66 protein-coding genes and 1 pseudogene (2 of these 67 only partly in view) are annotated in these 53,470 nt (G+C 69.5%); 55 read left to right on the top strand and 12 right to left on the bottom strand.

Annotation, left to right across the window (positions count from 1 at the left end; genetic code table 11):
• From IE172_RS18620 to tuf, 6 genes are all read left to right on the top strand, one after another.
• A protein-coding gene (locus IE172_RS18620; protein ID WP_190098365.1) for a DNA-directed RNA polymerase subunit beta' crosses the window boundary here: on the top strand, positions 1-2,252 show its 3' portion. 1,672 nt of this gene lie to the left of the window's left edge; 2,252 of the gene's 3,924 nt are visible here — the last part of the coding sequence; its start codon lies off the left edge, out of view; the stop codon is at positions 2,250-2,252.
• A gap of 161 nt (positions 2,253-2,413) precedes the next feature.
• A complete protein-coding gene (locus tag IE172_RS18625; protein WP_190098366.1) occupies positions 2,414-2,944 on the top strand; it encodes a DUF1707 and DUF4190 domain-containing protein in 531 nt (176 codons plus the stop codon).
• A 315-nt stretch (positions 2,945-3,259) separates the two neighbouring features.
• Complete coding sequence (gene rpsL, locus IE172_RS18630) at positions 3,260-3,631, top strand: 30S ribosomal protein S12 (RefSeq protein WP_003948652.1); 372 nt, start codon at positions 3,260-3,262, stop codon at positions 3,629-3,631.
• 2 nt (positions 3,632-3,633) lie between these two features.
• Complete coding sequence (gene rpsG / locus IE172_RS18635) at positions 3,634-4,104, top strand: 30S ribosomal protein S7 (RefSeq protein ID WP_003992340.1); 471 nt, start codon at positions 3,634-3,636, stop codon at positions 4,102-4,104.
• Between the two features lie 39 nt (positions 4,105-4,143).
• Positions 4,144-6,270, top strand: a complete 2,127-nt coding sequence (fusA, locus tag IE172_RS18640; RefSeq protein WP_190098367.1) for an elongation factor G — start codon at positions 4,144-4,146, stop codon at positions 6,268-6,270.
• Positions 6,271-6,440: 170 nt separating this feature from the next.
• Positions 6,441-7,634, top strand: a complete 1,194-nt coding sequence (gene tuf, locus IE172_RS18645; protein WP_190098368.1) for an elongation factor Tu — start codon at positions 6,441-6,443, stop codon at positions 7,632-7,634.
• 328 nt (positions 7,635-7,962) lie between these two features.
• Here tuf and IE172_RS18650 read toward each other — a convergent pair whose 3' ends face one another.
• The 3 genes from IE172_RS18650 to IE172_RS18660 all read right to left on the bottom strand — a co-directional run bounded on the left by IE172_RS18650 (position 7,963) and on the right by IE172_RS18660 (position 11,034).
• Entirely contained in the window at positions 7,963-9,321 is a 1,359-nt protein-coding gene (locus IE172_RS18650; RefSeq protein WP_190098369.1) for an alpha-lytic protease prodomain-containing protein, read from the bottom strand.
• 91 nt (positions 9,322-9,412) lie between these two features.
• Entirely contained in the window at positions 9,413-10,360 is a 948-nt protein-coding gene (locus IE172_RS18655) for a LysR family transcriptional regulator (protein WP_190098370.1), read from the bottom strand.
• Between the two features lie 71 nt (positions 10,361-10,431).
• Complete coding sequence (locus IE172_RS18660; protein ID WP_190098371.1) at positions 10,432-11,034, bottom strand: TetR/AcrR family transcriptional regulator; 603 nt, start codon at positions 11,032-11,034, stop codon at positions 10,432-10,434.
• Between the two features lie 165 nt (positions 11,035-11,199).
• Here IE172_RS18660 and IE172_RS18665 point away from each other — a divergent pair, with 165 nt between their 5' ends.
• The 3 genes from IE172_RS18665 to IE172_RS18675 all read left to right on the top strand — a co-directional run bounded on the left by IE172_RS18665 (position 11,200) and on the right by IE172_RS18675 (position 14,483).
• A complete protein-coding gene (locus tag IE172_RS18665) occupies positions 11,200-12,222 on the top strand; it encodes an aldo/keto reductase (protein WP_190098372.1) in 1,023 nt (340 codons plus the stop codon).
• A gap of 21 nt (positions 12,223-12,243) precedes the next feature.
• Positions 12,244-13,119: an LLM class flavin-dependent oxidoreductase gene (locus IE172_RS18670; RefSeq protein ID WP_190098373.1), complete on the top strand. Its 876-nt coding sequence runs from the start codon at positions 12,244-12,246 to the stop codon at positions 13,117-13,119.
• A 176-nt stretch (positions 13,120-13,295) separates the two neighbouring features.
• A complete protein-coding gene (locus tag IE172_RS18675) occupies positions 13,296-14,483 on the top strand; it encodes an endo-1,4-beta-xylanase (RefSeq protein WP_190098374.1) in 1,188 nt (395 codons plus the stop codon).
• Positions 14,484-14,542: 59 nt separating this feature from the next.
• Here the strand turns inward: IE172_RS18675 and IE172_RS18680 are convergent, their stop codons facing one another.
• The 3 genes and pseudogenes from IE172_RS18680 to IE172_RS34595 form a co-directional block, all read right to left on the bottom strand.
• Entirely contained in the window at positions 14,543-15,295 is a 753-nt protein-coding gene (locus IE172_RS18680) for an SAM-dependent methyltransferase (RefSeq protein WP_431994121.1), read from the bottom strand.
• 262 nt (positions 15,296-15,557) lie between these two features.
• On the bottom strand, positions 15,558-16,448 hold the full coding sequence (locus tag IE172_RS18685; RefSeq protein WP_190098376.1) for a helix-turn-helix domain-containing protein: 891 nt from the start codon (positions 16,446-16,448) through the stop codon (positions 15,558-15,560).
• Positions 16,449-16,691: 243 nt separating this feature from the next.
• Positions 16,692-16,862, bottom strand: a pseudogene (locus IE172_RS34595) (ATP-binding protein); the annotation flags it as partial.
• Between the two features lie 339 nt (positions 16,863-17,201).
• On the opposite strand from IE172_RS34595, the gene IE172_RS18690 reads away from it, so the two are divergent.
• From IE172_RS18690 to gdhA, 3 genes are all read left to right on the top strand, one after another.
• Positions 17,202-18,080 carry a helix-turn-helix domain-containing protein gene (locus IE172_RS18690; RefSeq protein WP_190098377.1) on the top strand — a complete coding sequence of 293 codons (879 nt, stop codon included), beginning with the start codon at positions 17,202-17,204 and terminating at the stop codon, positions 18,078-18,080.
• On the top strand, positions 18,077-18,286 hold the full coding sequence (locus tag IE172_RS18695) for a DUF397 domain-containing protein (protein WP_190098378.1): 210 nt from the start codon (positions 18,077-18,079) through the stop codon (positions 18,284-18,286). The genes IE172_RS18690 and IE172_RS18695 overlap by 4 nt, the downstream gene beginning before the upstream one ends.
• A gap of 253 nt (positions 18,287-18,539) precedes the next feature.
• Positions 18,540-19,898, top strand: coding sequence for an NADP-specific glutamate dehydrogenase (gene gdhA, locus IE172_RS18700; RefSeq protein ID WP_190098379.1), 1,359 nt, complete (start codon positions 18,540-18,542; stop codon positions 19,896-19,898).
• Between the two features lie 119 nt (positions 19,899-20,017).
• On the opposite strand, the gene IE172_RS18705 is transcribed toward gdhA, so the two are convergent.
• The gene (locus IE172_RS18705; protein ID WP_190098380.1) at positions 20,018-20,887 is read right to left on the bottom strand and encodes a helix-turn-helix transcriptional regulator; all 870 of its coding nucleotides are present in this window, start codon (positions 20,885-20,887) and stop codon (positions 20,018-20,020) included.
• A 77-nt stretch (positions 20,888-20,964) separates the two neighbouring features.
• On the opposite strand from IE172_RS18705, the gene IE172_RS18710 reads away from it, so the two are divergent.
• Positions 20,965-21,738 carry an SDR family oxidoreductase gene (locus IE172_RS18710; protein WP_190098381.1) on the top strand — a complete coding sequence of 258 codons (774 nt, stop codon included), beginning with the start codon at positions 20,965-20,967 and terminating at the stop codon, positions 21,736-21,738.
• A gap of 56 nt (positions 21,739-21,794) precedes the next feature.
• Positions 21,795-22,004, top strand: a complete 210-nt coding sequence (locus tag IE172_RS18715; RefSeq protein ID WP_190098382.1) for a 4-oxalocrotonate tautomerase family protein — start codon at positions 21,795-21,797, stop codon at positions 22,002-22,004.
• A gap of 43 nt (positions 22,005-22,047) precedes the next feature.
• Here the strand turns inward: IE172_RS18715 and IE172_RS18720 are convergent, their stop codons facing one another.
• Positions 22,048-22,815, bottom strand: coding sequence for a YqjF family protein (locus tag IE172_RS18720; RefSeq protein ID WP_190098383.1), 768 nt, complete (start codon positions 22,813-22,815; stop codon positions 22,048-22,050).
• Between the two features lie 120 nt (positions 22,816-22,935).
• Here IE172_RS18720 and IE172_RS18725 point away from each other — a divergent pair, with 120 nt between their 5' ends.
• The 32 genes from IE172_RS18725 (at position 22,936) to truA (ending at position 41,326) form a co-directional block, all read left to right on the top strand.
• Positions 22,936-23,268, top strand: coding sequence for a cupin domain-containing protein (locus IE172_RS18725; RefSeq protein WP_190098384.1), 333 nt, complete (start codon positions 22,936-22,938; stop codon positions 23,266-23,268).
• Positions 23,269-23,677: 409 nt separating this feature from the next.
• Positions 23,678-23,986: a 30S ribosomal protein S10 gene (gene rpsJ, locus IE172_RS18730; RefSeq protein WP_003948644.1), complete on the top strand. Its 309-nt coding sequence runs from the start codon at positions 23,678-23,680 to the stop codon at positions 23,984-23,986.
• An 18-nt stretch (positions 23,987-24,004) separates the two neighbouring features.
• Positions 24,005-24,649, top strand: coding sequence for a 50S ribosomal protein L3 (gene rplC, locus IE172_RS18735; protein ID WP_030046373.1), 645 nt, complete (start codon positions 24,005-24,007; stop codon positions 24,647-24,649).
• Positions 24,650-24,657: 8 nt separating this feature from the next.
• The gene (rplD, locus tag IE172_RS18740) at positions 24,658-25,317 is read left to right on the top strand and encodes a 50S ribosomal protein L4 (RefSeq protein ID WP_190098385.1); all 660 of its coding nucleotides are present in this window, start codon (positions 24,658-24,660) and stop codon (positions 25,315-25,317) included.
• Positions 25,317-25,736: a 50S ribosomal protein L23 gene (gene rplW / locus IE172_RS18745; protein WP_190098386.1), complete on the top strand. Its 420-nt coding sequence runs from the start codon at positions 25,317-25,319 to the stop codon at positions 25,734-25,736. The genes rplD and rplW overlap by 1 nt, the downstream gene beginning before the upstream one ends.
• A gap of 38 nt (positions 25,737-25,774) precedes the next feature.
• Positions 25,775-26,611, top strand: a complete 837-nt coding sequence (gene rplB / locus IE172_RS18750; protein ID WP_142193687.1) for a 50S ribosomal protein L2 — start codon at positions 25,775-25,777, stop codon at positions 26,609-26,611.
• A 12-nt stretch (positions 26,612-26,623) separates the two neighbouring features.
• A complete protein-coding gene (gene rpsS, locus IE172_RS18755; RefSeq protein WP_003948639.1) occupies positions 26,624-26,905 on the top strand; it encodes a 30S ribosomal protein S19 in 282 nt (93 codons plus the stop codon).
• 44 nt (positions 26,906-26,949) lie between these two features.
• Entirely contained in the window at positions 26,950-27,297 is a 348-nt protein-coding gene (gene rplV, locus IE172_RS18760; RefSeq protein ID WP_006130776.1) for a 50S ribosomal protein L22, read from the top strand.
• Positions 27,297-28,124 (top strand): 30S ribosomal protein S3, encoded by an 828-nt coding sequence (rpsC, locus tag IE172_RS18765; RefSeq protein WP_190098387.1) that lies wholly within the window; start codon positions 27,297-27,299, stop codon positions 28,122-28,124. The genes rplV and rpsC overlap by 1 nt, the downstream gene beginning before the upstream one ends.
• Before the next feature lie 5 nt (positions 28,125-28,129).
• The gene (gene rplP / locus IE172_RS18770) at positions 28,130-28,549 is read left to right on the top strand and encodes a 50S ribosomal protein L16 (RefSeq protein ID WP_009190136.1); all 420 of its coding nucleotides are present in this window, start codon (positions 28,130-28,132) and stop codon (positions 28,547-28,549) included.
• Positions 28,549-28,773 (top strand): 50S ribosomal protein L29, encoded by a 225-nt coding sequence (gene rpmC, locus IE172_RS18775; RefSeq protein WP_018564811.1) that lies wholly within the window; start codon positions 28,549-28,551, stop codon positions 28,771-28,773. Before rplP ends, rpmC begins: the two co-directional genes overlap by 1 nt.
• Positions 28,770-29,057 carry a 30S ribosomal protein S17 gene (gene rpsQ, locus IE172_RS18780; protein ID WP_004927263.1) on the top strand — a complete coding sequence of 96 codons (288 nt, stop codon included), beginning with the start codon at positions 28,770-28,772 and terminating at the stop codon, positions 29,055-29,057. Before rpmC ends, rpsQ begins: the two co-directional genes overlap by 4 nt.
• Before the next feature lie 126 nt (positions 29,058-29,183).
• Positions 29,184-29,552: a 50S ribosomal protein L14 gene (gene rplN, locus IE172_RS18785; protein WP_003998823.1), complete on the top strand. Its 369-nt coding sequence runs from the start codon at positions 29,184-29,186 to the stop codon at positions 29,550-29,552.
• 2 nt (positions 29,553-29,554) lie between these two features.
• Positions 29,555-29,878, top strand: coding sequence for a 50S ribosomal protein L24 (gene rplX, locus IE172_RS18790; protein ID WP_053674523.1), 324 nt, complete (start codon positions 29,555-29,557; stop codon positions 29,876-29,878).
• A complete protein-coding gene (rplE, locus tag IE172_RS18795; protein ID WP_006130773.1) occupies positions 29,878-30,435 on the top strand; it encodes a 50S ribosomal protein L5 in 558 nt (185 codons plus the stop codon). The genes rplX and rplE overlap by 1 nt, the downstream gene beginning before the upstream one ends.
• Before the next feature lie 5 nt (positions 30,436-30,440).
• Positions 30,441-30,626, top strand: coding sequence for a type Z 30S ribosomal protein S14 (locus tag IE172_RS18800; protein WP_003948630.1), 186 nt, complete (start codon positions 30,441-30,443; stop codon positions 30,624-30,626).
• A gap of 235 nt (positions 30,627-30,861) precedes the next feature.
• Entirely contained in the window at positions 30,862-31,260 is a 399-nt protein-coding gene (gene rpsH, locus IE172_RS18805; RefSeq protein WP_004927242.1) for a 30S ribosomal protein S8, read from the top strand.
• 24 nt (positions 31,261-31,284) lie between these two features.
• On the top strand, positions 31,285-31,824 hold the full coding sequence (rplF, locus tag IE172_RS18810) for a 50S ribosomal protein L6 (protein ID WP_189558417.1): 540 nt from the start codon (positions 31,285-31,287) through the stop codon (positions 31,822-31,824).
• Between the two features lie 3 nt (positions 31,825-31,827).
• On the top strand, positions 31,828-32,211 hold the full coding sequence (rplR, locus tag IE172_RS18815) for a 50S ribosomal protein L18 (RefSeq protein WP_190098388.1): 384 nt from the start codon (positions 31,828-31,830) through the stop codon (positions 32,209-32,211).
• A 66-nt stretch (positions 32,212-32,277) separates the two neighbouring features.
• Complete coding sequence (gene rpsE / locus IE172_RS18820; protein WP_004927232.1) at positions 32,278-32,883, top strand: 30S ribosomal protein S5; 606 nt, start codon at positions 32,278-32,280, stop codon at positions 32,881-32,883.
• A 2-nt stretch (positions 32,884-32,885) separates the two neighbouring features.
• Positions 32,886-33,068 carry a 50S ribosomal protein L30 gene (gene rpmD, locus IE172_RS18825; RefSeq protein WP_004927226.1) on the top strand — a complete coding sequence of 61 codons (183 nt, stop codon included), beginning with the start codon at positions 32,886-32,888 and terminating at the stop codon, positions 33,066-33,068.
• Between the two features lie 2 nt (positions 33,069-33,070).
• A complete protein-coding gene (gene rplO, locus IE172_RS18830) occupies positions 33,071-33,526 on the top strand; it encodes a 50S ribosomal protein L15 (protein WP_004927223.1) in 456 nt (151 codons plus the stop codon).
• A 243-nt stretch (positions 33,527-33,769) separates the two neighbouring features.
• Positions 33,770-35,083 carry a preprotein translocase subunit SecY gene (secY, locus tag IE172_RS18835; RefSeq protein ID WP_190098389.1) on the top strand — a complete coding sequence of 438 codons (1,314 nt, stop codon included), beginning with the start codon at positions 33,770-33,772 and terminating at the stop codon, positions 35,081-35,083.
• Complete coding sequence (locus IE172_RS18840) at positions 35,083-35,736, top strand: adenylate kinase (protein ID WP_190098390.1); 654 nt, start codon at positions 35,083-35,085, stop codon at positions 35,734-35,736. The genes secY and IE172_RS18840 overlap by 1 nt, the downstream gene beginning before the upstream one ends.
• Before the next feature lie 145 nt (positions 35,737-35,881).
• Entirely contained in the window at positions 35,882-36,718 is an 837-nt protein-coding gene (gene map / locus IE172_RS18845) for a type I methionyl aminopeptidase (RefSeq protein WP_190098391.1), read from the top strand.
• Positions 36,719-36,884: 166 nt separating this feature from the next.
• Positions 36,885-37,106: a translation initiation factor IF-1 gene (gene infA, locus IE172_RS18850; RefSeq protein WP_003948620.1), complete on the top strand. Its 222-nt coding sequence runs from the start codon at positions 36,885-36,887 to the stop codon at positions 37,104-37,106.
• Positions 37,107-37,165: 59 nt separating this feature from the next.
• Positions 37,166-37,279 (top strand): 50S ribosomal protein L36, encoded by a 114-nt coding sequence (gene rpmJ / locus IE172_RS18855; protein WP_003948619.1) that lies wholly within the window; start codon positions 37,166-37,168, stop codon positions 37,277-37,279.
• Positions 37,280-37,473: 194 nt separating this feature from the next.
• Positions 37,474-37,854 carry a 30S ribosomal protein S13 gene (gene rpsM, locus IE172_RS18860; protein WP_006140893.1) on the top strand — a complete coding sequence of 127 codons (381 nt, stop codon included), beginning with the start codon at positions 37,474-37,476 and terminating at the stop codon, positions 37,852-37,854.
• Positions 37,855-37,918: 64 nt separating this feature from the next.
• Positions 37,919-38,323: a 30S ribosomal protein S11 gene (rpsK, locus tag IE172_RS18865; RefSeq protein WP_003956432.1), complete on the top strand. Its 405-nt coding sequence runs from the start codon at positions 37,919-37,921 to the stop codon at positions 38,321-38,323.
• Between the two features lie 255 nt (positions 38,324-38,578).
• Positions 38,579-39,601, top strand: coding sequence for a DNA-directed RNA polymerase subunit alpha (locus tag IE172_RS18870; RefSeq protein WP_003966937.1), 1,023 nt, complete (start codon positions 38,579-38,581; stop codon positions 39,599-39,601).
• A gap of 215 nt (positions 39,602-39,816) precedes the next feature.
• Entirely contained in the window at positions 39,817-40,323 is a 507-nt protein-coding gene (gene rplQ, locus IE172_RS18875) for a 50S ribosomal protein L17 (RefSeq protein ID WP_190098392.1), read from the top strand.
• A gap of 145 nt (positions 40,324-40,468) precedes the next feature.
• Positions 40,469-41,326 (top strand): tRNA pseudouridine(38-40) synthase TruA, encoded by an 858-nt coding sequence (gene truA, locus IE172_RS18880; RefSeq protein ID WP_190098393.1) that lies wholly within the window; start codon positions 40,469-40,471, stop codon positions 41,324-41,326.
• A 19-nt stretch (positions 41,327-41,345) separates the two neighbouring features.
• Here truA and IE172_RS18885 read toward each other — a convergent pair whose 3' ends face one another.
• On the bottom strand, positions 41,346-42,227 hold the full coding sequence (locus IE172_RS18885) for a hypothetical protein (RefSeq protein ID WP_190098394.1): 882 nt from the start codon (positions 42,225-42,227) through the stop codon (positions 41,346-41,348).
• A gap of 74 nt (positions 42,228-42,301) precedes the next feature.
• Between IE172_RS18885 and IE172_RS18890 the strand changes: the two genes are divergently transcribed.
• From IE172_RS18890 to glmM, 4 genes are all read left to right on the top strand, one after another.
• Positions 42,302-43,573: a glycosyltransferase family 87 protein gene (locus IE172_RS18890; protein ID WP_190098395.1), complete on the top strand. Its 1,272-nt coding sequence runs from the start codon at positions 42,302-42,304 to the stop codon at positions 43,571-43,573.
• A 244-nt stretch (positions 43,574-43,817) separates the two neighbouring features.
• Entirely contained in the window at positions 43,818-44,261 is a 444-nt protein-coding gene (gene rplM, locus IE172_RS18895; protein ID WP_190098396.1) for a 50S ribosomal protein L13, read from the top strand.
• A 42-nt stretch (positions 44,262-44,303) separates the two neighbouring features.
• Entirely contained in the window at positions 44,304-44,816 is a 513-nt protein-coding gene (gene rpsI / locus IE172_RS18900) for a 30S ribosomal protein S9 (protein ID WP_004927169.1), read from the top strand.
• 322 nt (positions 44,817-45,138) lie between these two features.
• Positions 45,139-46,497, top strand: coding sequence for a phosphoglucosamine mutase (gene glmM, locus IE172_RS18905; protein WP_190098397.1), 1,359 nt, complete (start codon positions 45,139-45,141; stop codon positions 46,495-46,497).
• A 247-nt stretch (positions 46,498-46,744) separates the two neighbouring features.
• Here the strand turns inward: glmM and IE172_RS18910 are convergent, their stop codons facing one another.
• Both IE172_RS18910 and coaA read right to left on the bottom strand, forming a co-directional pair.
• Positions 46,745-47,692, bottom strand: a complete 948-nt coding sequence (locus IE172_RS18910) for a DUF389 domain-containing protein (protein WP_190098398.1) — start codon at positions 47,690-47,692, stop codon at positions 46,745-46,747.
• A 28-nt stretch (positions 47,693-47,720) separates the two neighbouring features.
• Complete coding sequence (coaA, locus tag IE172_RS18915; protein ID WP_190098399.1) at positions 47,721-48,689, bottom strand: type I pantothenate kinase; 969 nt, start codon at positions 48,687-48,689, stop codon at positions 47,721-47,723.
• Positions 48,690-48,897: 208 nt separating this feature from the next.
• Here coaA and IE172_RS18920 point away from each other — a divergent pair, with 208 nt between their 5' ends.
• The 5 genes from IE172_RS18920 (at position 48,898) to IE172_RS18940 (ending at position 53,152) form a co-directional block, all read left to right on the top strand.
• Positions 48,898-49,686 carry a hypothetical protein gene (locus tag IE172_RS18920; protein WP_190098400.1) on the top strand — a complete coding sequence of 263 codons (789 nt, stop codon included), beginning with the start codon at positions 48,898-48,900 and terminating at the stop codon, positions 49,684-49,686.
• A 109-nt stretch (positions 49,687-49,795) separates the two neighbouring features.
• On the top strand, positions 49,796-51,643 hold the full coding sequence (gene glmS / locus IE172_RS18925; protein WP_190098401.1) for a glutamine--fructose-6-phosphate transaminase (isomerizing): 1,848 nt from the start codon (positions 49,796-49,798) through the stop codon (positions 51,641-51,643).
• 46 nt (positions 51,644-51,689) lie between these two features.
• Positions 51,690-52,061, top strand: a complete 372-nt coding sequence (locus IE172_RS18930; RefSeq protein WP_190098402.1) for a holo-ACP synthase — start codon at positions 51,690-51,692, stop codon at positions 52,059-52,061.
• A complete protein-coding gene (locus IE172_RS18935; RefSeq protein ID WP_190098403.1) occupies positions 52,058-52,195 on the top strand; it encodes a hypothetical protein in 138 nt (45 codons plus the stop codon). Before IE172_RS18930 ends, IE172_RS18935 begins: the two co-directional genes overlap by 4 nt.
• A 120-nt stretch (positions 52,196-52,315) precedes the next feature.
• Positions 52,316-53,152: an RNA polymerase sigma factor SigF gene (locus tag IE172_RS18940; RefSeq protein WP_190098472.1), complete on the top strand. Its 837-nt coding sequence runs from the start codon at positions 52,316-52,318 to the stop codon at positions 53,150-53,152.
• Positions 53,153-53,218: 66 nt separating this feature from the next.
• Here IE172_RS18940 and IE172_RS18945 read toward each other — a convergent pair whose 3' ends face one another.
• Positions 53,219-53,470, bottom strand: partial view of a hypothetical protein gene (locus tag IE172_RS18945; protein WP_190098404.1) — the end only. The gene runs 933 nt beyond the window's last position; 252 of the gene's 1,185 nt are visible here — the last part of the coding sequence; its start codon lies beyond the right edge, outside the window — the gene reads right to left on this strand; it ends in the stop codon at positions 53,219-53,221.

The following is a 53,470-nucleotide window of genomic DNA, read 5'->3' on the forward strand; positions in this document are numbered from 1 at the left end:
TGATGCTGTCCTCGAACAACATCCTCAAGCCGGCCGACGGCCGCCCGGTGACGATGCCGACCCAGGACATGGTCCTCGGTCTGTTCTTCCTCACCACCGACGGCGAGATGCGCGACCTCAAGGGCGAGGGCCGTTCCTTCGCCTCGGTCGCCGAGGCGATCATGGCCTTCGACGCGGGCGAGCTGTCGCTCCAGTCGAGGATCGACGTCCGCTTCCCGGTCGGCACCATCCCGCCGCGCGGCTGGACCCCGCCGACGCGCGAGGAGGGCGCTGCGTCCGACAGCGGCTCCGCCGCGGGCGAGTGGCAGCAGGGTGACCCCTTCCGGCTGAACACCACCCTGGGCCGCGCGCTCTTCAACGAGCTGCTGCCCGAGGACTACCCGTTCGTCGACTACGAGGTCGGCAAGAAGCAGCTCTCGGAGATCGTCAACGACCTCGCCGAGCGCTACCCGAAGGTCATCGTGGCGGCGACGCTCGACAACCTGAAGGCGTCCGGCTTCTACTGGGCCACCCGCTCCGGCGTCACCGTCGCCATCTCCGACGTCGTCGTTCCCGAGGCGAAGAAGGAGATCGTCCGCGGCTACGAGGCGCAGGACGAGAAGGTCCAGAAGCAGTACGAGCGCGGTCTGATCACCAAGGACGAGCGCACGCAGGAGCTCATCGCGATCTGGACCAAGGCGACCAACGAGGTCGCCGAGGCGATGAACGACAACTTCCCGAAGACCAACCCGATCTTCATGATGGTGAACTCGGGTGCACGAGGCAACATGATGCAGATGCGTCAGATCGCCGGTATGCGTGGTCTGGTGTCGAACGCGAAGAACGAGACGATCCCGCGTCCGATCAAGGCGTCGTTCCGTGAGGGCCTGTCCGTGCTGGAGTACTTCATCTCCACGCACGGTGCCCGTAAGGGTCTGGCGGACACCGCTCTGCGTACCGCCGACTCGGGTTACCTCACCCGTCGTCTGGTCGACGTGTCCCAGGACGTCATCATCCGCGAGGAGGACTGCGGCACCGACCGCGGTCTGCGCCTCAAGATCGCCAGCCGGGACGAGACGGGCGTGCTCCGCAAGGAGGGCGACGTCGAGACCTCGGTGTACGCGCGCTGCCTCGCCGAGGACATCGTCGTCGACGGTCAGGTGCTGGCCCCGGCCGGTACCGACCTGGGCGACGTCCTCATCGAGGAGCTCGTCTCCCGCGGCGTCGAGGAGGTCAAGACCCGCTCGGTCCTGACCTGCGAGTCCGCCGTCGGCACCTGCGCGATGTGCTACGGCCGTTCGCTGGCCACCGGCAAGCTGGTCGACATCGGTGAGGCGGTCGGCATCATCGCCGCCCAGTCCATCGGTGAGCCCGGCACCCAGCTGACGATGCGTACCTTCCACACCGGTGGTGTGGCCGGTGACGACATCACCCAGGGTCTGCCCCGAGTCGTCGAGCTCTTCGAGGCCCGTACGCCGAAGGGTGTCGCCCCGATCTCCGAGGCCTCCGGCCGCGTGCGGATCGAGGAGACCGAGAAGACCAAGAAGCTCGTCGTCACCCCGGACGACGGCAGCGACGAGACGGCGTTCCCGATCTCCAAGCGTGCCAAGGTCCTGGTCGGCGAGGGCGACCACGTCGAGGTGGGCCAGCAGCTCACCGTGGGTGCCACCAACCCGCACGACGTGCTGCGCATCCTGGGTCAGCGTGCCGTCCAGGTCCACCTGGTCGGCGAGGTCCAGAAGGTCTACAACTCGCAGGGCGTGTCGATCCACGACAAGCACATCGAGATCATCATCCGGCAGATGCTGCGCCGCGTGACGATCATCGAGTCCGGCGACGCCGAGCTGCTGCCCGGCGAGCTGGTCGAGCGTTCGAAGTTCGAGACCGAGAACCGTCGTGTGGTCCAGGAGGGCGGTCACCCGGCCTCCGGTCGTCCGCAGCTGATGGGTATCACCAAGGCCTCGCTGGCGACGGAGTCCTGGCTGTCGGCCGCCTCCTTCCAGGAGACGACCCGGGTGCTGACGGACGCGGCGATCAACGCCAAGTCCGACAGCCTCATCGGCCTCAAGGAGAACGTCATCATCGGTAAGCTCATCCCGGCCGGTACGGGTCTGTCCCGCTACCGCAACATCCGGGTCGAGCCGACCGAGGAGGCCAAGGCCGCGATGTACTCGGCCGTCGGCTACGACGACATCGACTACTCGCCGTTCGGCACGGGCTCCGGCCAGGCCGTTCCGCTGGAGGACTACGACTACGGTCCGTACAACCAGTAAGCGGGCAGCTTGATCCGAGGGGCGGTCACTCCGTACGGGGTGGCCGCCCCTCGGCGTTGTGGTGAGGCGGTGAGCGGTCCGGTGGAACCAAACTCCCGGTACGGTGCGTTCCAGTGGGTGTAAGACTGATCAGGGAAGTGGTCCGGCCCCGGGAGGCAGCCGTGTCGTACCCGACTCCGTGGCAGGGCAACCCGCTGCAGGGGCCCGGCGCCCCGTCGATGCTGGCCTCCCACGCCGATCGTGAGCGTGCGGTGGACGTCCTGCGGGCCGGGTACGGCGAGGGCAGGCTGGACCACCCCGAGTTCGAGAAGCGGGTCGCCCGGGCCTACTCGGCCCGCACGGTGGCGGAGCTGTCGCTGCTGGTCGCCGATCTGCCCCAGGGCCCGATGCCGCAGCCGGTGGCGGCCGCCGGGCCGGTGCCGGCGACCTTCCTGCCCCGGCCGGTGCCGAGAACCAACGGCAAGGCGGTCGCCTCGATGGTCTGCGGCATCCTGTCCGTGGCCACCGGCGGCCTCACCGGGCTCCCGGCCGTGATCCTCGGGCACATGGCGCAGTCGGAGATACGCCGCACCGGCGAGGCCGGTGACGGCTTCGTCCTGACCGGCCTGGTCCTCGGCTGGCTGTCGATCGCCGGGTGGGTCATCTTCCTCAGCTTCTTCGTCCTGCTGGCCGCGCTGGTGGGCGGCTCCTGACCCCGCCCGTGGAGGGCGCTCCGGGCGGTTCCGGGAGCCGGCGGAGCGAAGGGGGAGAAGTCCGGCGTGTCGGGCCGCACTCCATTTGTTTTGACCGGAGTCCGTGAGGTAGGTACGCTCAGACCTTGTGCCTGGGGTGTGCCCTGGCCTTCGTGCGTGCCATCACACCGCACCGGAGGTCTGCAACGGCCACCGTGATTCAGCGCCTTCTTCTGCCTCGCGGTGGGAGTCCGCAGGATTCGACACACCCGACCGCGTGGGTCGGTGACGTTCCAGGTTAGCTTCACCAATCGGCACACAGAAACCGGAGAAGTAGTGCCTACGATCCAGCAGCTGGTCCGCAAGGGCCGGCAGGACAAGGTCGAAAAGAACAAGACGCCCGCACTCGAGGGTTCCCCTCAGCGCCGTGGCGTCTGCACGCGTGTCTTCACGACCACCCCGAAGAAGCCGAACTCGGCCCTGCGTAAGGTCGCGCGTGTGCGTCTGACCAGCGGCATCGAGGTCACGGCCTACATTCCGGGTGAGGGACACAACCTGCAGGAGCACTCCATCGTGCTCGTGCGCGGCGGCCGTGTGAAGGACCTGCCGGGTGTTCGCTACAAGATCATCCGCGGTTCGCTCGACACCCAGGGTGTCAAGAACCGCAAGCAGGCTCGCAGCCGTTACGGCGCCAAGAAGGAGAAGTAAGAATGCCTCGTAAGGGCCCCGCCCCGAAGCGCCCGGTCATCATCGACCCGGTCTACGGTTCTCCTCTGGTGACCTCCCTGATCAACAAGGTGCTGCTCAACGGCAAGCGTTCCACCGCCGAGCGCATCGTCTACGGCGCCATGGAAGGCCTGCGTGAGAAGACGGGCAACGACCCGATCATCACGCTGAAGCGCGCGCTGGAGAACATCAAGCCGACCCTCGAGGTCAAGTCCCGCCGTGTCGGTGGCGCCACCTACCAGGTTCCGATCGAGGTCAAGCCCGGTCGTGCCAACACCCTGGCGCTGCGCTGGCTGGTCGGTTACTCCCGCGCCCGTCGCGAGAAGACCATGACCGAGCGTCTGCTCAACGAGCTTCTCGACGCCTCCAACGGCCTCGGCGCCGCTGTGAAGAAGCGCGAGGACACGCACAAGATGGCCGAGTCCAACAAGGCCTTCGCGCACTACCGCTGGTAGTCGCTACCCACATCGAGACCGAGAGAAGACTGAAGCCTTATGGCTACCACTTCACTTGACCTGGCCAAGGTCCGCAACATCGGGATCATGGCCCACATCGACGCGGGCAAGACGACCACCACCGAGCGGATCCTGTTCTACACGGGCGTCTCCTACAAGATCGGTGAGACGCACGAGGGCTCCGCGACCATGGACTGGATGGAGCAGGAGCAGGAGCGTGGTATCACCATCACCTCCGCTGCGACCACCTGTCACTGGCCGCTCGAGGACAACGACTACACGATCAACATCATCGACACCCCGGGGCACGTCGACTTCACCGTAGAGGTGGAGCGTTCGCTGCGCGTCCTGGACGGTGCCGTGACGGTGTTCGACGGCGTCGCCGGTGTCGAGCCGCAGTCCGAGACGGTGTGGCGTCAGGCGGACCGCTACGGCGTTCCGCGTATCTGCTTCGTGAACAAGCTCGACCGCACCGGTGCGGACTTCCTCCGCTGCGTCGGCATGATCTCCGACCGCCTGGGCGCGCAGCCGCTGGTCATGCAGCTGCCGATCGGCGCGGAGGCCGACTTCAAGGGCGTCATCGACCTCGTGACGATGAAGGCTCTGGTCTGGTCCGCCGAGGCGACCAAGGGCGAGATGTACGACACCGTCGACATCCCCGCGGAACTCGCCGAGCTCGCCGACGAGTACCGCGGCAAGCTGCTCGAGGCCGTCGCGGAGAACGACGAGGAGCTGATGGAGCTGTACCTGGAGGGCACCGAGCCCTCCGTGGAGCAGCTCTACGCGGCCGTCCGTCGCATCACCATCGCCTCCGGCAAGGCCGACGCGACCACCGTCACCCCCGTGTTCTGCGGCACCGCGTTCAAGAACAAGGGCGTTCAGCCCCTGCTCGACGCGGTCGTGCGCTACCTGCCGACCCCGCTCGACGTCGAGGCCATCGAGGGCCACGACCCGAAGGACGCGGAGAAGGTCGTCGCGCGCAAGCCGTCGGAGGACGAGCCGCTCGCCGCGCTCGCCTTCAAGATCATGAGCGACCCGCACCTCGGCAAGCTCACCTTCGTCCGGGTCTACTCGGGCCGCCTGGAGTCCGGCACCGCGGTGCTGAACTCCGTGAAGGGCAAGAAGGAGCGCATCGGCAAGATCTACCGCATGCACGCCAACAAGCGTGAGGAGATCGAGTCGGTGGGCGCCGGCGACATCGTCGCCGTCATGGGTCTGAAGCAGACCACCACCGGTGAGACGCTGTCCGACGACAAGAGCCCGGTCATCCTGGAGTCCATGGACTTCCCGGCGCCGGTCATCCAGGTCGCCATCGAGCCCAAGTCGAAGGGCGACCAGGAGAAGCTCGGCGTCGCGATCCAGCGCCTGGCAGAGGAGGACCCGTCCTTCCAGGTCCACTCGGACGAGGAGACCGGCCAGACCATCATCGGTGGTATGGGCGAGCTGCACCTCGAGGTGCTGGTCGACCGTATGCGCCGTGAGTTCAAGGTCGAGGCCAACGTCGGCAAGCCCCAGGTCGCCTACCGTGAGACGATTCGCAAGACCGTCGAGCGCGTGGACTACACCCACAAGAAGCAGACCGGTGGTACCGGTCAGTTCGCCAAGGTGCAGATCGCGATCGAGCCGATCGAGGGCGGCGACGCCTCGTACGAGTTCGTGAACAAGGTGACCGGTGGCCGCATCCCGAAGGAGTACATCCCTTCGGTCGACGCCGGTGCTCAGGAGGCCATGCAGTTCGGCATCCTGGCCGGCTACGAGATGACGGGCGTCCGCGTCACGCTCATCGACGGTGGCTACCACGAGGTCGACTCCTCCGAGCTCGCGTTCAAGATCGCCGGTTCGCAGGCCTTCAAGGAGGCCGCGCGGAAGGCTTCGCCCGTGCTCCTCGAGCCGATGATGGCCGTCGAGGTCACCACGCCCGAGGACTACATGGGTGAGGTCATCGGCGACATCAACTCCCGCCGTGGCCAGATCCAGGCCATGGAGGAGCGGGCCGGTGCCCGCGTCGTGAAGGGTCTCGTGCCCCTCTCGGAGATGTTCGGTTACGTCGGCGACCTGCGCAGCAAGACGTCCGGCCGTGCCAGCTACTCCATGCAGTTCGACTCCTACGCCGAGGTTCCGCGGAACGTCGCCGAGGAGATCATCGCGAAGGCCAAGGGCGAGTAAGGGACTCCGTTTAACGGACCCCCCTTCCACGCTTTAGGCTTGACCCCGGAGCCTGCAAGTGGGCATTCCGCCGCCACCCTGGTGGAATGCCCCGGGCCCGGGTTTCCCAGCAAAGATCACCTGGCGCCGATGAAGTAAGGCGTACAGAACCACTCCACAGGAGGACCCCAGTGGCGAAGGCGAAGTTCGAGCGGACTAAGCCGCACGTCAACATCGGCACCATCGGTCACATCGACCACGGTAAGACGACCCTCACGGCCGCCATTACCAAGGTGCTGCACGACGCGTACCCGGACCTGAACGAGGCCTCGGCCTTCGACCAGATCGACAAGGCTCCCGAAGAGCGCCAGCGCGGTATCACGATCTCGATCTCGCACGTCGAGTACCAGACCGAGTCGCGTCACTACGCCCACGTCGACTGCCCCGGTCACGCGGACTACATCAAGAACATGATCACGGGTGCGGCGCAGATGGACGGCGCCATCCTCGTGGTCGCCGCCACCGACGGCCCGATGCCGCAGACCAAGGAGCACGTGCTCCTGGCCCGCCAGGTCGGCGTTCCGTACATCGTCGTCGCCCTGAACAAGGCCGACATGGTGGACGACGAGGAGATCCTGGAGCTCGTCGAGCTCGAGGTCCGTGAGCTCCTCTCCGAGTACGAGTTCCCGGGCGACGACGTTCCGGTCGTCAAGGTCTCGGCGCTCAAGGCCCTCGAGGGTGACAAGGAGTGGGGTGAGTCCGTCCTCAACCTGATGAAGGCCGTGGACGAGGCCATCCCGTCGCCCGAGCGTGACGTCGACAAGCCGTTCCTGATGCCGATCGAGGACGTCTTCACGATCACCGGTCGTGGCACCGTCGTCACCGGTCGTATCGAGCGCGGCATCCTCAAGGTCAACGAGACCGTCGACATCATCGGCATCAAGACCGAGAAGACCACCACCACGGTCACCGGTATCGAGATGTTCCGGAAGCTGCTCGACGAGGGCCAGGCCGGTGAGAACGTCGGTCTGCTGCTCCGCGGCATCAAGCGCGAGGACGTCGAGCGCGGCCAGGTCATCATCAAGCCGGGCTCGGTCACCCCGCACACCGAGTTCGAGGCCCAGGCCTACATCCTGTCGAAGGACGAGGGTGGTCGTCACACCCCGTTCTTCAACAACTACCGCCCGCAGTTCTACTTCCGTACGACGGACGTGACCGGCGTCGTGACCCTCCCCGAGGGCACCGAGATGGTCATGCCGGGTGACAACACCGAGATGAAGGTGGAGCTCATCCAGCCCGTCGCCATGGAGGAGGGCCTGAAGTTCGCCATCCGTGAGGGTGGCCGGACCGTGGGCGCCGGCCAGGTCACCAAGATCAACAAGTGAGCTTGCTGATCTGACCTGGTAGCTCCTGCTGCGAGCACCTGAGAGGGCCCGCACGACTTCGGTCGTGCGGGCCCTTTCGCTGTGCCGGCCGGCGTCAACTTCGGCGGCGTTGCGTTCACTCGATGGCGCGAAGAGTCGGGCAAGTGCGGGTGGCACATGTCGAGCCGGCCCTGGCTTCGCCTTGCTCGGTCACCGGGGTGTCGAGGTCGGCGAGGGGGACCGGGAGCGGATCGTCGGCTGTGGGGATCCGGATGGGGTGCCGAAGCGGCCCCGGGCGGGCGCCGTGAAGGCGAGCCCGGGGCCGCTCGGGTCCCCCTGGGTGGGATGGTCAGGTGCGCTGCCACAGGGCCGGGACGTTCGGGGGTTCCCAGCCGGGCTGGGCCTGGTGGGTCTGGAGGCAGCGGTAGGTGGCGCCGCCGTAGGTGGCCGTGTCGCCGGCCTGGTAGACGGTGCCCGTGGACCAGGTGCCGCCGGGCTCCTCACCGGGCGGGTCGTCGTCGCCGGCCGTCTTCAGGGTGAGGCCGTAGTTCTGGAGCAGCGGGTTGATCGGCTGGTGGAAGGTGGTGCCGCCGCTGCCGCAGTTGCCGGAGCCGCCCGAGGTGACGCCCTGCGCCTGGCTGCCGGAGATGTACGAGCCGCCCGAGTCACCGGGTTCGGCGCACACCGTGGTCCGGGTGACGCCGGTGATGGTGCCCTCGGGATAGGTCACGCTGGAGTTGTGCTGCTCGATCCTGCCGCAGTGCCAGCCGGTGGTGGAGCCGGAGCGGCAGATCGAGGCGCCGACCGCGGCCTGCGCGGACCCGGTGACCTGGACGTTCTGGCCGCCGGCGCCCTTCACGTACGGCGTGGCGGTCCACTGGGCGTTGGTGGCCACCCACGCCATGTCCCGGCCGGGGAAGACCGAGCCCTGGAAGGTGCCCTGGGCGCCCCGGTTGTGGCCGCTGGTGCTGTTGCCGGTCCGTCCGCAGTGGCCTGCCGTGGCGTAGCCCTGCTGGGTTCCCTTGGTGACGGGGAAGCCGATGGAGCAGCGGCCGCTGTTGTTGATGTAGTACGCCTCGCCGCCGCGCAGGTCGTACAGCGGGCGGGGCCGGTCGGCGGACTTCTCGACGCGGGCCAGGGAGGCGTCGACGCCGGCCGCCGCCAGCAGGGCGTGGGCCGCGGCGGGGCGTACCGCCCGGACGACGACCTGGTTGGTGCGGACGTCCACGTACCAGACGGGGGCGTCGACGCTGTCGTGGTGCCGTGCCGCCCGGTCGACGCGGGCCTTGGCCGCGTCCAGCTCGGCCAGGGTGTGGCGCACGACGGCGGCCCGGGCGCCCTGCGCCTCGACGGTCCGTACGTCGGTGGTGTCCGTCGTGGCCACGGTCAGGGTGCCGGACTCGGGGCCGTGGACCCAGGCGCCCGCGAAGTCGGCGCCCAGCGCCGCGCGGAGTCGGCCGGCCGTCGCTCCGGCCTCGGCCTCGTTGGCCAGGCGGCGTTGCGCCTGCGCGCGGTCCAGGCCGAGGTCGCGCTCCATGGCGCTGAGGAGGGCGGGCGGGGCGGCGTCCGTGTGCAGGGTCCGGGCGGCGGAGGGGGCGGCGGGTCCCGCGCTCGCGGAGCCGCTGACCCCGGCCCCGAGCAGCGCGGCCGTGGCCGCGACGGCGGCACCCACGGCTCTGGTACGTCGGGAAAGGCGTCGGTGGGGCATGGGGCGTCTCCTCGGTTCGGTGGGGAGGTGCCGAAACCGTAGGGAGCGCCGCCCGGGGGCCGTAAGCCGTCGTCCGGCCCCCTCCCCGGCGTTATGGAACGGCCTGGGCGGCGCGCCAGCGCGTGTAGCCGTCGCTGCGTGCCGCCACGTCGGCGTGGGCCAGCCGGGCCTGCTGGAGCACGGTGACCGCGGTCTCCGCCCGTTGCGTCCGGCGGTGCCAGCCGAGCAGGTGCCGCCAGGTCAGCGGGGTCCCGGTGAGCGGCCGGGTGACGATCCCCGGTGTGTCCGGGAAGGTGGCCCGGCACAGCCCGACCGCCCGGCCGACCTGCACCAGGTGGACCAGGGAGGAGGTGTCCGTCTCGTACATGCGGTGCGGGGTGAAGCCGGCGCGGGCGCAGGCCGCGGTGAAGCAGTCGCCGAAGCAGCCGTCGCCCGGGACGCAGGCCCACTGCTCGCCGGCGCAGGCGCCCAGGTCCACCTCGCCGGGCCGGGCGAGCGCGTGCCCCTCCGGCATCATGACGAACACCGGGTCGGTCGCCACCTCCTGCCAGACCAGGCCCTCCGCCCCGGGCGGCGCGGCCGAACCGCAGGTCCCCGTGAGGGCGAAGTCCAGCCGGCCCTCGGTCAGCAGGGTGGCCAGTTCCCGCTCGGACCAGGAGGCGCAGGTCGTCACCCGGGCGTCGGGGGTCACCTCGGCCAGCCGGTCCACCACCGCCCCGAGCAGGGGGCCGTGGGTGCCGCCGAGCCGGAAGCACGCCGTCGCGCGGGGCGTCCGGGCGAAGCGGGCCGCCTCCTGTTGCAGCTCGGTCACCGCCGGCAGCACGATCCGGCTGCGTTCCAGCACGAGTTCACCCAGCGCGGTGGCCCGCACGCCGTGCCGTCCACGCTCGAACAGGGCGCCGCCCAGGGCGCGTTCGATCCGCTTGAGCTGGGCGCTCAGCGCGGGCTGGGCGAGCCCCAGGTCGGTCGCCGCCCGGGTGAGACTGCCCGCGTCCGCGATCGCGCGGATCGCCCTCAGATGCCGCAACTCCAGCTCCATGAGGGGAGCTTGCGGGGTGGGAGGGGCGGGGGCAAGGGGTTGGTACGGACCTGGTGCGCGGGGCGGGTCCGTCAGTGTGGCCGGTGCAGGCCGTCGACGAGGACGTGGGTGAGACGGCGGGCGTCGTAGTCCGGGTCGCTCTCGGCGCCGATGCAGAGGTTGCCCACGCCGCGCATCAGGGTGAGGGCGTCGATGTCGGCGCGGATCTCCCCGGCGGTGACCGCGGCGTCGAGGAGCTCGGCGCAGACCGGGACGAGCCGGTCGAGGAAGTAGTCGTGCAGGGCGGTGAAACCCGCCTGGTCGGAGCGCAGGACGGCGGCGAGGCCGTGCTTGGTGACCAGGAAGTCGACGAAGAGGTCGATCCACTGCCGTAGGGCGGCGTGCGGGGTCGGGGCGGCGGCCAGCAGGGCGGGGCCGGCCTCGGCGCAGGCGTCGACCTGGTGCCGGTAGACGCCGATGATCAGGTCCGCCCGGGTCGGGAAGTGGCGGTAGAGGGTGCCGAGGCCGACGCCGGCCCGGGTGGCGATGTCGCGCACCGGGGCGTCGACGCCCGAGGTGACGAAGACCGCGGCGGCCGCTTCGAGCAGCGACTCCTTGTTGCGCCGGGCGTCCTTGCGCCGTGACGGGGCGGCGGAGCCGCTGTCCGTGCCGCCGGCCTGGTCGCTCTGGTCCACCTCGTCCGTTCCCTCCGCCGCGGGCGTGCTCCCGCATGGTCTCACGCATGTCCTCGCCGGTTCGGGGGCGCTCGCCCTTGCCAAAGCGGAACAGTGTTCCGTATCGTCAAACGTACCGGAACGACGTTCCGTTTCGGTTCGCTTCCCTCGTGAGGAGACACGGCCATGCAGTACCGCACCCTGGGCCGGACCGGCGTACAGGTCAGCACGCTCGCGCTCGGCGCGATGAACTTCGGTGCCATCGGACGCACCACCCAGGACGAGGCCACCGCCCTCGTCGACGCGGCCCTGGAGGCCGGCGTCAACCTCATCGACACCGCCGACCGGTACAGCGGCGGCGAGTCGGAGGAGATGGTCGGCAAGGCCATCGCGGGCCGCCGCGAGGACATCGTGCTGGCCACGAAGGCGACGATGCCGATGGGGGAGGAGCGCAACCACAAGGGCGGCTCGCGCCGCTGGCTCGTCACCGCGCTGGAGGACAGCCTGCGCCGGCTCGGCGTGGACCACGTCGACCTCTACCAGATGCACCGCTGGGACCCGGAGACCGGCGACGAGGAGACCCTCTCGGCGCTGACCGACCTGCAGCGCGCGGGCAAGATCCGCTACTTCGGCTCCTCCACCTTCCCCGCGTACCGGATCGTGCAGGCACAGTGGGCCGCACGCGACCTGCGCCTCGGCCGGTACGTCACCGAGCAGCCCAGCTACTCGATCCTGCAACGCGGGATCGAGGCCCACGTCCTGCCCGTCACCGAGGAGTACGGGCTCGGCGTGCTGGCCTGGAGCCCGCTGGCCTCGGGCTGGCTGTCGGGCGCGGTCCGCGCCGGCCGGGACATCGCCACCAGCCGCTCCAAGGTCCTGCCGGACCGCTTCGACCTCTCCCTCCCGGCGAACCGTGCCCGGCTCGACGCCGTCGAGCGGCTGGCCGCGGTCGCCGACGGGGCCGGACTGACCATGATCCAGCTGGCGCTGGGCTTCGTGACCGCGCATCCCGCCGTGACCAGCGCGCTCATCGGGCCGCGCACGCAGGACCATCTGCGGACGCAGCTCGCCGCCGCCGACACCGTGCTCTCCGCCGACGTGCTCGACGCGATCGACGAGATCGTCGCTCCGGGTGTCGACCTGGCCCCGCACGAGAAGTTCGACACGCCGCCCGCGCTGCTCGACGCGTCACTGCGCCGTCGCCGCTGACCGCCCGGAGGCCGCCCGCCCATGTGCCCCGCACCCCGGCCCCGTTTCGGGATCATGACCGCGCCGACGCAGGTCGGCTACGACGACATCCTGCGTGTCTGGCGCGAGGCCGACACCGTCCCGGAGATCGAGCACGCCTGGCTCTTCGACCACCTCATGCCCATCCACGGCGACCCGTGGGGCCCGGCCTTCGAGGGCTGGACCCTGCTCTCCGCCCTCGCGGCGCGCACCCGGCGGCTGCGGCTGGGTGTGATGGTCACCAGCAACCGGTTCCGGCCGCCCGCGCTGCTCGCCAAGATCGCCACCACCGTCGACGTCGTCTCCGGCGGACGGCTCGACTTCGGCATCGGCGTCGGCTCCCGCCCGGACCCGCCCGCGGCCCGGCGCGAGTACCCGGCGCACGGCCTGCCCTTCCAGCCCCCCGCGCAGGCCGTGGAGAGCCTCGCCGAGGCCTGCGCGCTGATCCGGCGGCTGTGGACCGAGGAGGAGCCCTTCGACTTCCACGGCACCCACCACCACCTCACCGGGGCGTTCGGCAACCCCAAGCCCGTGCAGCGTCCCCACCCGCCGATCCTCATCGGCGGACGCTCCTCGGCGACGCTCCGGGTGGTCGCGGAACACGCGGACCTCTGGAACATCCCCGGCGGCGACAGGGACGACGTGGCCCGCCGCGGCGCCCTGCTGGACCGCTACTGCGCGGAGATCGGCCGCGATCCCGAATCGATCGTCCGCTCGATCCACCTGCCCGTCGACACCGGCCGGCCCGGTGTCACGCGGGAGGCGATCGGCGAGGCGCTCGACGCCGGTTTCCGGCACGTCGTCCTCGGCCTGCCGGCGCCGTACCCCGAGGGCGTCGCACGGTGGGCCGCCGCCGAACTGATCCGCCCTTCGGTCTAAGCGCCGCCGGGAGGGCCCGGCGGCGGCCGAGGGGGAGCCGGCCGCCGCCGGGAACGTCCGACCCGTGCACGGGTATTGACGGGCCGCCCGGCCGAACCGTAGCGTCCGCCCATCCCTAATGTTTCGAGATAGTGTTCGAAACATTCGAGACCGACGATGGGAATGAGACTCCCCGCATGAGATCCATTCGTTTCGCCACGGTGGCCCTCGCCACCGCCGCCCTGACGCTGCCCCTCGTGACGGGCTCGGCCGCCGCCGGCCCATCGGCCGACCGGAAGGGCGCGCCGCACTCCCACGCCCAGCACGACCGGCTGCGCGAGGCCGCCCCCGACGGCTTCGTCGTGGGCTCCGCCGTCGCCGGCGGCGGCCACCACCTGGAGCAGGACTACCCGGACCCCTTCACGTACGACAAGGAGTACCGGAAGGTCCTGGGCCGCCAGTTCAGTTCGGTCTCCCCCGAGAACCAGATGAAGTGGGACCACATCCACCCCGAGCGGGACCGCTACGACTTCCGGCAGGCCGACGCGATCGTCGACTTCGCCCGGCACAACAAGCAGGTCGTACGCGGGCACACCCTGCTGTGGCACAGCCAGAACCCCGCGTGGCTGGAGCAGGGCGACTTCTCCAAGGCGGAGCTGCGCGCCATCCTGCGCGAACACATCACCACCGTCGTCGGCCGCTACGCCGGAAAGATCCAGCAGTGGGACGTCGCGAACGAGATCTTCGACGACCAGGGCAACCTGCGCACCCAGGACAACATCTGGATCCGCGAACTGGGGCCGGGCGTCGTCGCCGACGCGTTCCGCTGGGCCCACAAGGCCGACCCGAAGGCGAAGCTCTTCTTCAACGACTACAACGTCGAGGGGGTCAACGCCAAGAGCGACGCCTACTACACCCTCGTCCAGGACCTGCTCCGGCAGGGCGTCCCCGTCGACGGCTTCTCCGTACAGGGTCACCTGAGCACGCGCTACGGCTTCCCGGGTGACCTGGAGGACAACCTGAGCCGGTTCGACGCGCTCGGCCTGGAGACCGCCGTCACCGAACTCGACGTGCGCATGGACCTGCCGGAGAGCGGCGAGCCCACCGCGGAGCAGAAGCGCAAGCAGGCCGACTACTACCAGCGGACGCTCCAGGCGTGCCTGGCCGTCGACGGCTGCAACTCGTTCACCATCTGGGGCTTCACCGACAAGTACTCGTGGGTCCCGGTGTTCTTCGAGGGCGAGGGCTACGCCACCGTCATGACCGACACGTACGAGCGCAAGCCCGCCTTCCACGCCCTGCGGGACACGCTGAGGGAAGCGGCGCGGGAGGACGACTGCAAGAAGCGCGGGAAGCACCACGGGCACGGGCACGGGAAGGGCTGAGCAGGCAGGACGGGGCCGCCCCTGAGGGGGGTGGCCCCGTCGGCTCACTCCGCACGCGCTCAGGCCTTGCGGGCCACCGCCACATAGGCGCCGCTGAGGACGCCCTCCTGGCCCGGCACCGGTTCACCCAGCTCGGGATGCCACGCCTCCGCGGCCACCATCCCGGGGTCGACGACCTCGAGACCCTCGAAGAACCGGGCGAACCGCTCCCGGCTGCGCATGTCCATGGTGAGCCCGCCCGCCCGGTAGAGGTCGACGACCTTCCTGGACGCCTCCTCCGGGTGGAAGTCGGGCGTGAGGTGCGACATGACCAGGTAACTGCCCGGCGCCAGTTCCTCCTTGAGCCGCTCCACCAGCTCGTACGCCCCGTCCTCGTCGCTGATGAAGTGCAGCAGCGCGATCAGCGACAGCGCGACGGGCCGCTCGAAGTCGAGCGTCTTGCGGGCCTGCTCGATGATGGCGGCGGTGTCGCGGGCGTCCGCCTGCACATAGTCGACCACCCCTTCGGGGGTCCCCCGCAGCAGCGCCTCGGCGTGCACGAGGACGATCGGATCGTTGTCGCAGTACACGACCCGGGCATCAGGGGTGACGCCCTGCGCCACCTGGTGCAGGTTCGGCTCCGTCGGGATGCCCGTCCCGATGTCCAGGAACTGGCGCACTCCCTGGCCCGCGACCCAGCGGGTGGCCCGGTGCATGAAGGCCCGGTTCATCCGCGCCATGACCGGAATGACCGGCGCGAACCCCACGAGCTGCCGGCCCAGCTCCTCGTCCACCGGATAGTTGTCCTTGCCGCCGAGGAACCAGTCGTACATCCGCGCGGGATGCGGCTTGCTGGTGTCGATCCGCAGGGGACTGGCGTCCCCGGCGGCGTTCTGCTGTTCCACCCTGAATCCCCTTGTCACACACGGGCGTTGGCCGGCGAAGGTGCCGTGGGACGCCACGATATCCAGGCCCCAGGGAGTACCACGCCCACCTCAATGCTGTCCGGCAGCCCACGGTCGGTCACATGGGCGCCGCCCAGCAGGGCGGTGTGCCGGTCCGCAGCCGAACACTTGGCGGGTGTCCTTCCTCCGCTCAGTGAAGGGGCGAAGTGGCGGTGCGGCAGGTGCGGCAGTGTGTTTCGGTTTCGGGGGCGCGGAAGGCGTGGTCGCAGCCGTCGCAGTTGCGCAGGGGGTGGCGGGTCGGTGGTGGGGGACCGGCCGGGGTTCGGTACGGCGGCAGGGGTGGGAGTTGTGCGGCCAGGCGATGGGCGAGAAGGGCGGCGGGACGGCGGAGGGGTTCGTCGGGGAGGTCGGTGGTGAGGGCGTGGCGTACGGCGGTGGGGGCGGCCTCGCGTTCCAGCCAGGCGGCGACTCCGGGGGTGAGGTGTTCGGTGTCGGTGGCGGAGAGGAGGAGGCGGGGGTCGTGGCGGCGCAGGCCGGCCAGGAGGTCGGTGGCCTGCTGGAGGAGCGCGGGGGCGGTGCAGGCGGGCTGAGGGACGGCAGGGAGGGCCTTGCGGGGGCGGGGGAGGCGCGGGTGGGGCGTGCGCTCCGGTACCGGCCGGGGCTGCGGGGCGGGGCAGCCGGTGTCGGCTGCCTGCCGCCGGTGGCCCGGCTGGTTGCAGGAGATCGTGCGGGTGACGATGCGGCCGGCGGGGGTGCGGACGCGTTCGCGGCGCAGGTAGCCGTGAGCCTCCAGCTCCCGGAGGGCGTCGCTGATGCGTTTGGTGCCCTCTGTGAAGCGGGTGGCCAGGCTCTTGATGTCCACGGGGGTGCCGGTGGGGAGCGACTGGATGTGGCAGCCGAGGCCGATCGCCAGCAGGGACAGTTCCCTGTGCTGGGTGAGGTGGTTGCCGATCACCACGAAGCGGGTGGTGTGGCGGGTGTTCTCGTGGATGACGCCGCCGGTGCGGTGACGCGATCCGGGCGGATTGCCGGCGTCTGCTGACTGGGCGCGTGGGGGCGCGCTAGGGTTTTGGGTATCCATCGGGAAGGTCCTTGCTTCCTTGGTGGTCAGGCCCTCGCACCGGGACGGCAATCCCAGCGGGGGCCGAAGTCTTTTTCGGGTGGTGTGCGCTGAGCGTAGGGGTGCCGGGGGGTCGGAAATCCAGCTGAGCCGGTGATGTTCACCCGCCCGAGTGATCAGCTGCCTCGGGCGGGAGGGGTGGGGCTTGGTGGGGTTCTTTCTCCCCGAGTTCTTGCCAGGGAAGGCGCCGACGGCACCGGAGCTTCACTTCCCGGGTTCCGGTTGAGCGAGGCGTAGTTCGGCCCAGACGGTCTTGCGCGGGAAGCGGTCCTCGGGCACGCCCCAGCGGTCCGCGAGCGCGTCCACGAGAAGGAGGCCGCGGCCCGACTCGGCGTCGGGGGAGGGCGGTTGTCGGTCGGGGAGGCGTTCGCCGCGTGCAGCGGGGAGATCGTCCGCGCTTCGGCGCGGCAGAACGACGCTCCAGGCGCATGGGCGGCCGTGGGCGTCCCGCCTTACCCGCGGGTTCACCGGTTCCTTGAGGTACGGGGGAACGGAGGTAGTGGCGCGCTGACCGAGGGCGGAGCGTGGTCGCTCGAACGTGTGAATCGAGCGTTCGGCTCGTCCTGGGGTTCATATCGCGATCTAACGTGAGTTGTGGCGGATCTCCCTATGTGTGGTGACTGTCCGCTGGTTGTCCGGTGCTGTCCGGGCTACCGGGGTCGTTGGTACGGGTAGGGCGCCGCGGTACGGCGCGGGACGACGGAGGGGTGCGGCATGACGGCGGTGGACGGTGAGGCGGTACGGCTCAAGGGTGAGGCGGACGAGCCGGGGTGGGAGGTGGACCCGGACGACGAGTGGGGCGTCGCCGTCATCACCACGGTGGGGCGGCAGTTGAAGCTGCGGCGCGAGGCGGCGGGGATGCGGGTCGGCCAGTTCGGGGCGGCGATCGGGTACGGGGAGGACCTTGTCTACAAGGTCGAGGGCGGGAAGCGGATCCCGCAGCGGGAGTATCTGGACAGGGCCGACGAGGTGTTGGGGGCGGGTGGACTGCTCTCGGCGGCTTGGGAGGACGTGAAGAGGGTCCGGTACCCGAGGAAGGTCCGGGACTTGGCCCGTGTGGAGGCGCAGGCTGTCGAGCTGACCGCGTACGGCACCCACAACCTTCATGGCTTGTTGCAGACAGAGGAGTACATGCGGGCGCTGTTCGAGATGCGACGGCCGGCGCACTCGCAGGATCAGGTGGAGCGCCTGGTGGGGGCACGTATGGCCCGTAAGGCGATCTTTGAGCGGGATCCCGCACCGGAGCTGTGCTTTGTCCAGGAAGAGGCGACGCTCAGGCGGCCACTCGGGGGCAAAATGGTGTTGCGCCGCCAGTTGGAGCATCTTCTGGAGCTCGGTCAGATGCGGAGCGTCGAGATCCAGGTGATGCCGATCGACCGTGCGGTCCACGCTGGCATGGGAGGCGAGATCCAGGTGCTCAAGTTCTCCGACGGCACGGCTGTTGGGCGAGCCGAGGGGGACTTCGGCAGCCGCCCCGTCTCGGAGTTGAAGCATCTTCGGATCATGGAACTGCGGTGTGGCATCATCCGGGCTCAGGCTCTCTCGCCTGGGGAGTCGCTGGCTTTCATCGAGCAAGTGCTGGGAGAGACATGATCCACGAAACGCCTGCTGGGGATGGCTCGGAGCTACGGTGGGTCAAGAGCAGCTACAGCGACAGCAGCAACAGCAACGAGTGCGTTGAGGTCGCGACCATGCCGTATGCGGTCCACGTCCGCGACTCCAAGAACGTGGCAGGCCCTCGGCTCGCGCTCGGGCCGGACGCGTGGGTGAGCTTTGTGACGTACGCGTCGGAACGCTGACGCGTCCACGACACGCTCCCGCTCCTGCTGGTCACCAGGAAGTCCGGTCGCGCATCCGGACTGCGTACGGCGTGTCCAGATAGCGGACATTCCAGCCCGCCTCTTGGTATCGCATTAACACGCGAGTAACACTGGGAGGGTCGGCCGTCCTGTCGTATACGAACCGGGCGGCCCCTGTCCCGCGGTCGGCAACGGCGCCGAGCGCCCACCACCGGTACCCGTACCGGTGTTCGCCGTGCCAGAAAGGGACCCCGTGACCTCACGCCCCGCCCCCAAGATCCAGCTCGACCAGCTCCGTGCCGAAGTGGAGCGCCGCAACCCGGCGGAGCCCGAGTTCCACCAGGCCGCGCGTGAGGTGCTGGAGACGCTCGCCCCGGTACTGACCGCCCGCCCCGAGTACGCGGTGCCCGGTCTCGTGGAGCGGCTCGTCGAGCCGGAGCGGCAGCTCATGTTCCGGGTGCCGTGGCAGGACGACGCCGGTCAGGTGCACGTGAACCGCGGCTTCCGCATCGAGTTCAACAGCGCCCTCGGCCCGTACAAGGGCGGCCTGCGGTTCCACCCCTCGGTGAACCTCGGGATCATCAAGTTCCTCGGCTTCGAGCAGATCTTCAAGAACGCCCTCACCGGCCTCGGCATCGGCGGCGGCAAGGGCGGCAGCGACTTCGACCCGCAGGGCCGCAGCGACGCCGAGGTCATGCGCTTCTGCCAGTCCTTCATGACCGAGCTCTACCGGCACATCGGCGAGTACACCGACATCCCCGCCGGTGACATCGGCGTCGGCGCCCGCGAGATCGGCTACCTCTTCGGCCAGTACCGGAGGATCACCAACCGCTGGGAGGGCGGCGTCCTGACCGGCAAGAGCGCCGGCTGGGGCGGCTCCCTGATCCGCCCGGAGGCGACCGGCTACGGCAACGTGCTGTTCGCCGAGGCCATGCTGCGCGCCCGCGGCGAGGACCTGGAGGGGCAGACCGCGGTCGTCTCCGGCTCCGGCAACGTGGCGATCTACACCATCCAGAAGCTGGCCGCCCTCGGCGCCAACCCCGTCACCTGCTCCGACTCCAGCGGCTACGTCGTCGACGACAAGGGCATCGACGTCGAGCTGCTGCGCCAGATCAAGGAGGTCGAGCGCGGCCGGGTGAGCACCTACGCCGAGCGCCGGGGCGCCTCCGCGCGGTTCGTGCCCGGCGGACGGGTGTGGGACGTCCCGGCGGACGTCGCGCTGCCGTCGGCCACCCAGAACGAGCTGAACGCGGACGACGCCGCCGCCCTGATCCGCAACGGCGTGAAGGCGGTCTCCGAGGGAGCGAACATGCCCACCACGCCCGAGGCCGTCGACCTGCTCCAGCAGGCCGGTGTCGCCTTCGGCCCCGGCAAGGCGGCCAACGCCGGCGGCGTCGCCGTCAGCGCGCTGGAGATGACGCAGAACGCGTCGCGCACCTCGTGGAAGGCCGACCAGGTCGAGCACGAGCTGGCTCGCATCATGACCGACATCCACACCACCTGCGCCGAGACCGCCGAGCGCTACGGCGCCCCCGGCGACTACGTGACCGGCGCGAACATCGCCGGCTTCGAGCGGGTGGCGGACGCGATGCTCGCGCAGGGCGTCATCTGACGCACGGATGGCCGCGCCGCCGGCACCGTACGGTCATGGGCGGCGCGTTCGCGGACGGTCCCGGCGCGCCCGTCGGGGCCGGCCGGTCTCCGACGGGCCGGTCGCGCCCGGGGAGGTCGTCAGCCCGACGGTTCGACGACCTCCTGCGTCCCGACCACCGTCAGCAGATCCAGCAGCCCCGCGCTGTCCGTGCCGACGGCCGGGGCGAACCAGAGCAGCCGCTGACGCCCGTCCTCGCTGAACAGGTGCAGACAGTTGACCTCGACGGGACCGAGCACGGGGTGGATCAGCCGTTTCCGGTCGTCCCGCCGGACGGCCACGTCGTGAGCGGCCCACAGCGCGGCGAACTCGGGTGAGACGTCGAGCAGCGTACGGATCATCGACCCGGCCTCGGTGTCCTTCGCGTCCCGCCGCGCGGCGGCCGCCCGCAGATCCGCGACGAAGGAACGGGACTGCCTCTCGTGGTCGGCCTCCGGATACAGCTCCCGGGCCGCGGGCTCGGTGAACCACCGGTGGACGAAGCTGGCCCGGGGGCCCCGGAAACCGGACTGGTCCCCGAGCAGCGCCACCGCGAGCGGATTCTGCACGAGGGTGACGTGCAGGTCGGTGATCACCTGCGCCGGTGTCGAGGTCAGACGGCCGAGAAGGTCCAGCATGCCGGGGTGGACGTGCGAGGCGGCCCCACCGTGCACGGGCACCGGGCGGTCCGCCAGGCGGTACAGGTAGTCACGCTCGTCGGCGCTCAGCCGCAGCGCCCTCGCCAGCGCGGCGATCATCTGCTCGGACGGCTGGGACCCGGCCCCGCGCTCCAGTTCGTTGTAGTAGTCCACCGAGGCCCCGGCGAGGTGGGCCACCTCCTCGCGGCGCAGTCCCGGCACCCGGCGCCTCGGTCCGGCCGGAAGGCCGACGTCGGCCGGGCGGATGCGCTCCCGCCGCGAACGCAGGAACGTCCCCAGCTCGGTGTACTTCGCAGCGCTCATGGCGTCCATTGTGGGCGGTGCCGGGCCGGCGACCCAGGGGACGACATCCCCTGGATGCGCCGTCGGCCCCGGCGCACCGTGGAGCCATGACCTCGAACCAGCACCAGAACCAGGACACCACCGCACCGGAATCCGTACGCGTCGCCGTCGTCACCGGCGGATCGCGCGGCATCGGCCGGGCGGTCGCGCGCAGGCTCGCCGGGGACGGCCTGGCCGTCGTCGTGAACTACACCCGCGACGCGGCCTCGGCACAGGAGACGGTGGCGGCGATCAGCGGGGCCGGCGGACGGGCGGTCGCCGTACCGGCCGACGTGGCGGAGGAGAAGGAGGTCGCCGCCCTGTTCGACCGGGCGGAGGCGGAGTACGGAGGCGTCGACGTGGTCGTCAACGCGGCCGGACGGATGGAGCTGTCGCCCGTCGCCGACCTGGACCTGGCGGTGCTCGACGCCGTGCACCGCACCAACATCCGGGGCGCCTTCGTGGTCGCCCAGCAGGCGGCCAGGCGGCTGCGCGCGGGGGGTTCGTTCGTGGCGTTCTCGAGCTCCGTGGTCGGCACCCAGTTCCCGGCGTACGGGGCGTACGCGGCGAGCAAGGGCGCCGTGGAGGCGATGACGCTCATCCTGGCGCGGGAACTGCGCGGACGGGACGTCACGGTGAACACCGTGGCCCCCGGTCCCACGGCCACGGACATGTTCCTCACGGGCAAGACCCCCGAGCAGATCGACCGGCTGGCGATGACGCCGCCGCTGGAGCGACTGGGCACGCCGGACGACATCGCCGCCGTGGTCGCCTTCCTCACCGGCCCCGCCGGGCGCTGGGTCAACGGCCAGGTCCTGCGCGCCAACGGCGGCATGGTCTGACGACGCCGCGACCGCACGACACCGAACCCGCCGGCATCCACCGACAGGAGACACCCATGCCTTTCGCCCAGTTCAAGGTCCCCGCGGGCACCCTCACCGCCGAGGACAAGAGGAAGCTCGTCGAACGCACCACCGACCTCTACGCCGAGATCTACGGGGAACGGGCCCGCCCCACCACCGTCGTCCTCGTCGACGAGATCCCCGACGGCGGCTGGGGCGTCGCCGGCCACGTCCTCACGGCCGCGATGCTGAACGGCACCGCCTGACCGGCCCGGGGGTCGCGGACCCGCGTCCGGCCTGCCCACGCCGTCACGGTGTGGGCAGGCCGGCCGGGCGGGCCGGCCTCCCGAAGCGGGCGGGGACGCCGGGGGAGTACAGCACGCTGACCGGCTCCCCGGCCGGAGCCGGCAGGCCGGCCGCCGTGATCAGGTCCTCCTCGCACTCCACCAGCTCGGCCCGGTGCAGCGCCCAGCGCGGATGGGCGTTGGGCAGATACATCGACCGCCCGAAGAACGCGCCGTGCATGCCCCAGCGGGCGGTGAGGAAGTGCTCCAGCGCGGTCGGCTCCCCGACCGGCTCGCCCCGGCGCACGGTCAGCCGACTGCCCGCCCCGCGCGGACCCGGCCACCTCCGGGAACCCGTGTACCTCACCGTGACCCCGTCCAGGTGCTCCACGCGCATCCGGGACCAGACGTACGGCATCCCGAAGCCGAGGCGGCCCACCGCCACCGGGATCAGCCGGGAGGCGTCCAGGGACAGGAAGACGACCCCGCGCCGCCCGTGCGCGTCCACCGAGTACAGGCGCACGTTGGTCTCCGGGAAGTTCCCCAGGTACGGCACCCCCGGCAGGCGCAGCCAGCCCACCCGGTGCATCCGGAAGGCGACGAGACCGACGTAGGTGACCCCGTCGAGGGTGTCCGGCCGGGTGCCCGGCGGCAGCAACCCGGCCACGTCCGCCGGGTCCACCGCCCAGTGCACGAACGTCAGGTCGAGCCAGGACTGGGTGAGCAGCGGACGCGCGATCGGCTCCGGCGGGTCGGGCGAGACCGGCTCGGGGAGCGGCGGTGTGGACGGCACCGGGCCAGTATCACGGAGCGCCCGGACCGCGGCAGAGCCGTACGGGGGACGTGGGGCACACCACGGTGTGCCCCACATGGCCCTGGTGGCCCCCCGGCGCGCGCGGGAACACTGGAGGCCATGCAGAAGCTCTCGCTCGACGCCCTCGCCCGCGAACACCTGGAGCTCGCCGCCGGCTCGTCCAGCGGCCGCAGCGCCACCACCGTCTACGGGGGCCACGAACACGTCCTGCGCCAGACCCTGCTCGCGCTGACGGCCGGCACGGACCTCGCCGAGCACGACAGCCCGGGCGAGGCGACCCTGCTGGTGCTCCGCGGCCGCGTCCGCCTCACCAGCGGCGACACCGCATGGGAGGGCCGCACCGGCGACCTCCTCACCATCCCCCCGGCCCGTCACGGCCTGCACGCCCTGGAGGACGCGGCGGTCGTCCTCACGGTCGCGAAACGGAGCTGACCGGCGCCGCCCTGTTTGATCCGCGTCACTCGGGGGGTACTCTCTTCCGCCCGATTGGCCAGGGCACCGCCCGCTGTGGCAGACTGTCCGAGTTGCTCGGTCGAGCGTTGATGCTGCGCGCCTCCCGCCGGGAGGGCCGGAAGCGAGTCCCACAGTACTCGTCACCCCTGATCAGGGGTGGAAGTACGGGAATCTTCCGGTAAGCGTATGTGCGGCGCCGGCCAGGCGCCCGGTGGGCCTTCCGCCCCCGGTCCACGGTTCTGGTAAGGCCGTGTCAATCCCGCAGGGATGTTCGAACAAGGGACATCTGTGTCAGCGGGAGCGCGACACGCCCGACCGCGTGGGTCGGAGGAGGAGGGGAACGCGCCGGGCTCCGGAGCGTAAAGAGAGACAGGACTACGGAGTAGCCATGGCGGGACAGAAGATCCGCATCCGGCTCAAGGCCTACGACCACGAGGTCATCGACTCCTCGGCGAAGAAGATCGTCGAGACGGTGACCCGCACTGGTGCGTCGGTCGCGGGCCCGGTGCCGCTGCCCACTGAGAAGAACGTGTACTGCGTCATCAAGTCGCCGCACAAGTACAAGGACTCGCGCGAGCACTTCGAGATGCGCACGCACAAGCGCCTGATCGACATCCTCGACCCGACCCCCAAGACCGTTGACTCTCTGATGCGACTCGACCTCCCGGCCGGTGTCGACATCGAGATCAAGCTCTGAGGCCGGTGATCTGAAGAGATGGCAAAGCAGATCAAGGGCATCCTGGGCGAGAAGCTCGGCATGACGCAGGTGTGGGACGAGAACAACCGTGTTGTTCCGGTCACCGTCGTCAAGGCCGGCCCCAACGTCGTCACCCAGGTCCGTACGAACGACGTCGACGGCTACGAGTCGGTCCAGATCGCCTTCGGCGAGATCGACCCGCGCAAGGTGAACAAGCCCCTCAAGGGTCACTTCGCCAAGGCCGACGTCACCCCCCGTCGTCACCTCGTCGAGATCCGCACCGCGGACGCCTCCGAGTACACGCTGGGCCAGGAAGTCACCGCCGAGGTCTTCGAGTCCGGCGTGAAGGTCGACGTCACCGGCAAGAGCAAGGGCAAGGGCTTCGCCGGTGTCATGAAGCGTCACAACTTCAAGGGCCTCGGCGCCGGTCACGGCACCCAGCGCAAGCACCGCTCGCCGGGCTCCATCGGTGGCTGTGCCACCCCGGGCCGCGTGTTCAAGGGCCTCCGCATGGCGGGTCGCATGGGCAACGAGCGGGTCACCACCCAGAACCTGACCGTCCACGCCGTTGACGCGGAGAAGGGTCTGCTGCTCATCAAGGGCGCGGTTCCCGGTCCGAACGGCGGCCTCGTCCTGGTCCGCACCGCGGCCAAGGGGGCCTGAGGTAACCGATGAGCACTGTTGACATCCTTTCGCCTGCCGGCGAGAAGACCGGAAGCGTCGAGCTCCCCGCGGAGATCTTCGGCGTGGAGAAGGTCAGCATCCCGCTGATCCACCAGGTCGTCGTCGCGCAGAACGCCGCTGCCCGCCAGGGCACGCACAAGACCAAGCGGCGCGGTGAAGTCCGTGGTGGTGGCCGCAAGCCGTACCGCCAGAAGGGCACCGGCCGCGCCCGCCAGGGCTCGACCCGCGCGCCGCAGTTCGCCGGTGGTGGCGTCGTGCACGGTCCCGTGCCGCGCGACTACTCGCAGCGCACGCCCAAGAAGATGAAGGCCGCGGCCCTGCGCCACGCCCTCACCGACCGCGCGCGCAACAACCGCATTCACGTCGTCTCCGGCGTGATCGAGGGTGAGACGCCCTCCACGAAGGCCGCCAAGACGCTGTTCGGCAAGATCTCGGAGCGCAAGAACCTGCTCCTGGTCGTCGACCGCGCCGACGAGGCCGCGTGGCTGTCCGCCCGCAACCTGCCCCAGGTCCACATCCTGGAGCCGGGCCAGCTGAACACGTACGACGTAATCGTCTCGGACGACGTGGTCTTCACCCAGGCCGCTTTCGAGTCCTTCGTCGCCGGCCCGAACAAGGCCAACGACAACGAAGGGAGCGAGGTCTGATGGCTGCCCGTCACCCCTCGATCGCCTCGAAGGCCGCCAAGGCGGCCAAGGCTGCGCGCGTCGCCAAGGCGCGTCGTCACGCCGCCGAGGGCAAGAACACCGTCGTCACCCCGGCGAGCAAGGCGTACACGGACCCCCGTGACGTCCTGCTGAAGCCGGTCGTGTCGGAGAAGAGCTACGCGCTGATCGACGAGAACAAGTACACGTTCCTCGTCGACCCCAACGCGAACAAGACCCAGATCAAGCAGGCCGTCCAGGCGGTCTTCGAGGTCAAGGTCACCGGGGTCAACACGATCAACCGCATCGGCAAGCGCAAGCGGACCCGCACCGGCTTCGGCCAGCGTGCGGCGACCAAGCGCGCGATCGTGACCCTCGCCGAGGGCGACCGTATCGACATCTTCGGCGGTCCGACCGCGTAAGCGGTCAGGATCGTTCGATATCGGACGAGGACTGAGAAATGGGTATCCGCAAGTACAAGCCGACGACTCCGGGCCGTCGTGGCTCCAGCGTCGCCGACTTCGTCGAGGTCACGCGGTCCACGCCGGAGAAGTCGCTGGTCCGTCCCCTGCACAGCAAGGGCGGCCGTAACAATTCCGGTCGTGTGACCGTCCGCCACCAGGGCGGTGGCCACAAGCGCGCCTACCGAGTGATCGACTTCCGTCGTCACGACAAGGACGGCGTGCCGGCGAAGGTCGCGCACATCGAGTACGACCCCAACCGCACCGCGCGCATCGCGCTCCTGCACTACGCGGACGGCGAGAAGCGCTACATCCTCGCGCCGCGTGGCCTGAACCAGGGCGACCGCGTCGAGAACGGTCCCGGGGCCGACATCAAGCCGGGCAACAACCTTGCCCTGCGCAACATCCCGGTCGGTACGACGCTGCACGCCATCGAGCTGCGTCCCGGCGGCGGCGCCAAGTTCGCCCGCTCCGCCGGCGCCTCGGTGCAGCTGCTCGCGAAGGAGGGCCAGATGGCCCACCTGCGCATGCCGTCCGGCGAGATCCGCCTGGTCGACGTCCGCTGCCGCGCCACTGTGGGCGAGGTCGGCAACGCCGAGCAGAGCAACATCAACTGGGGCAAGGCCGGCCGTAAGCGGTGGCTGGGCGTCCGCCCGACCGTCCGTGGTGTCGTCATGAACCCGGTTGACCACCCGCACGGTGGTGGTGAGGGCCGGACCTCCGGTGGTCGTCACCCCGTGTCCCCGTGGGGCAAGAAGGAAGGCCGTACTCGTTCGCCCAAGAAGGCGTCGAACAAGTACATCGTCCGCCGCCGCAAGACGAACAAGAAGCGCTAAGGACGGGTTGAGATGCCTCGTAGCTTGAAGAAGGGACCCTTCGTCGACGACCACCTGATCAAGAAGGTGGACGTCCAGAACGAAGCCGGTACCAAGAACGTCATCAAGACCTGGTCCCGCCGCTCGATGATCGTCCCGGCGATGCTCGGCCACACGATCGCGGTGCACAACGGCAAGACCCACATCCCGGTGTTTGTCACCGAGTCGATGGTCGGCCACAAGCTCGGCGAGTTCTCGCCGACCCGCACCTTCCGGGGCCACGTCAAGGACGACCGGAAGTCGAAGCGCCGCTAGTCGGCGGGGTGCAATCGACCATGACAGACACTGAAGGGACAACCATGGAAGCCAGGGCCCAGGCGCGGTACATCCGCGTCACGCCCATGAAGGCCCGCCGCGTGGTGGACCTCATCCGTGGCATGGATGCCACGGAGGCTCAGGCGGTCCTGCGTTTCGCCCCGCAGGCCGCGAGCGTGCCGGTCGGCAAGGTGCTGGACAGCGCCATTGCCAACGCCGCGCACAACTACGACCACACCGATGTCGACAGCCTCTTCATTTCCGAGGCCTACGTCGACGAGGGCCCGACCCTGAAGCGGTTCCGTCCGCGCGCCCAGGGCCGCGCCTACCGGATCCGCAAGCGGACCAGCCACATCACCGTGGTCGTCAGCAGCAAGGAAGGAACCCGGTAATGGGCCAGAAGGTTAACCCGCATGGGTTCCGGCTCGGTGTCACCACGGACTTCAAGTCCCGGTGGTACGCCGACAAGCTGTACAAGGACTACGTCAAGGAAGACGTCGCCATCCGCCGGATGATGACGTCCGGCATGGAGCGCGCCGGCATCTCCAAGGTCGAGATCGAGCGCACCCGTGACCGTGTGCGTGTGGACATCCACACCGCTCGTCCGGGCATCGTCATCGGCCGCCGCGGCGCCGAGGCCGACCGCATCCGCGGTGACCTCGAGAAGCTCACCGGCAAGCAGGTCCAGCTGAACATCCTCGAGGTCAAGAACCCCGAGACCGACGCTCAGCTGGTCGCCCAGGCCGTCGCCGAGCAGCTCTCCTCCCGCGTCTCCTTCCGCCGCGCCATGCGCAAGAGCATGCAGTCGGCGATGAAGGCGGGCGCCAAGGGCATCAAGATCCAGTGCGGTGGCCGCCTCGGTGGCGCCGAGATGTCCCGCTCGGAGTTCTACCGCGAGGGCCGCGTGCCCCTGCACACGCTCCGCGCGAACGTGGACTACGGCTTCTTCGAGGCCAAGACGACCTTCGGCCGCATCGGCGTGAAGGTCTGGATCTACAAGGGCGACGTCAAGAACATCGCCGAGGTCCGCGCCGAGAACGCCGCCGCCCGCGCCGGCAACCGTCCGGCCCGTGGTGGTTCCGACCGCCCGGCCCGCGGTGGTCGCGGTGGCGAGCGTGGCGGCCGCGGCCGCAAGCCGCAGCAGGCTCCCGCTGCCGAGGCCCCCAAGGCCGAGGCTCCGGCTGCCGCTCCGGCTGAGAGCACCGGAACGGAGGCCTGACCGACATGCTGATCCCCCGTAGGGTCAAGCACCGCAAGCAGCACCACCCCAAGCGCAACGGCATGTCCAAGGGTGGCACGCAGGTTGCGTTCGGCGAGTACGGCATCCAGGCGCTGACCCCGGCGTACGTCACGAACCGCCAGATCGAAGCGGCTCGTATCGCCATGACCCGTCACATCAAGCGTGGCGGCAAGGTCTGGATCAACATCTACCCGGACCGTCCCCTGACGAAGAAGCCGGCCGAGACCCGCATGGGTTCCGGTAAGGGTTCTCCGGAGTGGTGGATCGCCAACGTCAAGCCCGGACGCGTGATGTTCGAGCTGTCGTACCCCAACGAGAAGATCGCCCGTGAGGCGCTGACTCGTGCGGCCCACAAGCTGCCGATGAAGTGCCGGATCGTCAAGCGCGAGGCAGGTGAAGCGTGATGTCGGCCGGTACCAAGGCGTCCGAGCTGCGCGAGCTGGGCAACGAGGAGCTTCTTGGGAAGCTCCGCGAGGCCAAGGAAGAGCTGTTCAACCTCCGCTTCCAGGCGGCGACCGGTCAGCTCGAGAACCACGGTCGGCTGAAGGCCGTCCGTAAGGACATCGCGCGGATCTACACCCTGATGCGCGAGCGCGAGCTGGGCATCGAAACGGTGGAGAACGCATGAGCGAGAACAACGTGACTGAGACGAACACCGAGGCGCGCGGCGACCGCAAGACCCGCGAGGGCATCGTCGTCAGCGACAAGATGGACAAGACCGTCGTCGTCGCCGTCGAGGACCGCAAGAAGCACGCGCTGTACGGCAAGGTCATTCGCAGCACGAGCAAGCTCAAGGCCCACGACGAGCAGAACGCCGCCGGCGTCGGCGACCGTGTCCTCCTCATGGAGACCCGGCCGCTGTCCGCGACGAAGCACTGGCGCATCGTCGAGATCCTCGAGAAGGCCAAGTAGGCAATTCCCGCGAGGGAATTCCCCAGTACGTTCCTGCGAGGCACCCCTCGCAGGACAGTTCCGCCAGGCTCCGGGGGCCGTTCCTGAACGGCCCCCGGGGAACCGGCAGACAATCAGGAGATAGACGTGATCCAGCAGGAGTCGCGACTGCGTGTCGCCGACAACACTGGTGCGAAGGAAATCCTTTGCATCCGTGTGCTCGGTGGCTCCGGTCGCCGCTACGCGGGCATCGGTGACGTCATCGTCGCCACCGTCAAGGACGCGATCCCCGGTGGCAACGTGAAGAAGGGTGACGTCGTCAAGGCGGTCATCGTTCGCACCGTCAAGGAGCGCCGCCGTCCGGACGGCTCGTACATCCGCTTCGACGAGAACGCCGCCGTCATTCTGAAGAACGACGGCGACCCTCGCGGCACCCGTATCTTCGGCCCGGTCGGCCGTGAGCTGCGCGAGAAGAAGTTCATGAAGATCATCTCCCTCGCGCCGGAGGTGCTGTGAGCATGAAGATCAAGAAGGGTGACCTGGTCCAGGTCATCACCGGCAAGGACAAGGGCAAGCAGGGCAAGGTCATTGCCGCTTACCCGCGCGACGAGCGTGTCCTGGTCGAGGGTGTCAACCGGGTCAAGAAGCACACCAAGGCCGGTCCGACCGCTCGCGGTTCGCAGGCCGGCGGCATCGTGACCACCGAGGCCCCGATCCACGTCTCCAACGTCCAGCTGGTCGTGGAGAAGGACGGGAACAAGGTCGTCACGCGCGTCGGTTACCGCTTCGACGACGAAGGCAACAAGATCCGCGTTGCCAAGCGGACGGGTGAGGACATCTGATGACGACCACCACCACTCCGCGTCTGAAGACGAAGTACCGCGAGGAGATCGCGGGCAAGCTGCGCGAGCAGTTCTCCTACGAGAACGTCATGCAGGTTCCCGGCCTCGTCAAGATCGTGGTCAACATGGGTGTGGGCGACGCCGCCCGCGACTCCAAGCTGATCGAGGGCGCCATCCGCGACCTCACCACGATCACCGGTCAGAAGCCGGCCGTCACCAAGGCCCGCAAGTCCATCGCGCAGTTCAAGCTGCGTGAGGGCCAGCCGATCGGTGCCCACGTCACGCTCCGTGGCGACCGCATGTGGGAGTTCCTGGACCGCACCCTGTCGCTCGCGCTCCCGCGCATCCGCGACTTCCGCGGCCTGTCCCCCAAGCAGTTCGACGGCCGTGGCAACTACACCTTCGGTCTCACGGAGCAGGTCATGTTCCACGAGATCGACCAGGACAAGATCGACCGTGTCCGGGGTATGGACATCACCGTGGTGACCACGGCGACCAACGACGAAGAGGGCCGCGCCCTTCTCCGTCACCTCGGCTTCCCGTTCAAGGAGGCGTGAGCGAGATGGCGAAGAAGGCTCTCATCGCGAAGGCTGCTCGCAAGCCCAAGTTCGGAGTGCGCGGCTACACCCGCTGCCAGCGCTGCGGTCGTCCGCACTCCGTGTACCGCAAGTTCGGCCTGTGCCGCGTGTGCCTTCGTGAGATGGCTCACCGTGGCGAGCTGCCGGGCGTGACCAAGAGCTCCTGGTAGTCCGGGTAATCCCCGGCTCCCAGGGCTCTCGGTAAGCAGTGGGAACGGCGGGAGGCCCACCCCGCATGGCTTAGGCTTGTGGGGTTGGGCGCCTGCCGTGCCCAGAACGCGGGCTGTGCCCGCTCATGTTTGCTTACTACGCCGTAGGTCCACCGCGCCGCACCCGTCCCGTCTCGGATCGGGGAGAGGGATGGCGCACCAGGAAACCCCGGCGAGAGAGGCCGAAGGCCAATTCATGACCATGACTGATCCGATCGCAGACATGCTTACGCGTCTGCGGAACGCGAACTCGGCGTACCACGACACCGTGGCGATGCCGCACTCGAAGATCAAGTCGCACATCGCGGAGATCCTCCAGCAGGAGGGCTTCATCACGGGCTGGAAGGTCGAGGACGCCGAGGTCGGCAAGAACCTCGTCCTGGACCTGAAGTTCGGTCCCAACCGTGAGCGCTCCATCGCGGGCATCAAGCGGATCTCCAAGCCCGGTCTCCGGGTGTACGCGAAGTCCACCAACCTGCCGAAGGTGCTCGGCGGCCTCGGCGTGGCGATCATCTCCACGTCGCACGGGCTCCTCACCGACAAGCAGGCCGGCAAGAAGGGCGTGGGTGGGGAAGTCCTCGCCTACGTCTGGTAGCGGAAGGGAACGGAGGAAACAGCTATGTCGCGCATCGGCAAGCTCCCCATCGCGGTTCCCGCCGGCGTGGACGTCACCATCGACGGCCAGACGGTCACGGTGAAGGGCCCCAAGGGCACGCTGAACCACACCGTCGTGTCGCCGATCGAGATCGCCAAGGGTGAGGACGGCGTCCTGAACGTCACCCGCCCCAACGACGAGCGTCAGAACAAGGCCCTGCACGGCCTGTCCCGCACGCTGGTGGCGAACATGATCACCGGCGTGACCCAGGGTTACGTGAAGAAGCTCGAGATCAGCGGTGTCGGTTACCGCGTTGTCGCCAAGGGTTCCAACCTGGAGTTCTCCCTGGGCTACAGCCACCCGATCACGATCGAGGCGCCCGAGGGCATCACCTTCAAGGTGGAGGCCCCCACCCGCTTCTCGGTCGAGGGCATCGACAAGCAGAAGGTCGGCGAGGTTGCGGCCAACATCCGCAAGCTGCGCAAGCCCGACCCGTACAAGGCCAAGGGCGTCAAGTACGAGGGCGAAGTCATCCGCCGCAAGGTCGGAAAGGCGGGTAAGTAAGCCATGGCATACGGGCAGAAGATCCTCAAGGGCGACGCCTACAAGCGTGCTGCTATCAAGCGTCGTCACATCCGGATCCGCAAGAACGTCTCTGGTACTGCCGAGCGTCCTCGCCTGGTCGTGACTCGTTCCAACCGCCACATCGTGGCGCAGGTGATCGACGACCTGAAGGGTCACACCCTGGCTTCGGCGTCCACGCTGGACGCGTCGATCCGCGGTGGCGAGGCCGACAAGTCCTCGCAGGCCCAGCAGGTCGGTGCCCTGGTCGCGGAGCGCGCCAAGGCCGCCGGTGTCGAGGCGGTCGTGTTCGACCGCGGTGGCAACAGGTACGCGGGGCGCATCGCCGCCCTGGCGGACGCCGCCCGCGAAGCCGGACTCAAGTTCTGAGTCGTCCGTCGCGTCAGCGACTTAATGTCGCTGCGTAGCTAGCGGAAACAGAGAGAGGTAATTCCAATGGCTGGACCCCAGCGCCGCGGTGGCGGTGCCGGTGGCGGCGAGCGGCGGGACCGGAAGGGCCGTGACGGCGGCGCAGCTGCCGCCGAGAAGACCGCATACGTTGAGCGCGTCGTCGCGATCAACCGTGTCGCCAAGGTTGTGAAGGGTGGTCGTCGCTTCAGCTTCACCGCGCTGGTCGTGGTGGGCGACGGTGACGGCACCGTGGGTGTCGGATACGGCAAGGCCAAGGAGGTGCCGGCCGCCATCGCCAAGGGTGTTGAGGAGGCCAAGAAGCACTTCTTCAAGGTCCCCCGCATCCAGGGCACCATCCCGCACCCCATCCAGGGTGAGAAGGCTGCCGGCGTCGTACTGCTCAAGCCCGCGTCCCCCGGTACCGGCGTCATCGCCGGTGGTCCGGTGCGCGCCGTGCTCGAGTGCGCCGGTATCCACGATGTGCTGTCGAAGTCGCTCGGCTCCGACAACCAGATCAACATCGTGCACGCGACCGTGGAGGCCCTCAAGGGTCTGCAGCGTCCCGAGGAGATCGCGGCCCGCCGTGGTCTGCCCCTCGAGGACGTCGCCCCCGCGGCTCTTCTCCGTGCGCGTGCCGGGGCGGGTGCGTAATCATGGCGCAGCTCAGGATTACGCAGGTCAAGTCCTACATCGGCAGCAAGCAGAACCACCGTGACACCCTGCGCTCCCTTGGTCTCAAGGGCATCAACACGCAGGTCGTCAAGGAGGACCGCCCCGAGTTCCGCGGAATGGTGCACACCGTCCGCCACCTCGTGACGGTCGAGGAGGTCGACTGATCATGGCGGAGCAGAACCCGCTCAAGATCCACAACCTCCGTCCCGCCCCCGGCGCCAAGACCGCGAAGACCCGTGTCGGTCGTGGTGAGGCGTCGAAGGGTAAGACGGCCGGTCGTGGTACGAAGGGCACCAAGGCCCGTTACCAGGTTCCGGAGCGCTTCGAGGGTGGCCAGATGCCGCTCCACATGCGTCTCCCGAAGCTGAAGGGCTTCAAGAACCCGTTCAAGACCGAGTTCCAGGTCGTGAACCTGGACAAGCTCGCCTCCCTCTACCCCGAGGGCGGAGAGGTCACGGTCGAGGACCTGGTCGCCAAGGGTGCCGTGCGCAAGAACAGCCTCGTCAAGGTCCTGGGCCAGGGCGAGATCTCCGTGGCGCTGCAGGTGACGGTCGACGCCGTCTCCGGCTCCGCCAAGGAGAAGATCACCGCCGCCGGCGGTACCGTCACCGAGCTCGTCTGATCCGTCAGGTGTCTCGATGACGTAGTGCGATCCCGACCGGGGATACCCCACAAATGGGGTATCCCCGGTTGGTCGTTCCTAGGGCGGCAGTCTCGCCGGTAAGGTGGCCTGCGCTGCCCATTGACCTCGGGGGCCCCATACGGGGCACTCACCGCGGCAGTTGACCGTTACGTAATCGTCCTTAGTCGGAATCTCAAGACCGTCACCCTTGACGCAGTTGCGCGGGGGGTCGCAGGAGGCACCGTGCTCACCGCGTTCGCCCGGGCGTTCAAGACGCCCGACCTGCGCAAGAAGCTGCTCTTCACGCTCGGCATCATCGTCGTGTACCGCATCGGTACGAACGTCCCGATCCCGGGTGTCGACTACCGCAACGTCCAGGCCTGTATCGACAACGCTGAGGCCGGCCAGGGTCTGCTGGGTCTGGTCAACATGTTCAGCGGCGGCGCGCTGCTCCAGATCACGATCTTCGCGCTGGGCATCATGCCGTACATCACGGCGAGCATCATCCTGCAGCTGCTGACCGTCGTGATCCCGCGTCTGGAAGCCCTGAAGAAGGAGGGCCAGGCCGGTACGGCGAAGATCACGCAGTACACCCGTTATCTGACGGTCGCGCTGGCCATCCTCCAGGGCACCGGCCTGGTGGCCACCGCCCGCAGCGGCTCCCTCTTCCCGGGATGCCCCGTCGCCGGCCAGATCGTCCCCGACCAGTCGATCTTCGTGACCGTGACCATGGTCATCACCATGACCGCCGGTACGGCCGCCGTGATGTGGCTCGGTGAGCTCATCACCGACCGCGGCATCGGCAACGGCATGTCGATCCTGATGTTCATCTCGATCGCCGCGACCTTCCCCTCCGCCCTGTGGGCCATCAAGGAGCAGGGCAGCCTGGCGGACGGCTGGATCGAGTTCGGCACCGTCATGGTCGTCGGGTTCGTCATGGTCGCCCTGGTCGTGTTCGTCGAGCAGGCGCAGCGCCGGATCCCGGTGCAGTACGCCAAGCGCATGATCGGCCGCCGTTCCTACGGCGGCACGTCCACCTACATCCCGCTGAAGGTGAACCAGGCGGGTGTCATTCCGGTCATCTTCGCCTCGTCGCTGCTTTACATTCCCGCCCTGATCGTGCAGTTCTCGAACTCCAACGCGGGCTGGGCGGCCTGGATCACGAAGAACCTCGCGGACACCGGAGCGACGTTCCACATCATCCTGTACTTCCTGTTGATCGTTTTCTTCGCGTTCTTCTACGTGGCGATCACCTTCAACCCCGAAGAAGTCGCCGACAACATGAAGAAGTATGGTGGCTTCATCCCGGGCATCCGGGCTGGCCGACCGACCGCTGAGTACCTGAGCTACGTACTCAACCGGATCACCTGGCCGGGCTCGCTGTATCTGGGCCTGATCTCTCTCGTGCCGACAATGGCGTTGGCTGGTTTCGGGGCAAACCAGAACTTCCCGTTCGGCGGGACCAGCATCCTGATCATCGTGGGTGTCGGTCTCGAGACCGTGAAGCAGATCGAGAGCCAGCTCCAGCAGCGCAATTACGAAGGGTTCCTCCGCTGATGCGAATCGTCCTCGTCGGGCCGCCGGGTGCCGGTAAGGGTACGCAGGCCACCCGCCTTGCCGAGAAACTGCGCATCCCGCACATCTCCACGGGTGACCTGTTCCGCGCCAACATCAGCCGGCAGACGGAGCTGGGCAAGCTCGCGAAGTCCTACATGGACGCCGGCAACCTCGTCCCCGACGAGGTCACCATCGCCATGGCCAAGGACCGCATGGAGCAGCCCGACGCCGAGGGCGGCTTCCTGCTGGACGGTTTCCCGCGCAACGTGTCTCAGGCCGAGGCGCTGGACGAGCTGCTGCAGACCGAGGGCATCAAGCTGGACGCGGTGCTCGATCTCGAGGCCCCCGAGGACGAGGTCGTCAAGCGGATCGCCGGGCGGCGGGTCTGCCGCAAGGACTCGGCGCACGTGTTCCACGTGACGTACAGCCCGCCGAAGCAGGAAGGTGTCTGTGACACCTGCGGCGGCGAGCTGTACCAGCGGGACGACGACTCCGAGTCGACGGTGCGGACCCGGCTGGAGGTCTACCACACGCAGACCGAGCCGATCATCGACTACTACCGGGCGCAGGGCCTGGTCGTGACGATCTCGGCGATGGGTCCGGTGGACGAGGTCACGGGGCGGGCCCTGGAGGCGCTGAAGAGCGCCGAGTAGTTCCGTTCTCCTGTCGGTCACAGCCGCGGTCCCCCCAGGGGGCCGCGGCTGTGACCGTGGTGGCCGCCCGCGGGACCGAGGGACTCCGGGCGCCCGTATCGTTGGAAGTGTTCGCATAGCTGGTCCACGAAAGGCCGTCGTCCCCATGGTGCAGATCAAGAGCCCCGAGCAGATCGCCAAGATGCGTGAGGCGGGGCTGGTCGTAGCGGCCATTCACGCCGCCACGCGCGAGGCGGCCGTGCCCGGGGCCACGACCAGGGATCTGGACCAGGTGGCGCGCAAGGTGCTCGCCGAGCACGGGGCCAAGCCCAACTTCCTCGGCTACGGCGGCTTCCCCGCCACCATCTGCACCTCCGTGAACGAGGTCGTCGTCCACGGCATCCCCTCCGACGACGTCGTCCTCAAGGACGGGGACGTCATCTCCATCGACTGCGGCGCGATCATCGACGGCTGGCACGGCGACGCCGCCTACACCGCGTTCGTCGGGTCCGGTCACTCGCCGGAGCTGGTCGAGTTGTCCCGGGTGACCGAGGAGTCGATGTGGGCCGGCATCGCGGCCATGAAGCAGGGCAACCGGCTGGTGGACATCTCCCGGGCCGTGGAGACCTACATCCGCCGCCAGCCGAAGCCGGGCGGCGGCAAGTACGGGATCATCGAGGACTACGGCGGCCACGGCATCGGCACCGAGATGCACATGGACCCGCACCTGCTGAACTACGTGGACCGCAAGCGGGGCAAGGGGCCCAAGCTGGTCCCGGGCTTCTGCCTCGCCATCGAGCCGATGGTCTCCCTGGGCACGCCGAAGACGGAGGTCCTCTCCGACGACTGGACCGTCATCACGACGGACGGCACCTGGTCCTCCCACTGGGAGCACTCCGTCGCCCTCACCGAGCAGGGACCGCTGGTCCTGACGGCGCCCGACGGCGGCAAGGCCAAGCTGGCCGAGCTGGGGGTCACGGCGGCGCCGGATCCGCTGGCCTGACCCGGCCCCGGGTTAAGGATCTCCCCGGTGGGGCAGGATTTCTCGATTCGTGTTTCCGGGTGCGCTGACGTAGACTGACTCGTCGGCTCTTGTGCACCCGCATGTCTTCATGTACCACGCGGTGCACGCTGGAGTCGATCAAGGTAGTCGATTCGAAGGGCGAAGCGTGGCCAAGAAGCAAGGTGCCATCGAGATCGAGGGCACTGTCGTCGAGTCTCTTCCGAACGCCATGTTCAAGGTCGAGCTCCAGAACGGCCACCAGGTCCTGGCACACATCAGCGGCAAGATGCGCATGCACTACATCCGCATCCTCCCTGACGACCGGGTCGTGGTGGAGCTCTCTCCGTACGACCTGACGCGTGGCCGGATCGTCTACCGGTACAAGTAGATCTTGCCCGCGCCCCGGCTCGCCGGGGTGATGGCACTGACCCGGAGAACCTCACACCCATGAAGGTCAAGCCGAGCGTCAAGAAGATCTGCGACAAGTGCAGGGTGATCCGCCGTCACGGCCGGGTCATGATCATCTGTGACAACCCGCGCCACAAGCAGCGCCAGGGCTGACCGCAGCACGATCGACCCTCTGCGACTTCTCCGCAGAACTTCGCGCGACGCGAGCAGTACACGTTCATACGCAGGTCCCGAGCCGCACGGCTCGACACCCCCGGCTCGGAGGCCGGGGACCCGGTCCGTACCTCGTACGGCGGACAGGGATCCGGTCCTGTGGAAGACCTCCGACAACTAACTGGAGCCATTGAATGGCACGCGTTTCCGGTGTTGACATCCCGCGCGAAAAGCGCGTGGAGATCGCCCTCACCTACGTGTTCGGCATCGGCCGAACCCTTTCGCAGCAGACGCTGGCCGCCACCGGCGTCGACCCGAACACCCGCGTTCGCGACCTCTCCGAGGAGCAGCTCGTCGCGATCCGTGAGTTCGTGGACAACAACATCAAGACCGAGGGTGACCTCCGTCGCGAGATCCAGGCCGACATCCGCCGCAAGGTTGAGATCGGCACCTACCAGGGTCTGCGTCACCGTCGCGGTCTGCCCGTCCGCGGTCAGCGCACCAGCACCAACGCGCGTACCCGCAAGGGCCCGCGTCGCGCCATCGCCGGCAAGAAGAAGCCGGGCAAGAAGTAGTCCTGAGCGGACGCTCATCCAGCGGTCTTGCTGCAGGACCGACCACCTCCCGTAGGAGTTAGAGATGCCCCCCAAGGGTCGTCAGGGCGCTGCCAAGAAGGTGCGCCGCAAGGAAAAGAAGAACGTCGCTCACGGCCACGCGCACATCAAGAGCACGTTCAACAACACCATCGTGTCGATCACGGACCCGTCCGGCAACGTGATCTCCTGGGCCTCCGCCGGCCACGTCGGCTTCAAGGGCTCCCGGAAGTCCACGCCGTTCGCCGCGCAGATGGCCGCCGAGTCGGCTGCCCGCCGCGCCCAGGAGCACGGCATGCGCAAGGTCGACGTGTTCGTCAAGGGCCCGGGCTCCGGTCGCGAGACCGCGATCCGCTCCCTGCAGGCCACGGGCCTCGAGGTCGGCTCCATCCAGGACGTCACCCCGACCCCGCACAACGGCTGCCGTCCGCCGAAGCGCCGTCGCGTCTGATGTGACAGCGCGGCCGGTCGGCTCCCTGCTGGGGGTGCGGGGGTCGTCCCCCGCAGCGTCGCGGCACGGCTGCCGTCCGCCGAAGCGCCGTCGCGTCCGAGACGCCCGCCGCTTCGTTCGGCCTCGGTTTACGGGCGGTACGGCTCGCAAGGGCCGTACCGCCCGTACCCTTGCAGTACCCGCACTTCTCACCGGGTGCGGTTCCCGTCGGGCGTCAAATAGCGGGCGTCCACGAATGAAGGATCTGATCCACACATGCTGATCGCTCAGCGTCCCTCGTTGACCGAAGAGGTCGTCGACGAATTCCGCTCCCGGTTCGTGATCGAGCCGCTGGAGCCGGGCTTCGGCTACACCCTCGGCAACTCCCTGCGCCGCACCCTCCTGTCGTCGATCCCCGGTGCCGCTGTCACCAGCATCCGCATCGACGGCGTCCTGCACGAGTTCACCACCGTGCCGGGCGTCAAGGAGGACGTCACCGACCTGATCCTCAACATCAAGCAGCTGGTCGTCTCCTCGGAGCACGACGAGCCGGTCGTGATGTACCTGCGCAAGCAGGGTCCGGGTCTGGTCACCGCCGCCGACATCGCGCCGCCGGCCGGTGTCGAGGTGCACAACCCCGACCTCGTCCTCGCCACGCTCAACGGCAAGGGCAAGCTGGAGATGGAGCTGACGGTCGAGCGCGGCCGCGGCTACGTCTCCGCCGTGCAGAACAAGCAGGTCGGTCAGGAGATCGGGCGCATCCCGGTCGACTCGATCTACTCGCCGGTCCTCAAGGTCACCTACAAGGTCGAGGCGACCCGTGTCGAGCAGCGCACCGACTTCGACAAGCTGATCGTCGACGTCGAGACCAAGCAGGCGATGCGTCCGCGTGACGCCATGGCCTCCGCCGGCAAGACCCTGGTCGAGCTGTTCGGTCTCGCCCGCGAGCTGAACATCGACGCCGAGGGCATCGACATGGGCCCGTCCCCCACGGACGCCGCCCTCGCCGCCGATCTGGCGCTGCCGATCGAGGAGCTGGAGCTCACCGTCCGGTCGTACAACTGCCTCAAGCGTGAGGGCATCCACTCCGTGGGTGAGCTCGTCGCGCGCAGCGAGGCGGACCTGCTCGACATCCGCAACTTCGGTGCGAAGTCGATCGACGAGGTCAAGGCGAAGCTGGCCGGTATGGGCCTGGCGCTGAAGGACTCGCCTCCCGGGTTCGACCCGACCGCCGCCGCCGACGCCTTCGGCGCGGACGACGACGCGGACGCGGGCTTCGTGGAGACCGAGCAGTACTGAGCGCTCCGCGAGGAGGCCGCCTTCCGCGGCCGCCGGCCCGCTGGGGCCGGTCGCGCCCACGCGACGGAGTCGCATGTCGACACCGCCCCGCGCCCTTCGGGGCGCGGACCCTCCGGGCGTCTGCGAAGGCGCCCGGATCTCCGACGGGCAACCGCTCGCTCGGATACTGACTCCGGTACCTGATACGGCCGGGGCAGACACCTAGGAGAAACACCATGCCGAGGCCCACCAAGGGTGCCCGTCTGGGCGGCAGCGCCGCGCACGAGAAGCTCATGCTCGCGAACCTCGCGAAGGCGCTTTTCGAGCACGGCCGCATCACCACCACCGAGGCGAAGGCGCGCAAGCTGCGTCCGTACGCCGAGCGTCTGGTCACCAAGGCGAAGAAGGGCGACCTTCACAACCGCCGTCAGGTGCTCCAGGTCATCACGGACAAGAGCATCGTCCACACGCTCTTCACCGAGATCGGCCCGCGGTACGAGAACCGTCCCGGTGGCTACACCCGCATCACCAAGATCGGTAACCGCCGTGGCGACAACGCGCCCATGGCCGTCATCGAGCTGGTCGAGGCGCTGACCGTGCAGCAGGCCGCTGTCGGCGAGGCGGAGGCCGCGACCAAGCGTTCCGCGAAGGACGCCGAGGGCGCCGAGGCCACCGAGTCGAAGGCGGACCTGTCCAAGGACGAGGCCGCCGAGGCTCCGGCCGAGGAGTCGAAGGACGCGTAAGCGTCCCTCCGGGGGCTGCGCGACGGCGGCCGCGGCTGTGTGTCGTGGCCGGTCGCGCAGTTCCCCGCGCCCCCTCGGGGGCGCTGCCGCGGGCCCGTTCCCTTCGAGGGACGGGCCCGTTTTTTGTGGCTGAGAGGATCTCTGGGTGAGTGACGAAGTGCGACCGGGGCTCGTGCGGGTGCGGCTGGATCTTTCCTACGACGGGGCCGAGTTCTCCGGCTGGGCCAAGCAGGCCGGGGGGCGGCGGACCGTACAGGGGGAGATCGAGGACGCGCTGCGGACGGTGACGCGGTCCGGCGGGACGACGTACGAGCTGACCGTGGCGGGACGGACGGACGCCGGTGTCCACGCGCGGGGCCAGGTCGCGCACGTCGATCTGCCCCGGGAGGTGTGGGCCGAGCACCACACCAAGCTGCTCAAGCGGCTCGCCGGGCGGTTGCCGAGGGACGTGCGGGTGTGGGCGCTCAGGGAGGCGCCCCCCGGGTTCGACGCCCGGTTCTCCGCGATCTGGCGGCGCTACGCCTACCGGGTCACCGACAACCCGGGCGGGGTGGACCCGCTGCTGCGCGGGCACGTGCTGTGGCACGACTGGCCGTTGGACACCGACGCCATGAACGAGGCGGCGCGCGGACTGCTCGGGGAGCACGACTTCGCCGCGTACTGCAAGCGGCGCGAGGGCGCGACGACCATCCGGACGCTCCAGGAACTGAGCCTGGCGCGGGGGGAGGACGGGATCATCACCGCCACCGTCCGCGCGGACGCCTTCTGCCACAACATGGTGCGCTCGCTGATCGGCGCGCTGCTGTTCGTCGGCGACGGCCACCGCCCGGCGGACTGGCCGGCGAAGGTACTGGCCGCGGGCGTACGGGACTCGGCCGTCCATGTCGTCCGCCCGCACGGTCTGACCCTGGAGGAGGTCGGCTACCCCGCCGACGGGCTGCTGGCCGCCCGCAGCAAGGAGGCCCGCAACAAGCGGTCCCTGCCGGCGAGCGGCTGCTGCTGAACCCGGCCCGGCGGCGGTGCTACTCGTTCGCCGCCGCCGACGCCTGCGCCTCGCCCCTGCGGCGGATCTGACGGAACGTGAACTCCTGGAGGTCGTCTCCGGTGGCGAAGACGACCTTGTCCTTCTCCGTCACGTTCTTGCCGTCGGTGAAGCCCGCCAGGGTGAAGTAGGCGTACCGGCCGACGGTGTTGGTGGTGGAGCGGCACACCGCGCCGGAGCAGAAGTCCTTGACCCCGCCGCCCGACAGCGACTTGATGATGCTCTTCTTGTCGGCCTGCTGCCGGGCCTTGGCCGCCTGCGCCTGGGTGTCGAAGACGGCCACACCGACCGTCACCGCCACGTCGTCCTTGGTGTAGGTGACCCGGATCAGGCGCGTGCACGCGTTGTCGGTGAGCGCCTTGGGCAGCGTCGCCTTGGCGGCCGAGGCACAGTTCTCGGTGTCCGCCGTCGGGCCCTTCTTGTACACCGTCTCACCCATGGTCAGCTGCGTGCCGGGGAAGAGGATGTCGGGGCTCAGCGGGGCCTTGTCCTTCACCGCGCTCGCGATGAAGTCGTTGGGGTCCAGCGGCGGCGGGGCGCTCGTCGGGGCGAACGACGGGACGGTGCCCGTCGGGCTCGGCAGGTCGGAGGCACCGGGCAGCTGGGAGGAAGCGCCCGGCGAGGCCTGGTTGCCGCCGTTCGCCGAGACGACGGCGACCGCCACGGCCGTGCCTATCGCGACGGTGGCGAGCGCGCCACCGCCGATGAACAGCAGCCGGCGGCGCTTGGCGCGGGCCTCGGAGGCGTCGGCGAGCGCGGCCCAGTCGGGCGACCGGTCGGCGCCGCCGCCGCTCCAGGGCTGCTGGGAATTCGGTTTCCAGGGATCCCACTGCTGTGAAGGTCCCCCCTGCCCAAAACTCATGGGGCGCATCTTAGACGGGGCAAGGGGTGTGCTGGTCCGCCCCAACGGGCGCGGAAGGCCCTAGCGTTGCCCGCATGGTGACGGGCAAAAGCGACATTTCAGGGTGGTTGGTGCGTCCGGCGGGCGGCTGGTGGTGGGCCGGACTCGTGGCCGTACTGGGGGCGCTGACGGTCCATACGGTGCTGGTGACCTCGGACGGAGGCATGGACAACCGGATCGTCGTGGACGCCGCGCGGACCTGGCTGGACGGCGGATCGCCGTACGACGACCGGCACTTCCTCTATTTCCCGAGCGCGGTGATGGCCGCCGTCCCGCAGGCGCTGCTGCCGCGCTCCGTGCTCGACGTGCTGGTGCCGGTGGCGGTGACCGTCGCGCTCGCCCTGGGCTGGGCCTGCGCGCTGCGGCTGCACCGGGTGCCGCTGCGCAGCCGGCTCGCCGTCCTCGGGCTCCTGGGTCTCGCGGCCGGGTTCGCGCCGTTCGGGCAACTGGTGCGGCTGGGCAACTGGACGGTGACGGCCGTGCTGGCGCTGCCGCTGTGCCTGCTGCTGGCGAGCCGGGGCCGGTGGGTCACGGCCGGCGCGGTCATCGGGGTCGCGGTGGCGGTGAAGCCGCTGCTCGCGCCGATGGTGCTGCTGTTCCTCTTCGCCCGCCGGTGGAGGGCGCTGGCCGTGGTGGTCCTGGTGCCGGCCGTCACCTCGGTGGTGGCGGCCCTGTTCCTGCCCGACCCCGCGGGCTTCGTCACCCGCACCCTGCCCTTCCTGCTGACCGGCGACGACGCCTTCCTGCGGCTCTACGAGGCGGGGCCCGCCGCCGTGCTGCCCCGGCTGGGCGTGCCCCGGGCCCTGGCCACGCTGCTGGCGGTGCTCGCGGCCGCCGTGGGGGTGGGGTGCGCGTACCGGCGCTGGCGGGGGCCGGGGCCGGTGGGGCTGCGGCTGGCGGAGACGTCGGCCGGGCTGATGCTCTCGGCGTTCCTCGTGTCGCGGCCCTCCTACAACCACTACCTGCTGGTGGTGCTGCCGCTGCTGCTCGCCGGACTGCCCCACCCCGGGTCGGTCACCCGGCGACCCTGGTTCTGGCTCGCCCTCGTCCCGCAGCTGCCGGGGGTGACCTGGCCGTGGCTGGAGTCGGGGAGGCGGCGCGCCTTCCGGGACTCGGTCACGCTGTGCGTGCTGGCGGTGACCGTCGCGTACCACTGTGTGCGGGGGGCCGGCGGGAGCGGAGGGAAGGGTGGGGTGAGTGGGGCAAGTGGGGTCGGCGGGAAGCGGGAGGGGCCGGAGGGGCCGGAGGAGCCGGAGGGGCGGCCGCCGGCCGGGGAGGGGCGGGGGACGGCCGTAGAATCGTTGTAGTTCATCGGCGACGTCACCGACGGCGGTCTCGTTTTGACCCGTCCGGCCGAGCATGGGTATTCTGCATGTTCGTTGTGTGTAGTGGCTTGCTCATTCTCACGTGAGGGGCCCTTACACCGGTCCACCGGACCGATGACCAGCGACCAGCACGCGGTTTGCGTCACCGCAGTGCGGTCAGGGCTGTCGTGATCGTCTTCGGTGACCTTGTCAGGACCATTCACTGAAGAAGCGAAGGCTACGAACCGTGCGTACGTACAGCCCCAAGCCCGGCGATGTGACGCGCCAGTGGCACGTCATCGACGCTCAGGACATCGTCCTGGGTCGTCTGGCCTCCACTGCGGCCTCCATCCTGCGCGGCAAGCACAAGCCGATCTACGCGCCCCACGTCGACACCGGTGACTTCGTCATCATCATCAACGCGGACAAGGTGCACCTCTCCGGCAACAAGCGGACCCAGAAGATGGCGTACCGCCACTCGGGTTACCCGGGTGGTCTGCGCTCCGTCCGCTACGACGAGCTGCTCGCGAAGAACCCCGAGAAGGCCATCGAGAAGGCCGTCAAGGGCATGCTCCCCAAGAACACCCTGGGCCGTCAGATGCTCTCGAAGCTGAAGGTCTACTCGGGCGACCAGCACCCGCACGCTGCCCAGCAGCCGGTGCCGTTCGAGATCACCCAGGTCGCGCAGTAAGTCCGGCCACCCCCTAAGACTGAACAGAATCTGAGGAGCATCGTGGCCGAGACCACTGCCGAGCAGCCGCTCGAAGAGCTTGACATCGACAGCTACACCACCGAGTCCGAGGTGCCCGTCGAGGGCGAGTACACCTCGGAGTCCATGGCGTCCCGCTTCGGCGAGCCCCAGCCGGCCGCCGGCCTGGGCCGTCGCAAGAACGCCATCGCCCGCGTCCGGATCGTCCCGGGCACCGGCAAGTGGAAGATCAACGGTCGCACCCTCGAGGACTACTTCCCGAACAAGGTGCACCAGCAGGAAGTCAACGAGCCCTTCAAGGTGCTCGAGCTCGAAGGCCGCTACGACGTCATCGCCCGCATCGCGGGTGGCGGTGTCTCCGGTCAGGCCGGTGCGCTCCGTCTCGGTGTCGCCCGTGCGCTGAACGAGGCGGACGTCGACAACAACCGCGGCCCGCTGAAGAAGGCCGGCTTCCTCAAGCGCGACGACCGTGCGGTCGAGCGCAAGAAGGCCGGTCTGAAGAAGGCCCGCAAGGCCCCGCAGTACAGCAAGCGCTAAACACAGGGCGCTCGCGCGTACTCCGAACGCCCCGGCGGCACGCCACAGTGCCGCCGGGGCGTTCGTTTATTCAGTGGCGTGGGCGTATAACGGCACAAGGCGCTCAAACGCTAATGTGATCGGATGGTCGGGCGTCGGGCGTGCCCGTTGCGGTGCGTGCCCGGAGGTGCGGAGCCGCATTCGCCTCACGGCCGTCGAACACATCACAAGCTTCGTCAGTGGCACAACCGTCGGTCGAACGGGCGGGTCCTACGCCTCGGCAGGACCCGGGAGGCGGGGCACTGGTACGGCTATCGGTACTGACGCATCATCAGGAGGACAAGTGGGACGACTCTTCGGCACGGACGGCGTGCGCGGTGTCGCCAACGCGGACCTGACCGCGGAAATGGCGCTCGGCCTGTCCGTCGCCGCCGCGCACGTACTGGCGGAGGCCGGCACGTTCGAAGGCCACCGGCCCACCGCCGTGGTCGGGCGTGACCCGCGCGCGTCCGGGGAGTTCCTCGAAGCCGCCGTGGTCGCCGGCCTCGCCAGCGCCGGCGTCGACGTCCTGCGCGTCGGCGTACTGCCCACGCCGGCCGTGGCACACCTCACCGGCGCCCTCGGCGCCGACCTCGGCGTCATGCTCTCCGCGAGCCACAACGCCATGCCGGACAACGGCATCAAGTTCTTCGCCCGCGGCGGTCACAAACTCGCCGACGAGCTGGAGGACCGCATCGAGTCCGTGTACGAGGAGCACCGCACCGGCGCGCCGTGGAACCGGCCCACCGGCGCCGGCGTCGGTCGCGTGCGGGACTACGAGGAAGGGCTGGAGACGTACGTCGCCCACCTCGTCGACGTCCTCCCCAACCGGCTGGACGGCCTGCGGATCGTCCTCGACGAGGCGCACGGCGCCGCCGCGAAGGTCTCCCCCGAGGCGTTCACCCGGGCCGGGGCCGAGGTCGTCACCATCGGCGCGGAGCCGGACGGGCTCAACATCAACGAAGGCTGCGGCTCGACACACCTCGACCGGCTCAAGGCCGCGGTCGTCGAGCACGGTGCCGCACTGGGCATCGCGCACGACGGTGACGCCGACCGGTGCCTGGCCGTCGACCACACCGGTGAGGAGGTCGACGGCGACCAGATCCTCGCCGTGCTGGCACTCGCCATGCGGGAACGGTCCGCGCTGCGGTCCGACACCGTCGTCGCGACGGTGATGTCGAACCTCGGGTTCAAACTGGCGATGGAGCGCGAGGGCATCCGGCTGGTACAGACCGCCGTCGGCGACCGGTACGTGCTGGAGGAGATGAAGAGCCAGGGGTACGCCCTCGGGGGCGAGCAGTCCGGGCACGTCATCATCCTCGACCACGCGACCACCGGCGACGGCACACTGACCGGGCTGCTGCTCGCGGCGCGGGTCGCGGGCAGCGGGCGCCCGCTGCGGGAGCTGGCGTCGGTGATGGAGCGGCTGCCGCAGGTGCTCGTCAACGTGCCGGACGTGGACAAGGCCCGGGTGAAGACCTCCGCGGAGCTCGCCGCCGCGGTGGGTGAGGCGGAGCGGGAACTGGGGGAGACGGGGCGCGTACTGCTGCGGCCCTCCGGGACGGAGCCGCTGGTCCGGGTCATGGTCGAGGCCGCGGACATCGACCAGGCCCGCACGGTGGCGGGGCGCCTGGCCGACGCGGTGAAGTCGGCGCTGGGGTAGCCGGTCGCGGGGTGCCTGCGGCGCGGGCGGGGTGGTCTGCGTGCGGGGTGCCTGCGGCGTGGTGGGCTGCGGTGCCTGGGGCTGTCTGCGGCGTGGCGGGGTGCGGTGCCTGCGGCGTCGCTTTCCCTCGGGTGAGGGCTCGGGTGGCGCCCGCTGCGGGGAGCTGGGGTCCCCCTTTACGGGGGGCGCCGCGCACGCGCCGGGCTGCGCAACGGCCCCCGGCCCGCGTGAGTGCCGGGCGGTCCCGTCAGGCGGGCCCGCGTCTGTGGAGACGCTCGTGTTGCCGGGACCAGAGGGCCTTCTGGGTCAGCAGGGTCAGGATGCCCGCGAGGGTGATGCCCAGCAGGTTGAGCAGCAGCTGCTCGGACGAACCCCACGTCTGCACCGTGTCCCCGTAACTGAGCGCCACGGCGGCGTTCGCGGCGGCCGGTACGGTCGTCACCGAGATCGCGACCCCCACCAGCGCACCCGACTTCGCGGACGTCAGCGACAGCGTGCCGGCCGCTCCGGCGAGGACCGCCACGACGAAGGAGAACCAGTCGGGCGCGTACACGAAGCCGGTCTGCGGCCGTTCGCCCTCGAGCTGCTCCTCGGTGAACAGTCCGACCGCGTCCATGAAGAGGCTGAAGCCCACCGTCAGGGTCATCGCCACCGCGAACCCCACCAGCAGCGCCAGCAGCGAACGGGCCGCGAGGCGCGGCCGGCGCTGCACCACCGCCGTGGAGATGCCGGCCAGCGGGCCGAACTCCGGGCCCACCGCCATGGCGCCCACGATGAGGACCGCGTTGTCCAGCACGACACCGCAGGCCGCGATCATGGTCGCCAGCGTGAGGAACGCGAGGTAGGTGACCGAGAGGGTGGACTCCTCGTGGGTGGCGTCGGTCAGGTGCTCCCACAGCACCGCGTCCGCGCTCTCGCCCGGCGCTTCCTTCTCCGCCTCGGCCGCGCGCCGCGACAGCGACAGGCCGACGTTCTCCACGGCAATGGAGCCGGACCTGTCCAGCCCGAGCCGCTGCAACCCGCTGAGCAGGTCGTCGCCGGCCTCCCTGGCCACGTCGCACAGCACGACGTCCCCGGCGGGATCGCGGGCGGCCCCCGGCAGGACACAGAGGTGCGCCGTCCCGATGGTCCCCTCGACCAGCCGGACCACCTCGTCGGTCTGTTCGGCCGGTGTGATCAGGCGCAGGTGCAGCATGGCGGCAGCGTAGCGGCCGGGGGCAGGTTCACAGCTTGCGCAGCCTGAGGCGCTGGACCTTGTGGTCGGGGCCCTTGCGGAGGATCAGGGTGGCCCGGCCCCGGGTGGGGGCGATGTTCTCGACCAGGTTCGGCTTGTTGATGGTGCGCCACATCGCGCGGGCGTAGTCGAGGGCCTCCTCCTCGGAGACCTGCGTGTACTTGCGGAAGTACGAGGACGGGTCCTGGAACGCCGTCTCCCGCAGCCGCTTGAAGCGGTTGAGGTACCAGCGCTCGATGTCCTCCGTGCGGGCATCCACGTACACGCTGAAGTCGAAGTAGTCGGCCAGCCCCACGCGCGTACGGCCGTCCTTGCCGGGCAGTGCCGGCTGGAGGACGTTGAGACCCTCGACGATCAGGATGTCCGGGCGGCGCACCGTGAGCTTCTCGCCGGGGACGATGTCGTAGATGAGGTGGGAGTAGACGGGGGCGGTGACCTCGCTCTTGCCCGCTTTGATGTCGGCGACGAAACGGGTCAGCGCACGGCGGTCGTAGGACTCGGGGAAACCTTTCCGCGACATCAGCCCCCGCTCCTGGAGCTCTTTGGTCGGCAGCAGGAAACCGTCCGTCGTGACCAGCTCCACGCGCGGATGCTCCGGCCAGCGGGACAGCAGCGCGCGGAGCAGCCGGGCCACCGTGGACTTGCCGACGGCGACGGAACCGGCGACCCCTATGACGAAGGGGGTGCCCGACTGGGAGCCCTGCTCGCCGAGGAACGTGTTGAGCGCGCCCCGCAGCCCGTCGGTGGCGCCGACGTAGAGATTGAGCAGCCGGGACAGCGGGAGGTAGATGTCCCGCACCTCGTCGAGGTCGATGACGTCACCGAGCCCGCGCAGCTGCTCGACCTCCGCGGCCGACAGCGGCAGCGGCGTCTTGTCGCGCAGCGCGCTCCACTCGGCGCGGGTGAGGTCGACGTAGGGAGTCGCCTCCGGCCGCTGCCGGTGGGCGCTCCGGGGCATCGAGGGGACCGGAGAGATCACAGTCCATTGTTAACGGAGTTCGAACGGGACGACAGGTGGGCTGTGTCACGCTCCGCGCGCCGTCATCACGTGGTGATCACGGTCGGGACGCAAGTGGGTCATCGATGATCAACTGTGGGTTCGCTGTGTCTAGGGTGCGGCCAGTGTGCTGTGGATCTTCTCCACACCTTCGAGAAAGAGTTCCTTCGTGACAACCAGCCCCGTTCGCCGTACCGTGCTCGCCGCCTCCGCCGCCGCGTTCGCCCTGCTCGTCACCGCCTGCGGTGGCTCCGGCGACGGGGACAAGGCCGACGACGGCAAGGGCAAGGCCGACTCGTCCGCCTCCGCCTCCGCCGCACCGGCGGCCAAGGCGCTCACCGCGGCCGAGCTGGAGAAGGCCGCCCTCGCGCAGGCGGACGTCAAGGACGGCAAGGTGACGGAGGTGCCCGCCGAGGACGACGCCACCGCCGACAAGGTGAAGTCGAAGGACGCGGCCTGCCAGCCGCTCGCCCTGCTGCAGATGGGCGTCCCCGCCGGCTCGCCGGCCGCCACGGTGAAGCGTTCCTGGGCGAGCCAGCCGGAGAAGCCGGCCGCCGACGCCGGTCCCGAGGAGACCCTGCTCGCCGGCCTCGACGTGGAGCAGATGGTCGTCACGCTCGCCTCCTACGAGGACGGCGGCGCCGAGCAGGTCCTCAAGGACGTCGAGGCCGCCGCCGGCACGTGCGCCGAGGGCTACGCCTACGACGCCATGGGCGAGGCGCTCACGATCGAGTCGGTGGAGAAGACCGAGGCGCCCGGCGGTGGCGACGAGGCGGTTGCCATCACGGCGCTGCTGGCCGCGGACGAGGGCGTGAAGGCGCCGATGAAGCTGGTCGTCGCCCGCAAGGGTGCCACCGTCGCCTCCTTCACCGTCACCAACTTCGCCTCCGCCGCCACCGGCGAGGACTTCGCCTTCCCGACGGCGGTCTCCGACGCGCAGCTCGGCAAGCTCGCCTGACGCATTCCCGCGGTCCGTTCCCACCGGTGCTTCGTGCACCGGTGGGAATTTCCGATTTCGGGCACGCGGAGGCCCTTTCCGGTGGCTGACGGATCGTAGGCTGCCGGGCATGTGCGGAATCGTGGGTTACGTGGGGCCGCAGTCGGCGCTGGACGTCGTGACGGCCGGACTGAAGCGACTGGAGTACCGGGGCTACGACTCGGCGGGTGTCGCCGTGCAGGCCGACGGCGGGCTGGCCACGGCGAAGAAGGCCGGGAAACTCGTCAACCTGGAGAAGGAGCTGGCCGACCGGCCGCTGCCGGCCGGGACGACCGCGATCGGCCACACCCGCTGGGCCACGCACGGCGGTCCGACCGACGCCAACGCCCATCCGCACCTCGACAACGCGGGCCGCGTCGCCGTCGTGCACAACGGCATCATCGAGAACTTCGCCGCGCTGCGCGCGGAGTTGACCGAGCGCGGCCACGAGCTCGGCTCGGAGACGGACACCGAGGTCGTCGCCCATCTGCTCGCCGAGGAGTTCTCCGCCTGCGCGGACCTCGCCGAGGCGATGCGGCTGGTGTGCCGGCGCCTGGAAGGGGCGTTCACCCTGGTGGCCGTCCACGCGGACGAGCCGGACGTGGTGGTCGGTGCGCGGCGCAACTCCCCGCTGGTGGTGGGCGTGGGGGAGGGGGAGGCCTTCCTCGCCTCCGACGTGGCCGCCTTCATCGCCCACACGCGGGAGGCCGTCGAGCTGGGGCAGGACCAGGTGGTGGAGCTGCGCCGGGACTCGGTGACCGTCACCGACTTCGACGGCCGTGCGGCCGACGTCCGCGCCTACCACGTCGACTGGGACGCCTCCGCCGCCGAGAAGGGCGGCTACGACTACTTCATGCTCAAGGAGATCGCCGAGCAGCCGAAGGCCGTCGCCGACACCCTGCTGGGCCGCATCGACGGCGCCGGCTCGCTCACCCTGGACGAGGTCCGCATCCCGGCGAACGTGCTGCGAGAGGTCGACAAGGTCGTCATCGTCGCCTGCGGCACGGCCTTCCACGCGGGACTCATCGCCAAGTACGCCATCGAGCACTGGACGCGCATCCCGTGCGAGGTGGAACTGGCCAGCGAGTTCCGCTACCGGGACCCCATCCTCGACCAGCAGACCCTGGTCGTCGCGATCTCCCAGTCCGGCGAGACCATGGACACGCTCATGGCGCTGAGGCACGCCCGCGAGCAGGGCGCCAAGGTGCTCGCGATCTGCAACACCAACGGCTCCACGATCCCGCGCGAGTCGGACGCCGTGCTGTACACGCACGCCGGCCCGGAGGTCGCCGTCGCCTCCACGAAGGCGTTCCTGACGCAGCTGGTCGCCTGCTACCTCGTCGCGCTGTACCTGGGTCAGGTGCGGGGCACCAAGTGGGGCGACGAGATCCGCGCGGTGGTGCGGGACCTGTCCTCGATCTCCGGCGCGGTGGACCGGGTCCTGGAGACCATGGAACCGGTACGGGAGCTGGCCCGGTCGCTGGCGGGGAAGAACACGGTGCTGTTCCTCGGGCGGCACGTGGGCTATCCGGTGGCGCTGGAGGGGGCCCTGAAGCTGAAGGAGCTCGCCTACATGCACGCGGAGGGCTTCGCGGCGGGCGAGCTGAAGCACGGGCCGATCGCGCTCATCGAGGACGACCTGCCGGTGGTGGTGGTCGTCCCGTCGCCGCGGGGCCGGTCGGTCCTCCACGACAAGATCGTCTCCAACATCCAGGAGATCCGGGCGCGTGGCGCGCGCACGATCGTCGTCGCGGAGGAGGGCGACGAGGCGGTGGTGCCGTACGCCGACCACCTGATCCGCATTCCGGTCACGCCCACGCTCCTCCAGCCGCTGGTGGCGACCGTCCCCCTGCAGGTGTTCGCGTGCGAGCTGGCCACGGCCCGGGGCAACGAGGTGGACCAGCCGCGCAACCTCGCCAAGTCGGTGACGGTGGAGTAGGAGGCGGCACCCCGGGGCGGGCCCCGGTCCGCCGTAAGGTGCCCGTATGAGCATCATCGGAGTCGGGATCGACGTGGCGGAGATCGACCGGTTCGCGGCCTCGCTGGAGCGGACGCCCGCGCTCGCTCAGCGCCTCTTCCGGGAGAGCGAACTGCTGCTGCCCAGCGGGGAGCGGCGCGGTGTCGCCTCCCTCGCGGCACGCTTCGCCGCCAAGGAGGCGCTGGCCAAGGCGCTCGGGGCGCCCGCCGGGCTGCACTGGACCGACGCCGAGGTGTGGTGCGAGGACAGCGGGCAGCCGCGGCTGCGGGTGACGGGGACCGTGGCGGCGCGGGCCGCGGAACTCGGCGTACGGGCCTGGCACGTGTCCCTCAGTCATGACGCCGGGGTGGCGTCGGCGGTCGTCGTCGCGGAGGGGTGAGGGAGCTGTTCGCGTTCCCCGGGACCGGGGCCGGGGCCGGCCTGCCGGTGTGGGGTGAGGTCCTCCTCGCCGTCGCCGCCGTGCTCACCGTGGTCCTCGCCCTCGTGCGGCTGCTCGGCAGGCACCGCCGGTGAATCCCGTACGGTTGTTCCGGAGAAGCGATGCGTGCTTCGCCTGAACGGGGGTATTCGCCAGAAGCCGGCGCCCGGAACCGGGAGCCGATCGATTTGGGAGGGCTAACTGTGACGTCGACGATGGCGCGGACGGACCGAGCTCAGCGCGTGACCGAGCTGCCGGAGGTCGTCGATCCCGGCCAGGTCGCGCCCCAGGACGCACGCGAACTGTCCAAGCAGTTCTTCCGCCGGCTCACGGAGCTGGAGGAGGGCACGCACGAGTACCAGTACGCGCGCAACACGCTGATCGAGATGAACATGTCCCTGGTCCGCTACGCGGCCGGCCGGTTCCGCAGCCGCGGGCCGGAGGAGATGGAGGACATCGTCCAGGTCGGCATGATCGGTCTGATCAAGGCGATCGACCGGTTCGAGCTGTCCCGCGAGGTGGAGTTCACCTCCTTCGCGATCCCCTACATCGTCGGCGAGATCAAGCGGTTCTTCCGGGACACCTCCTGGTCCGTGCACGTCCCGCGGCGTCTTCAGGAGGCCCGGGTGCAGCTCGCCCGCGCCACCGAGGAACTGCGCAGCCGGCTGGGCCGTACGCCCACGACCGCCGAACTCGCCCAGCTGATGAGCCTGACCGAGGCCGAGGTCAACGAGGCCCGGATCGCCTCCAACGGCTACAACTCCTCCTCGCTGGACGCCACCATCGGCAGCGAGCCGGACGGCGAGAGCGTGCTCGCCGACTTCATCGGGGCCGAGGACGCGGCCCTCGAACTGGTCGAGGACTTCCACGCGCTCGCCCCGATGATCGCCGAGCTCGACGAGCGCGAGCGGAAGATCGTGCACTGGCGGTTCGTGGAGGAGCTGACGCAGGCGGAGATCGGTGAGCGGCTCGGCTGCTCGCAGATGCACGTGTCGCGGCTGCTGTCCCGCACGCTGAAGAAGCTGCGGGCGGGCATGCTCAGCACGAACTGAGACGAGCGCGGGCGAAGCGACGTGACGCGGGGTGCGGCCGGGTGGGCCGCACCCCGCGGCCGTGCGTCAGCAGATCGACTGACTGCTGTTCACCAGGCGGTTGTTGCGGAACGTCGTGTTCTCGCCGCAAGGGCTCTCGCGGATCGAGGAGTTCGTCACCGTGAGGTTCTGGACGGTGATGTCCCGGTTGTTGGCGAACTCCGTGCGCGCGGCCAGACGGATCTCGCCGCCGCCGGTGACCGTGCCGCTCTGGGCGGCGAGGTTCACGTTGTAGCAGTTCTCGATCAGGATCGCGTTGTTGCCGGTGTTCGAGAGCGT

Source organism: Streptomyces griseoflavus (genome assembly GCF_014649995.1).
Lineage (GTDB): Bacteria > Actinomycetota > Actinomycetes > Streptomycetales > Streptomycetaceae > Streptomyces > Streptomyces griseoflavus.

What these genes read in the sequence shown, in the direction of transcription:
- IE172_RS18870 (WP_003966937.1), top strand. Translation starts at nt 38,579, where the DNA reads ATGCTGATCGCTCAGCGTCCCTCGTTGACCGAAGAGGTCGTCGACGAA.
- rpsC (WP_190098387.1), top strand. Translation starts at nt 27,297, where the DNA reads ATGGGCCAGAAGGTTAACCCGCATGGGTTCCGGCTCGGTGTCACCACG.
- rplP (WP_009190136.1), top strand. Translation starts at nt 28,130, where the DNA reads ATGCTGATCCCCCGTAGGGTCAAGCACCGCAAGCAGCACCACCCCAAG.
- IE172_RS18715 (WP_190098382.1), top strand. Translation starts at nt 21,795, where the DNA reads ATGCCTTTCGCCCAGTTCAAGGTCCCCGCGGGCACCCTCACCGCCGAG.
- rplD (WP_190098385.1), top strand. Translation starts at nt 24,658, where the DNA reads ATGAGCACTGTTGACATCCTTTCGCCTGCCGGCGAGAAGACCGGAAGC.
- map (WP_190098391.1), top strand. Translation starts at nt 35,882, where the DNA reads ATGGTGCAGATCAAGAGCCCCGAGCAGATCGCCAAGATGCGTGAGGCG.
- rplW (WP_190098386.1), top strand. Translation starts at nt 25,317, where the DNA reads ATGGCTGCCCGTCACCCCTCGATCGCCTCGAAGGCCGCCAAGGCGGCC.
- IE172_RS18705 (WP_190098380.1), bottom strand. Translation starts at nt 20,887, where the DNA reads ATGGACGCCATGAGCGCTGCGAAGTACACCGAGCTGGGGACGTTCCTG.
- IE172_RS18690 (WP_190098377.1), top strand. Translation starts at nt 17,202, where the DNA reads ATGACGGCGGTGGACGGTGAGGCGGTACGGCTCAAGGGTGAGGCGGAC.
- IE172_RS18800 (WP_003948630.1), top strand. Translation starts at nt 30,441, where the DNA reads ATGGCGAAGAAGGCTCTCATCGCGAAGGCTGCTCGCAAGCCCAAGTTC.
- IE172_RS18725 (WP_190098384.1), top strand. Translation starts at nt 22,936, where the DNA reads ATGCAGAAGCTCTCGCTCGACGCCCTCGCCCGCGAACACCTGGAGCTC.
- rplC (WP_030046373.1), top strand. Translation starts at nt 24,005, where the DNA reads ATGGCAAAGCAGATCAAGGGCATCCTGGGCGAGAAGCTCGGCATGACG.
- IE172_RS18930 (WP_190098402.1), top strand. Translation starts at nt 51,690, where the DNA reads ATGAGCATCATCGGAGTCGGGATCGACGTGGCGGAGATCGACCGGTTC.
- IE172_RS18670 (WP_190098373.1), top strand. Translation starts at nt 12,244, where the DNA reads ATGTGCCCCGCACCCCGGCCCCGTTTCGGGATCATGACCGCGCCGACG.
- IE172_RS18840 (WP_190098390.1), top strand. Translation starts at nt 35,083, where the DNA reads ATGCGAATCGTCCTCGTCGGGCCGCCGGGTGCCGGTAAGGGTACGCAG.
- IE172_RS18685 (WP_190098376.1), bottom strand. Translation starts at nt 16,448, where the DNA reads ATGGATACCCAAAACCCTAGCGCGCCCCCACGCGCCCAGTCAGCAGAC.
- rpmC (WP_018564811.1), top strand. Translation starts at nt 28,549, where the DNA reads ATGTCGGCCGGTACCAAGGCGTCCGAGCTGCGCGAGCTGGGCAACGAG.
- rpsQ (WP_004927263.1), top strand. Translation starts at nt 28,770, where the DNA reads ATGAGCGAGAACAACGTGACTGAGACGAACACCGAGGCGCGCGGCGAC.
- IE172_RS18910 (WP_190098398.1), bottom strand. Translation starts at nt 47,692, where the DNA reads ATGCTGCACCTGCGCCTGATCACACCGGCCGAACAGACCGACGAGGTG.
- rplF (WP_189558417.1), top strand. Translation starts at nt 31,285, where the DNA reads ATGTCGCGCATCGGCAAGCTCCCCATCGCGGTTCCCGCCGGCGTGGAC.
- IE172_RS18650 (WP_190098369.1), bottom strand. Translation starts at nt 9,321, where the DNA reads ATGCCCCACCGACGCCTTTCCCGACGTACCAGAGCCGTGGGTGCCGCC.
- rpsS (WP_003948639.1), top strand. Translation starts at nt 26,624, where the DNA reads ATGCCTCGTAGCTTGAAGAAGGGACCCTTCGTCGACGACCACCTGATC.
- rplX (WP_053674523.1), top strand. Translation starts at nt 29,555, where the DNA reads ATGAAGATCAAGAAGGGTGACCTGGTCCAGGTCATCACCGGCAAGGAC.
- IE172_RS18680 (WP_431994121.1), bottom strand. Translation starts at nt 15,295, where the DNA reads ATGTACGACTGGTTCCTCGGCGGCAAGGACAACTATCCGGTGGACGAG.
- rpmD (WP_004927226.1), top strand. Translation starts at nt 32,886, where the DNA reads ATGGCGCAGCTCAGGATTACGCAGGTCAAGTCCTACATCGGCAGCAAG.
- rpsJ (WP_003948644.1), top strand. Translation starts at nt 23,678, where the DNA reads ATGGCGGGACAGAAGATCCGCATCCGGCTCAAGGCCTACGACCACGAG.
- fusA (WP_190098367.1), top strand. Translation starts at nt 4,144, where the DNA reads ATGGCTACCACTTCACTTGACCTGGCCAAGGTCCGCAACATCGGGATC.
- rplE (WP_006130773.1), top strand. Translation starts at nt 29,878, where the DNA reads ATGACGACCACCACCACTCCGCGTCTGAAGACGAAGTACCGCGAGGAG.
- IE172_RS18675 (WP_190098374.1), top strand. Translation starts at nt 13,296, where the DNA reads ATGAGATCCATTCGTTTCGCCACGGTGGCCCTCGCCACCGCCGCCCTG.
- rpsH (WP_004927242.1), top strand. Translation starts at nt 30,862, where the DNA reads ATGACCATGACTGATCCGATCGCAGACATGCTTACGCGTCTGCGGAAC.
- IE172_RS18655 (WP_190098370.1), bottom strand. Translation starts at nt 10,360, where the DNA reads ATGGAGCTGGAGTTGCGGCATCTGAGGGCGATCCGCGCGATCGCGGAC.
- IE172_RS18665 (WP_190098372.1), top strand. Translation starts at nt 11,200, where the DNA reads ATGCAGTACCGCACCCTGGGCCGGACCGGCGTACAGGTCAGCACGCTC.
- IE172_RS18890 (WP_190098395.1), top strand. Translation starts at nt 42,302, where the DNA reads ATGGTGACGGGCAAAAGCGACATTTCAGGGTGGTTGGTGCGTCCGGCG.
- rpsE (WP_004927232.1), top strand. Translation starts at nt 32,278, where the DNA reads ATGGCTGGACCCCAGCGCCGCGGTGGCGGTGCCGGTGGCGGCGAGCGG.
- rpsM (WP_006140893.1), top strand. Translation starts at nt 37,474, where the DNA reads ATGGCACGCGTTTCCGGTGTTGACATCCCGCGCGAAAAGCGCGTGGAG.
- rpmJ (WP_003948619.1), top strand. Translation starts at nt 37,166, where the DNA reads ATGAAGGTCAAGCCGAGCGTCAAGAAGATCTGCGACAAGTGCAGGGTG.
- rplB (WP_142193687.1), top strand. Translation starts at nt 25,775, where the DNA reads ATGGGTATCCGCAAGTACAAGCCGACGACTCCGGGCCGTCGTGGCTCC.
- IE172_RS18885 (WP_190098394.1), bottom strand. Translation starts at nt 42,227, where the DNA reads ATGAGTTTTGGGCAGGGGGGACCTTCACAGCAGTGGGATCCCTGGAAA.
- rplQ (WP_190098392.1), top strand. Translation starts at nt 39,817, where the DNA reads ATGCCGAGGCCCACCAAGGGTGCCCGTCTGGGCGGCAGCGCCGCGCAC.
- IE172_RS18940 (WP_190098472.1), top strand. Translation starts at nt 52,316, where the DNA reads ATGGCGCGGACGGACCGAGCTCAGCGCGTGACCGAGCTGCCGGAGGTC.
- IE172_RS18695 (WP_190098378.1), top strand. Translation starts at nt 18,077, where the DNA reads ATGATCCACGAAACGCCTGCTGGGGATGGCTCGGAGCTACGGTGGGTC.
- rplR (WP_190098388.1), top strand. Translation starts at nt 31,828, where the DNA reads ATGGCATACGGGCAGAAGATCCTCAAGGGCGACGCCTACAAGCGTGCT.
- IE172_RS18710 (WP_190098381.1), top strand. Translation starts at nt 20,965, where the DNA reads ATGACCTCGAACCAGCACCAGAACCAGGACACCACCGCACCGGAATCC.
- glmS (WP_190098401.1), top strand. Translation starts at nt 49,796, where the DNA reads ATGTGCGGAATCGTGGGTTACGTGGGGCCGCAGTCGGCGCTGGACGTC.
- rplO (WP_004927223.1), top strand. Translation starts at nt 33,071, where the DNA reads ATGGCGGAGCAGAACCCGCTCAAGATCCACAACCTCCGTCCCGCCCCC.
- rplV (WP_006130776.1), top strand. Translation starts at nt 26,950, where the DNA reads ATGGAAGCCAGGGCCCAGGCGCGGTACATCCGCGTCACGCCCATGAAG.
- coaA (WP_190098399.1), bottom strand. Translation starts at nt 48,689, where the DNA reads ATGCCCCGGAGCGCCCACCGGCAGCGGCCGGAGGCGACTCCCTACGTC.
- rpsG (WP_003992340.1), top strand. Translation starts at nt 3,634, where the DNA reads ATGCCTCGTAAGGGCCCCGCCCCGAAGCGCCCGGTCATCATCGACCCG.
- rpsK (WP_003956432.1), top strand. Translation starts at nt 37,919, where the DNA reads ATGCCCCCCAAGGGTCGTCAGGGCGCTGCCAAGAAGGTGCGCCGCAAG.